Raw genomic sequence first — 57,671 nt, forward strand, 5'->3', positions numbered from 1 at the left:
TATGCACCAAGTGCAGCAGCATCAGGGCCCATAGGATTGCCGTAGAATGTGCTTACAACGCCAGCAACAAAGAGAGCAGCACCAGCAACTCTAACGTACCATCTACCACCCTCGATAGCTTCGATCTCATTCATTGAAAGTTCTGTAAAATTAGTGTTCATTATGATTTCCTCCATTTTAAATATAAATTTGTTTTAATGTATTTATATCAAAGCTTTACCATACTACGCGCGCTTGACGGTTCGGCTGAGATACCTTAGAAAAGGAATTTCTGAGGTGTTTTCTTTCTTTGTGCTCACCTCATGATTCTATTATAGCATGATGTCAAAAAAACACAATAGTTTTCCGTTAAACGGTAGGTGAAAACGGGTTTTCGGGGGAACGGTCGGTGAAACCGGTTATTCGGTATGCAAAAAGGTCACACGGAACTGTTTCTGTAGCTGTTGGGAGTGGTACCAGTGAACTGTCTGAACTGCCGCATGAAGTATTTGTCATCCTCGTAGCCGCACTTGAATGCGATAGCGGGGAGGCTGAGACTTGTGGTGAGGAGGAGGTATTTTGCCATAGAGATACGGCTTCTTATAAGGTCCTGGTGGAAGCTTATGCCGAAGATATCCTTGTAGGTAGCACGGAAATGACCGTAACTCAGTCGGAAATCACGGCAGGTTTTCTGAGCATCCCATTCGTTTCCGGGATCGCTGTACATAGAGTTCCTTACCTTTAAATAGTCATTATAATATGCGTGACGGCGTTCCTCGGAAAGCTCCTTTATCTTAGTATTTATTTCTTCGCTGAGCGTTAATATGCACTCATCGTTATTGGAGCCTTCCGAGAGTATCCTTGAACCCATGAACAGCGTATCAAGGCCTCGTTCCTGACTGTAGAGCGGTGAATGTGAGATTATAACATTCAGCTTATCCACGATGAGGTCAGCTTCTTCTTCGGTAAATTCGCCTGAAGCTGCGACAACGTACAGCTTATCCGAGATCTTTCCACAAAATCCGTTTATATCGGCGGCGAGGCGCTTAAGACACTCGGATATCTCGATATCCAGCCTTACGGAGAGATTTTTTTCGTCTATGCGGCTGTCATCGGAGTAAACACCCGTCCGCACCATTATAAGAAGTATATTTTCCTGTTTGCTGAGAGCTTTTGAGGTGCTTGCGAGTTCGTTCTCGAAACCGCGCTTATTATAGAGTCCTGTAGCAGAATCGTGATATTCCGAGAGACTGCTGCACTCGAGAAGAGTGTTGATATCGTTCTTCATACGAAGCACCTGCAATGCATTTACGGCTATTTTAAGCCAGTCTATCATTACAGCATCGTAGGTATCGGGAGTTGTATACTGCAAAATGAAATGCCCGTACTCTTTTCCCTCTGAAAACATAGGTATGAAGAACAGGAACTTTTTATCACCTGCACCCGGAAGTTCGGGCGGGAAGAGCTGACCTCTTATGAAGAACTTAGGATCGCTTGTTGCCTGTTCGGGACTTATTATACGGTAGCATATCATCGGTTCGTTATTAGTACATTCATGTATGGAATCTTTTCCCGTTCTGTTGCACCAGTTCTCGTAAAGGCAGAGATACACTCCCGAAACGTTCCTTATTAAATAGGAGAACTCCTGAAGTGTTCGGATATAGTCCGAAAGTGAGCGGCAGGCAGCGGACTGCTGTTCAAAATTGCCGCAGAAGTTCATATCGTTGTAGAACTGTATCTGTCTTACTTCGACAAATTCCTCGCGGAGGTATTTTTTGTCCACACCGCAGGAGCAGGTATCACCGCATATCATATATCCCGAAATATCGATGTCCTGGGGAGGAGCACCCGTTATCTCCGAATAGATGAGTGCGGCGGCTTTTGCGCCTATAGCCGAACGTGTGCGCTGATAAGTAGTCAGCACGGGGGAGTGGTATATCCTTTCTCCGACGTGCTCATATCCGATGACTGTAATATCGTCGGGCGGAGTTATATCGTTATCGAAAAGTTTGTCAAGAAGTCCGAAAGCCATGTAGTCGTTGGCGCAGATAACAGCCTGAGGGATTCGGCGCTTGCCGCTTATGTAATCAACGGCAAGGTCTTCGCCTGTATTTATCCAGAAATTGCCGTAGATGACGTTTCCCTCGCCGAAGGGGATGCCTCTTTCGTCCATTACCTGCTTTACTCCTGCAACACGCAGGAGCGAGGTCTCGTACATATCGGGACCTGTAATGATATCGATATCGGTAAAGCCGTGAACGTCAGTGAGATGACGAGCGATATCGCTGAAATCACGTTTTACATCACTGTTTATGCAGGTGTATCCTTCGACCTCCGCATCTATTATGACGATGGGGATATCCATTTCGCTGAAATAGTTGTAGATATTCTTTCTGAGGTCCGGATAGATAAGCGATTCCGAGGCGAGGATTATCCCATCGAGACGTTCGGATTTGACAAGCTCGTATATCTTGTTTTCAACGTCGACGTCTGCGAAATACTCTACGAAATTATATACGTTTGAAAATACAGCGGTATCCATACCCAATTCTTCGGCTTTTGAAAGTATGCCTTTCAGAAGCTGCCGCTGTTCACTCTGAGATGCTCTGGCGGTAATGACGCCTATGAGCGGACGATCGTTGCCATTCATGATTATCTCCTTTTGTGTTCCGCAGGCGGATGTTTAATGCGGCTGAAACAGTGCCGTAAGCCGCCCTGACGGATGATCATTATTTTCCCTTACCCTTATTAATGTCTGCCTGACATAAAGAAATGTGACGCGCAAATTCACTATTTTATGAAGAATTTACGCTTTCCCGAACATAGTTCGGGGCAATAACCGCCTGATTGCGGTTATTGATCACACCTTTATTAATGTCTGCTCAACACCTTAAAATCGGATAATACAAGCTGTAGATATCCGATTTTAAGGTGCCAAAGTGCAAGAAAAATTATTATATAGAAGTTTTTTTCTTGCACTTTGTTTTGCCCGAAAGGGCAAAATGAGCCTGACATAAAGAAATGTGACGCGCAAATTCACTATTTTATGAAGAATTTGCGCTTTCCCGAACATAGTTCGGGGCAATAACCGCCTGATTGCGGTTATTGATTACACCTTTATTATAACATAGAAAATTCAAAAATCAATAGGTTAATCTGCATTTTTTGCACTAAATCTGCAAATTGTGGGTTGAAAACTCTCGTTTTAGCGTTGTATAATATAGTCAGAATAAATGATCGGACGTTATAGTGATTTATTCAAAAGGACAAATAGGGTAATCAATGTTAAGATCTAATGAGGAGATGATCAGTTTATGAAAATGAAAAAAATGCTTGCGGCACTAACGTCGCTTACCTGCTGTGCAGGTGCTATGGCGGCTTTCCCACAGCTTGCAGCTCCGACTTACGCTGCTGAAGTTGTTTACGACAGCTTCGAGGTAAACTACGACGGCTGGCACGGTACGGACGATTCTATCGTGCTCACTGCCGAGGATAACGGCGGTTTCGGCGCTTCAAGAGGCATGAAGGTCACAGGACGTACCTCCACAGAGGACGGTGCTGCTTCTTCAAAGGGATTTTACCTGACAGGCGGAGTAAAGTATGACTACTCAATGCAGGTGTTCAGCGAGAAGGACAGTACATTCAAGCTCACACTTCTTTATATCGATGCAAAGACCGATAAGGAAACAGTTGTTGAGCTTGCAGAAAAGAAGGTAAAGGGCGGCCAGTGGACCGAGCTTTCCGCAGATTATAAGGCTCCCGAGGGAACATACGAGTATATGCTGACTCTTACCAATGATTCGACTGATGATTTCAGCTTCGATGAAGTTAAGGTAACTACCAAAAAGTCGGCAGCAGATGTCTATGCTATTCCTTCAGGCAAGGGACTTAAGGACGAATTCGCTAACTACTTCCGTGTTGGTAATATCCTCAACGGCGGTACTGTAAATGATTCGGGAATCAAGGCAAATATCACAAAGGACTGCAACGTTATCGAGTGCGAGAACGAGACAAAGCCTGACGCTACACTCGTTTTCGACGGCTCTACAGATACAAATGTAAAGGTATCACTCAGCAGATGTTCTGCTATTGCCGATTTCGCTGCAAAGAACGGCATCGGCTTCAGAGGTCATACTTTCGTATGGCACAGCCAGACTCCTGTTCAGTTCTTCAAGGAAGGCTTCAATTCCAACGGCGCATGGGTAAGCAAGAGCACCATGGACAAACGTATGGAAAGCTACATCAAGAACATGTTCGCAGCTTTCGAGAGCCAGTATCCTTCACTTGAATTATTCGCATACGATGTCTGCAACGAGTGCGTTTCAGATGACGGAAACCGTCAGGCAAACTACGGCGGCGCAAGAGAGCCCGGCGACAATAATGTTCAGGGACAGGGCGGAAAGTCAGGCTGGGTTCAGGTCTACGGCGACAACAGCTTCATCGAGAAGGCTTTCACTTACGCAAGACAGTACGCTCCCGACGGATGCAAGCTTTACTACAATGACTATAACGAGTTCGCAGAAGGCAAGCAGAACTGCATTATAAATACTATCCTCAAGCCGCTCAGCGCTAAGGGCGTTCTGGACGGAATGGGAATGCAGTCCCACATCAGCGCTGCTGCAAGCAACGCATGGGGCGATACAAATTCATACCTCAAGGCTATGGACAAATACCTCAACCTCGGCATCGATGTTCAGGTAACAGAGCTCGATATCTCTACTGAGGGCGGAAAGTTCTCGTTACAGGATCAGGCTACAAAGTATAAGGCTATCTTCCAGCATGCTATGGAGTGGAACGAGAACCACCCGAACGGCAACAAGGTAACACTTATGCAGATCTGGGGACCTAACGATGCTAACTCATGGGTAGGTACCGACAAGGCAACTGGAAAAAGCAACGATCCGCTTCTTTACGATAAGAACAACCAGGCAAAGGCTGCATATACCGCTATTGCTTCGCTCGTACCCGACAGTGAGTGGGGCGACGGCAAGAACCCTAACATCGGCAGTGCAACAGCCACACCTGTTGAGCCTAACCAGTACGGCTGGTACTTCCAGTGCGGATTCGAGGGCACAGAGGACGGCTTCACAACACGCGGCGCAGACTCGGTAAAGTCCAGCAGCGATACAGCATTCGTAGGAAGCAACTCACTTTATGTTTCTGACCGTGAAGCTTCATGGAACGGCGCTTCTTACACACTCAATACCCGTGCTTTCAAGCCCGGCGAGGAGTACAGCTTCAGCGCATGTGTATCATACCTTACAGGTGATGCTACAGATACATTCCACCTTACACTTCAGTATGACGGTTCTGACGGAGAGCCTCATTATGACAAGATAGCTACAGCTACAGGCGTTAAAGGCGAGTGGGTACAGCTTGCAAATACAAACTACAAGATCCCTTCAGACGCATCCAATATGCAGATCTACGTTGAGACAGAGGATTCACTCACTTCATTCTACGTTGATGAAGTTATCGGTGCTGTAGCAGGCACAGGCATCCTCGGTCCTGATCCTGTAGAGATCCCTTCACAGGGCAATGATCCCGTACCTTCAGGCAAGCTCATCAGAGGCGACATCAACTTCGATGGCAAGATCACTGCACTTGATATGCCTCTCGCTCGTAAGGGCATCGTTGACGGCATAAGCGATTCCGACACCAAGAAGGCTGCTGACGTCGATCAGAGCGGTACTTTCGAGATGAATGACGTGGTACTCCTTAACGAATACCTCGTTAACAAGATAAAGGAATTCCCTGTTTCAGCAAAGGCAGTTGATACATCACTTATGGAATCACTTTTCAAAAATGTTAAGATAGGTTCAAGCTATAAGAAGGACGGAGAGAACAATCCGATCTATACACAGCGTTTCGGCGCTGATCCCGGCTGGCTCGTATACGACGGAAGACTTTACGTTTATACAACAGCTGATGAATTCGCATACAAGAATAATCAGATGATCGAGAATGACTATTCTTCAGGCTATATCAACGTTTTATCAACAGCAGACCTTGTAAACTGGACTGACCACGGTCAGATCCCTGTTGCAAAGACAAGAGTAAACGGCACTCCTATAGCAAGATGGGCTAATAACGCATGGGCTCCTGATGCTGCATGGAAGAAGATAAACGGACAGGACAAGTTCTTCCTTTACTTCGCAAACAACGGTTCAGGTATCGGCGTTATAACTGCTGATGATCCGACATTCAGCAAGAATGTAAAGGATCCTCTTGGTCACGAGCTTATTTCAAGAAGCACACCTAACAGTAACGTAACATGGCTCTTCGATCCCGGCGTTTACTATGATCCTGACACAGATACAGGTATCATTGCATACGGCGGCGGTGTTCCGGAAGGACAGGCTGCTAATACAAAGCAGGGACGTATCGCTAAGCTTGGCAGTGACATGATATCTATCGTAGGTACACCTATCGATCCCGGCACACCTTACCTCTTTGAAGACTCAAGCATGATAAAGATCGGCAGCACATGGTACTATTCATTCTGCCACAACTGGAATGTTCCGGGCGGTGCAAATGTAAACGGCAATTCATTCGGCAATGCTGATATCGGTTACATGACATCAACAGATCCTCTTAAGGGTTACCAGTATCAGGGCGTTGTATTCAAGAACACAGGCTCACAGAGACTCGATAACGGCGGTAACAACCACCACTCGATTATCGAATTCAAGGGCAACTACTACGTACTTTATCACTCACGTCAGCTTGAAATGCGTATGGGCGTTAATGGCGGCAAGGGCCTTAACTACAGATCACCCTGTATCGATAAGGCAACTTTAAACAACGGAAAGATCACATGCAGCGGTTCACAGAACGGCGTAAGCCAGCTTGAGAGCCTCAATCCATACGAAACTGTACAGGCAGAGACAATGTCTAACCAGTCCAACGATATCAAGGTCAACGGACTCGGCAACACAACTGTTTCAATGAAGGCAGGAAGCTGGATCAAGGTCAGCGGAGTAAACTTCAGCAAGGGTGCAGATACTATCACACTCAGAGCTTCAGGCAGCGGCGCTATAAAGGTTTGCGTAGGCAGTCCTACAGGCGACGTTCTGGGTTATGTAGAACTCGGCAGCAGCATGGACGATATCACAGTATCCACAGTCGGCTCAGTAAGCGGACAGAAGGATCTCTATTTCGTAGCAAGCGGCAACGCAGAGCTCGATAGCTGGAGCATTGGCTGAGCTCCATAATTGATAAAGCATATTCCTTATATATCATCCCTCATAAGGCGGCTGTCATTTGACAGCCGCTTCCGTTTTATACAGAACATTGATTTTTCCCAAAAATTAGCGATATATCAGCATTTGCGGAGAAGGCATCTACTTTAAAGGATACTTAAATTATGCATTTTTTGTGATTTTTGCACAATTTGCACCAAATCTTGCGGATTGCTAATCAAAAATTGTGGAGTTATTCACAGTTACTTTACAATTTGGATAATTTGCGTTATATTTTAATTGGAATATAGCCACGATCGCTACATAGCCGAACAGAATATTATGGAATAAGTATAGAATCCGTTCTTTTGCCTGTCAGTTTCATAAGGGGGAGCTTTCAGGTGTATAAAGGGCGGAGTACGGAGGGATTAATAATGAAGTCCATAAAATTCTCGTCGCTGTTATTAGCGGCGGCCGTGACGGCATCAAGTCTCGGCAGTTCAGTAGTAGGCAGTGGTCTGGCAGCCGACGAAAACGAGATCGTTACTTTGTTGGAAAGCGGCTTTGAAAGCGGCGCAGACGGCTGGACCGGACGCGGTTCGGCATCGGCAGCTGTCACCAAAGACTACGCAAACAGCGGTAATTCATCTATTTATGTTACCGACCGCGCTGCGGAATGGAACGGCGTTACAAAATCGCTGGGTCCATCTTTCTCTGCAGGGAATACCTATAGCTTTGAAGCCCATGTTATGTACCGGGAGGGTGCGGCTTCAGAAAACTTCAAGCTTACATTGCAGTATTCCGACGCGAGCGGTGTTACATCGTATGATCAGATAGCTCTGGAATCGGCATCAAAGGGTGAGTGGATAACACTCGCAAACAGCAGCTATACGATCCCGTCAGGAGCATCGGACCTTCAGGTCTATATCGAAGCTCCCGACAGCCTTGTAAATTTCTATGCAGATGATATTGTGATAAAGGGTTCGGCATCTTCAAAGCCGTCAACTCCTGCCACACCGTCAACAAAACCAACAGTAAAAAATATAAGAGGCGATCTTAACGAAGACGGCGTTATAAACGTTTTTGACGTCGTTCTTATGCGTCAGACTATCCAGATCGGATCACAGGAAAAATCACTTTTAAAGCAGGCTGATATCAACGGAGACGGCGAGATCACGGCAGAAGATATAAATTATGTTGCTGATTTCTCAGGAGGCGCTATCGAGGAATTCCCCGAGCTTCCAAAGCCTGCAATACCTGAACCGCAGGATTATCCGAAGTCTTACGACTTCCCGTCTGTCGGTTCACTGCAATCCAAGAGCGATATACCTGATCCGTTCATTTTCATGGACGGTTCTAAGGTAGAATCTCAGGAAGACTGGTACAGACGTGCCAGCGAGCTGAGATGTATGTACGAATACTATATGTACGGAATGTACCGCGACGGTTCTGATGAAGAGGTATCCTACAAGATAAGCGGCGATACCATGACAATTACCGTAAAACGCCTGAGTACAGGTAAATCTGCGTCATTCCCTGCAAAGATCACACGTCCTAACAAGGTAAGACATGAGGGCGGCGCTCCTGTAATCGTAGGTATGCATACAGGAATATCCGAGAGCACTGCAAAGGGACTCGGCTATGCCGTTATAACCATTGATGCAGGTATCTTCTCAAACCCTGTAGCATCGGATAATACAGCTCATCAGGGCGCATTCTATACCCTCTATCCTTACGGAAACAACTGGGATGAACAGACAGGCGCACTGCTTGGCTGGTCATGGGGATGCAGCAAGATACTTGATGCTCTCTATGCTGGTGCAGGCGAGGAACTGAACATTAATCCCGACAGCTCTATCGTTACGGGCGTTTCACGCTGGGGCAAGGCTACTGCTGTATGCGGTGCTTTCGATACCAGATTCAAGATGGTAGCTCCTTCCTGCTCAGGTGCGGGAGGACTGGCACTTTACCGCTATATGTCTGAGGGCAAGACCTACGACTTCTCATCAAAGGGCGCTTCTTCAAGCTACAGATACGGACAGAACGAACCCCTCGGAAGCTTACAGTCCATGGATGAAAGAGGCTGGTTCAACAACCGCTTCCTTGAATTCAGAAACGCAAACCAGATACCTATGGATCAGCATATGCTGGGCTCACTCGTTGCAGATCCGAACAGATACCTGTTCATCATAGGCTCATGCGTAAGTGAGGACTGGGTAAACGCTCCGTCAATGTGGGCAAGCTATCTCGGAACAAAGCATGTATTCGACTATCTCGATCTCAGTGATCATATTGCGATCAATATACATAAGGAAGGTCACGCTGTCATAGAAGAGGACGTTAAGTATATGGTCCAGTATTTCGATTATCATGTATACGGAATACAGCCGACTATGGATCTCGGACAGCTCCAGACATCAGTATTTGATCTTCCAAAGAATAAGGATCCTTTCTTCGATACGTTCGCGAATAAGTGGCTGTATTGAGAAACAACTGAATAAAAGCGGCGCCGCATCTCTGGGGGGAGGTGCGGTGCTGTAAAAACTGTTCGGTTTTGTAAATGCGATCGAAGGGCTATATCAGCTATTTAAGGGACTATTCTCACGCCTGCTTAAAAAAGTTAACAGAACTAAATTAACAGTATGTTAACACTTAAAAACATTAAGATTATTTTAAGATTGTTTTAAGGTATGGACTTTATGATTAAGCTAAGTATTAATACCCTATACTTCATCTTATTGTAAAGGAGTCTGGTCATTATGAAAAATCATCTGGCAGGTAAATTGGGTGCGGGTTTATTTGCTGCCTGCATGCTTATCTCTGCTTCGTCTGCTGTATCAATGTCTGCACAGGCTGCGGAAACTGTTTATGGCGACGCTTCTCTTGACGGTGATGTAACTATCGCCGATGCGCTTTCAATACTTCAGTATGTTGCAAATTCAAAGAAATACGATCTTTCACCTCAGGCTCTGGATAATGCCGATGTTTATAACAGAGGCGACGGCGTTACCGCTATGGACGCTCTTTCCATCCAGAAGCTCGATGCAAAGGTTTTAGCTTCACTTCCTGAATCATGGCAGGAAGGCAGTCATGGTTCAGTTCAGCCTGTAACAGAAGCTCCTACAGCAGCTCCTACAGAGGCTCCGACTGAAGCTCCTACAGAGGCACCAACTGCTGCTCCTGTTCCTGTTGAGGACATTGAGACCTATATCCACCTGAAAAATAATTCTGTATCCGTAGAAGGCAAGTACGCAGAGGCTAACGGTTCAAAGGTAACTATCAGCCACTCGGGAAGCTACTATATCGACGGTACTCTCGATGACGGACAGATCTATGTTGAAGTTCCCGACGAGAATGCTGATCCGGGTACAGTTAAGCTGATATTCAAGGGCGTTAAGATCACAGGCAAGTCTGCTCCTGCTGTATTCATAAAGAATGCGGATAAGACTTCCATAACCCTTGAGGACGGCACAGAAAACTTCCTCTCCGACGGTGAAACAGCTTACGCCGGAGACTTCCTTGATACCGCTGTTATCGAAGCTAAGGACGACCTTACTATCAAGGGCGGCGATCAGGGTACAGGTAAACTCGAAATAAACGCAAACTATCAGACCGCTGTTGTATCAAACAATGATATCAAGATCACAGGCGGTGTAATAACAATAAATACTCTTGATGCTGAAAACGGCAACGACGCTGTAAAGGGCAAGAAGTCGGTAACAGTAAAGGGAGGAACTCTCAATATCGATGCAGAGGGTGACGGAATCAAGTCATCCAAGGGCAATGTTGATATCGAGGGCGGTACTATTAACATCAAGTCAGGCAAGGACGCTATCCAGGGCGAGACTGCTATCAACATCTCAGGCGGTAATACTATTGCCTGCGGCGACAGAGGTCTTACCTGCGAGCTTGAAGTTAATATCACAGGCGGCGAGCTCCTTGCAACTGCTACAGACAACCAGCTTGCTACATTCACTAACGTAACTCAGCCGACTATCGTTCTGGATTACGTAAAGGAATGGTCAAAGAACAACCCGATAACTCTTACAAGCGGCGGAAATACTGTATTCGAGGCAAACAACCCGAAGAAGTTCAGCTATGCTCTCGTTTCTTCAGCAGGCTTCGATCAGTCCGCAGGCTATACTCTGTACACAGGCGGAATACAGTGCAGCTCTGCTCAGGGCGATTCCTTCAAGGCAGGCACTCCCGCAAAGTACAGCGATGTTAACAACAAAGAGGACGGAGAGCTTCTCTACGGCGATCTCTTCGAGAAGACAAACGTTCACAAGATAGACGTTCAGATGAGCGAGGCTCAGTGGCAGGATCTCATCAAGAACGCTGAAAGCGAAGAATACTATCCATGCGATATCGTCATCGACGGCGAAAAGATCGAGAACGCTGCTATCAGAACAAAGGGCAACAGCTCACGTATGATGGTAACACAGTCCGGCAAGGATAAGTACAGTCTCCGCATAAAGCTTGATAAGTATAACAAGCTCAACAACTACCACGGTCTTACAGAATTCTGCATGAACAACATGTTCGGCGATCCTTCATGCATGAGAGATGTTCTCTGCTATGATGCTCTTGATGAGATAGAAGGTGTTGGACCTAAATGTGCATACACAGATATGTACCTCAACGGCAATCTCTACAGCTTCTATTTCCTCGCTGAACAGCCAGGCAATACTCTTGCAGAGCGCTATGCAGTTGATAATGATTCCGTTCTCTACAAGGCTACCGATAAACAAGGCGGCGGCGGCTGGGGCGGCTTCGGCGGTCAGAACAACGGCTACTGCTCTTTCACAGAGAATATGGAGCTGAGCAACTTTGATGTCAAGTTCGGTACAGATGATAACTTCCAGCATATCGGCGACATAAAGACTGCTATCAATCAGCTTACATCCACAAACTATACGTTCATTGAGGACTATATCGATGTTCCGAGCTTCCTTAAGGGCTTCGCAGTAAACTCGGTTATGTGCAACTACGACAGCTATAACGGCACACTTGCTCATAACTACTACCTCATGTTCACAGGCGGCAAGGCTTACTTCGTAGGCTGGGACTACAACCTTTCAATGGGTAATTTCATGGATAACGGCGGTTCTGTTGAATCTGATGTTACAACTTCACTCTATCAGGTAACAGTTGCTGACCGTCCGCTTGCAAAGCTTCTTCAGGTTCCTGAGTATTACGATATGTACAAGGACTATGTAAAGACTATCTACAATATGTACAGCGATCCCGGACAGTCTATCAACAGATATGCTTCTATAATCCGCGATCACGTAAAGGCAGATCCAAGATTCTTCTTTACAGCAGACCAGTTCGAGTCCAACATAGCAAAGTCTGCAAACGGTCTCTCAACAGGCAACAACAATAACAATCAGTGGGGACAGCAGCAGGATCCTTGGGGACAGCAGCAGAATCCATGGGGACAGCAGGGTAATAACAACCAGTGGAACCAGTGGGGCGGCTGGAACTTCGGCGGAAACGCAGACGGCGTTGCAGGCGGCAACGGCGGCTGGGGCATGATGGGCGGCATGTGGGGCGATGCTCTCGGCATGTTCGGCGGCCAGAATGTTTCTATCTACGATTTCCTTGAAAAGAGAATGGAGATCGTCCGCAGCAAAATGAATTTTTGATAAGGTCTGACCTTTATCAATAATCAATTCTAAAAACTATAAAGCCATAGTATTTCTGATCTGATCGGAAGTGCTATGGCTTTTTTATACGCAGGACTGAAATAGGGTGGATACTCTATTGCATAGTGTTGAAAAACCTTGACAATCGACGGAAAAAGTTATATAATAAAAATGTATAAATTGTCTGAGAAACATAGCGACATTTATATAAAATATGCCGCAAGGCAGATTGGAGACTACTATGGAATACCTCGAAAACAGGGAGCTTTCATGGCTTAAATTCAACAGCCGTGTTCTTGAAGAGGCGGCGGATGAACGTAACCCACTGCTTGAAAGACTCTCGTTTTCTGCTATATATCAGAGCAACCTCGACGAGTTCTTTATGGTAAGAGTCGGTTCTCTGACGGATGCAGCAGTCAATTCCCCCAAGCGTCCCGACAGCAAGACGGGTATGACTCCCGCTCAGCAGCTTGACGCCGTATTTACTGCTGTCCGCCGTCTCAGACCTGCTGTTGAAGAGACCTTCACAAAGAATATGCAGGAACTGAAAGCGGTCGGATACGAACACGTTAACTTCGGAAATGCGACCCCGGAGGAACTCAGCTTCCTTGAACTCTATTTCAAGCGCGAGTTGAAGCCTTTTATCACGGGTATCGTCATAAATGATGCACTTCCGTTCCCGTTTCTGAAAAACAAGGCGATATATGCCGCAGTACAGCTTGCCTCGAAAAAAGGCGTAGCTATCGGAGTTATCCCCATAACCCGTGACAACAGCGAGCGTATCATCCCTCTCGGAAACGGCGGAAAGCGCTTTATACTCGAAGAAGAGGTCGTGCTGAAATACGCTCATCTTATGTTCAAGGGCTATAAGGTCCTTGACAGAGCGCTTATACGCATCACAAGAAGTGCAGATATCATGGTATCGGGCAAGGGTGCGGAATTCCGCGAACGTATGGAAGAGCTTGTGGCAAAGCGCAAAAAGCTTGCACCTATGCGCCTTGAAGTCTTCGACGAGTTCAGCCGTGACGCTACGGACTATATCTGCCGTAAGCTGAAACTCAAAAACGACCGTGTGTTCCATTCGCATATACCGCTTGACTTATCCTATCTCTTCGAGCTTCAGGAAATGGACCTCTCCCCCGAACTTCACTACGTTAAGAGAGTTCCGCAGAAGTCGGCGATGCTGAGCGATACAAGGTCCGTGTTCGCACAGGTGAAAAGCAAGGATATACTCCTCAGCTATCCGTTCGAGTCCATGACCACATCCTTCATCAGACTGCTGGAGGAATCCGCAGTTGATCCGAAGGTCACTTCCATAAAGATAACCCTTTACCGTCTTGCACGCAACAGCAAGGTCATAAGCGCATTGTGTACTGCTGCCGAAAACGGCAAGGATGTACTGGTAATGATAGAGCTTCGTGCGAGATTCGACGAGGCGAATAATATCGAGTGGTCCAAGATACTCCAGAATTCGGGCGTCAATGTTATATACGGGCCGAAGGACTACAAGGCACATTCAAAGCTCCTGCTGATAACAAGAAGGGCAAGAGGCGGCGGATTCGAGTACGTAACACAGGTCGGTACAGGCAACTACAACGAAAAGACCTCTGCACTCTATACGGACCTTATGCTCCTTACCGCAGACAGAGATATCGCTGCCGATGCCGAGGATGTTTTCACAGCGCTTCAGAACGGCACATTCGTAGAGGATACAAGAAAACTTCTTGTGTCTCCCCTTGCACTGCGCCCGCAGGTTCTCGCACTTATGGATGAGCAGATAGATATTGCACGTTCGGGCGGTTCGGGATACATTGCTGCAAAGATAAATTCCCTCAGCGACAGGACTATAATCGATAAGCTGGTGGAGGCATCACAGGTAGGAGTGAAAGTTGAACTCGTTGTAAGAGGCATATGCTGTCTCGTTCCCGGAGTTCAGGGATACACCGAGAATATAACCGTAAGAAGCATCGTCGGACGTTTCCTTGAACACAGCCGTATATTCATATTCGGCAAGGATTCCAAGGCTCAGAAGATGTATATAGGTTCTGCGGACTACATGAGCAGGAATACTATCCGCCGTGTGGAGGTGGCTGCACCTATAGAGGATGAGCGCCTTAAAAAGCGCATCCGTGAGCTGTTCAGAACTCTTATGGCGGACAATGTAAAGGCAAGAGTCATGAACAGTGACGGCAGCTACAGCCGTGTGGCAATGAGAAGGGCAAGCGATGTTCCGCTGAATTCTCAGGAGGCACTCTACGATGACGCCTACAAGAGACTTTCGGACCGTCAGGCTCGTCAGGAGCGCCTTAAGACAAACCTTGAAAAGAGAACTGCAAAGAAGCCTGCATCAGGCAGAAAAAAGTCAGCTCCGAAGACATCAGCTAAGAAGAAAAGCAGTAAGTGACCTATTTGGCATAGTTTCATCAAGCAACGGAAATGAACACACCTCAAAGGTGTGACATGTATCATATTAAATAAAGGAAGAGGAATTAACTATGAACATCATCAATCTTGAAAATGACAACCGCAAATTCATCAACTCACTCGGATGCTTCAAGGTACTGGAGTATGAAAGGGACCTCAGCGTAAATACTTTTACCGCACAGAACGAGTTCTTTATGAGCAAAATGGGCGTCCGCAGACGTCAGGTAGTTATCGGACTCAAAGGAAACAGCGCTGTTATACAGGCAGGTGCTATGCAGTGGACTTCGGGTGCTATACAGGTAACTACAGGAGTCAAGGGCGTTGGCGACCTTATGGGCAAGATGTTCAAGGGCGCTGTTACAAAGGAATCTGCTGTAAAACCCGAGTATAAGGGCACAGGTGTCGTAGTTCTCGAACCTACATATAAGTACATCCTCCTTGAGGACGTAAGCAAGTGGGGCAAGGGTATGGTCATAGAGGACGGCATGTTCCTTGCATGTGACGGTACGGTAAATCAGAACGTTATCGCAAGAAAGAACGTTTCTTCCGCAGTTCTCGGCGGAGAGGGCATGTTCAACCTCTCACTTTCGGGTGCAGGTGTTGTCGCTTTAGAGAGCATTGTTCCTGCTGAAGAGCTTATAGAAGTACAGCTCAACGGCGACGAGCTGAAGATAGACGGAAATATGGCAGTTGCATGGTCCGCAGAGCTTGATTTCACTGTTGAGAAGGCAGGAAGCTCACTCATAGGCTCGGCTGTAAGCGGTGAGGGACTCGTTAATGTTTACAGAGGTACGGGAAAGGTGCTCATGAGCCCTGTTGCACCTACAAGCGGCATACTCAACGCTGCTGCAAGTGTGGCTGCAAGACCTGTTAAATAATCGGGATAATACTTCACAGCGGAAAGCCGGTAAATGTATCGGCCTGTAATGGACTGATATGGCGGCTTCTGAATTAAAGTAAGAAAAATGTCTTGAAAAAGATAAAAAAATGTGTTATAATTAATGTACACTCAGTAACCGCCGTCAGGCGGTTACTGCCCCGAACTTTGTTCGGGGAGCGCAAATTCTCTGAAATATAAAGAATTTGCGCATTACATTTTTTATGTCAAGCTCATTTTGCCCTTTTGGGCAAAACAAAGTGCAAGAAAAAACTTTAATATTATTTTTCTTGCGATTTGCCAACTAAAAAATGGCTTTGAAAAGCTATAATAAGCCATTTTTTAGTTGTTGAGCAGACATTGATTAGTAAATATCAATTTTACTAAAGAGGATCAAATAATGATAGGTTTTTACAACTATACGGTCATTCTGACATATATGAGCCTTGTCTCATCCGTTCTCGGAATGTTTTTCGCATGCGGATTGTGCGGAGGACAGCCGCATCCCGAATATGCCATGATATGTCTTATGGTCTCGGGACTGTGTGATATGTTCGACGGCAAGGTGGCACGTACCAAAAAGGACAGGTCCGAAGCTGAAAAGAAGTTCGGCATACAGATAGATTCCCTTTGCGATGCAGTATGTTTCGGCGTTCTGCCTTCTATAATCGGCTATTCTGTGGGACTCGATTCGTGGTGCGATATGCCTGTACTGATACTCTTCCCCTTATGTGCCGTAATACGTCTCGCGTATTTCAACGTTGCAGAGGAAGAACGTCAGCAGAAAACATCGGACGTGCGGAAAGTCTACGAGGGACTTCCTGTTACCAGTGTTGCACTGATACTGCCGCTGGTTTACAGCTTCCATAAGGATATCGGAGCTGAATGGTTCCCTGCGGTCTATGGCACGGCACTTTTCGTAATAGCTATCGCCTTTATTACCCGTTTCAAGCTTAAAAAGCCAGGAATAAAGACGATGTTCAGCTTTATAGGCATTGGCGTTCTGGAACTGATATGGCTTCTTTACAAGACCAAGACCAGATGACTGTCCTAAAAGGAGGTATACTATGTCTACACCACATAACAGCGCAGCAGTCGGCGATATAGCCGAGACTGTCCTCATGCCGGGAGATCCGCTCAGAGCGCAGTTCATTGCAGAAAACTACCTTGAGGACTATGTCTGCTACAATAAAGTAAGGGGAATGCTCGGCTTTACGGGAAAATACAAGGGCGTTCCTGTTTCGGTACAGGGAAGCGGCATGGGTATGCCTTCTATCGGTATTTATTCATGGGAGCTTTTCAATAACTACGGTGTAAAGAATATTATCCGCGTAGGTACAGCAGGTGCTATAGCTGATAATGTAGAGCTCAGGGACGTTGTTATCGGTATGAGCGCAAGCACCAATTCCGCATATGCAAGTCAGTACCGACTTCCCGGAGATTATGCTCCAACTGCATCATGGTCACTGCTTTCGGCTGCGGTAAAGGCTGCCGAGGCACACGGAAAGACATTCCACGTTGGAAATATCTTCTCCAGTGATACATTCTATGACGATGCGGACAGCCTTGCTGAGTGGAAGAAAATGGGCGTTCTTGCAATTGAAATGGAAGCGGCTGCACTCTATATGAATGCCGCAAGAGCAGGAAAAAATGCACTCTGCATCCTTACAGTATCGGATTGTCCCCTGAGAGGACTTTCCACAACTGCCGAGGAGCGTCAGACCACATTCCGTGATATGATGGAGATAGCTCTTGAAGCAGCAATAAACGTTTGAACGCATAACTGAATAAAATGATAAGGGGACTCATAAGGACGGTACCCTTATAGAAGTTTTTACACGTGATATTGAGGGAAACCCTTTTGAAAAAGGGTTCCTCTGACGGAGGCGGTCCCCTCTGTCACTGCGTGACATCTCCCCGCACTGCGGGGAGTCACCCTCAAACTCCCTTCCTAAAACTTTCGCCTTAAATTTTCAGCCTGATATATCCCTTAGATGAATATTAAAATAAAAAGCAAAAAATCAGCAAAGGGATATATCAGGCTGAAAATTTGGAGCAAAAAGTCTTTGGAAAAGGTGTACGGGGGAAGAACCTTTCCTCAGAAAGGTTTGCCCCCGATAATTACATATAAAGCTGCTATATGAGTACAACCCTTAAGAGTCCCCTTTTTAATGCACTATTTAAACTGCGAAATATCATTCGTCTTCGGAATAGTCCTCGCTGTCTTCGCTTTCCTCGGACTCTTCCGTTTCTTCGCTTTCGTCTTCATCGTCGGAGCTCTTTGTGGGAGCTTCTGTTGTCGGCTCTGCGGACTTTTCTCTGTCCTTGTATACCGTTACTATAAAGCCGTCCACGTTGTTTCCCGATATCTCGTACTTCTTATCTGTGGGTACGGGTATAGCTGTTGTCTCGGAAGAATCATCCGACGGATAGAAGTACACTTCGTAATTCTCGCCGTTGTCATCTGTGAATTCAAGGTGAGTGCTGTCATAAGGATTTGAACGGATTACGTCGATATATTCCTCAAGACAGAGATTGTTCTTGGTCATGTAGTAAGCATGAGGTTTGCCTACATAGCGGAAGTGCCACGGCTCGTACTGTATGTCCGTGATCTTCTCCTTGCTCTTGGGATAGCGGACAACAAATCCGTATTTATAGCAGTTTTCGCCGAACCACTTGAAGTCGCCCTCGTCCTGGAAATCATAGCTTTCGGTCTCGCTGAAATCAAAGGCATAGCCTGTTTCATGCTCGCTGAAGCCGGGTTTAGCAACACGGGTAGAATCCTCCGAACCCTTGTCTGCAAGGTCAGCCTCATAGAGTTCCTGCTGGAAATCGTTAGTTCTGTAGCTTCCGAATATGATAAGCGTATCGTTGTAATACTTGTTGTAGAAGTCGGTTATCATTTCAGCCATAGGCTCATAGACGGGACGGAGGATAGTGTAGCTGTAATCCACAACGTTGAAATCCCTGCCTGTTTCGTCGTTCATTTCCATGATGCTGACGAGGTCCTCGTCGCCTGAGGTGAAATACTGATGATCGTTGTTTACGAGTATGAGGTTGCCGTAGAACTTATCCTTAGTATCCGCAACAAATGTGGAATACTTCATTTCGTTCTTATCTTCTTCGGAAGGCTCTGTAGGCGTTTCTACATCTTCTTTGACTGCAAACTCTGTAGAACCAACGGTTTCTGTTCGATCGTAAGCGCCCTTTACTACAGATCCGCATACAAACACAACAGCGGCACTGAGGATGAGGTCTACGAAAGTTTTGGTTCTTTGTATACTCTTTGCTTTGCTCAGTTTATTCTTTGGCATTGTTGTTAGCTCCTTCTGCCGTATGATACGGCGCACGAGTTCTTTAGGATGCACATTTGTCTTTATTTATATGTGCGCATTAACATTTATATTATATCACATCGCCGATGAAAAAAACAGCCTTTTTTCAAAATATTCGTATATATGACAAAATATTACATGGACAGAATTGTATATTTTGTGCTGTAGGACGAAAAATACGGTGCATCGGTACTAAAACTATCTTTCTTTAAGTAAAATGCTTTGTACAGCTTTAACAAAAGGACTGAATGATTATTGTACACCTCGTAAAATATGTACAAATCATTAATAAATAATGTAGATAAGTCTACAATCTTACAAAAAAGCCTTGAAAAAAAATATTTCCGATGTTATAATAAATGTATACCCAATAACCGCCATTAGGCGGTTATTGCCCCGAACTCTGTTCGGGGAGCGCAAATTCTTCATAAAATATTGAATTTGCGCGTTTCATTTTTTATGTCAAGCTCATTTTGCCCTTTCGGGCTGAGCAGACATAAATAAATTATAGGATTGTATTTTGAAAATGTTTGATAGAGTCGCTGTGATCCGCCGTTCAATGGGAAAATCGGGATACAGAAATAGATTTGCGTTGATATGATTTCAGGGGGGATAAGGCAGATCTCAGCTATACATGGTTTGGTCTTTATGCTGTACTCACGCGACACAAAGGAGTGATGTTTTGTGATTTGTCCTAAATGCGGTACAGACAATGATAACGGATTCAAATTCTGCGTTAAATGCGGAAGCAGCCTAAGTGATCCCCGGGCTGAAAGCTATGATCAGATCGATATGGGCGGCTATCATACTGAAGAGGAGTTCAATGCCGACAGTAATAAGGGATTTACTATCGGTTCCGGCACTTTTACTATCAGCGATCGTCCGCCTGCTAATGACACAGGTTCGGTTTTCTCGGCAGATGAACTGAATGAATCGGATGAGGAATTCGATTTCAGCGACCTTGAAGAACCGTTCATCCCTACTCTCGATGCGGAGCGTATTGCAGTTCCGCGCCCTGCACAGGAACAGCAGCCTCAGCAGAGACCTGCCTATCCTCAGCAGCAGAATAATGCACCACAGCCTTACAGCGGAATGCCTCAGCAGCCCGTTAATAACTACGGCGGTCAGATGTACCAGCAGCCTGTTATGTACGGTCAGCCGCAGGTCATCGGCTATGATAAAAGCGGTATGCCTATCTACGGACAGCCAGCTGTATACGGTCAGCCACAGGTCATCGGCTACGATCAGAACGGTACGCCTGTTTACGGACAGCCTGCTGTATACGGTCAGCCGCAGATCATCGGCTATGATAAAAACGGTATGCCTATTTATGGGCAGCCAGCTGTGTTCAGTCAGCCGCAGGTCATCGGTTATGACCAGAGCGGTATGCCTATTTACGGTCAGATACCTGTAGTCTCGGAACCGCCTGCACCTCAGCATCAGCAGGGTATGCAGAGTATTCCTCCCATACGTCCTCAGCAGTCTGAACCACTTCAGGAAGCAGAAAAGCCTGAGGAAAAACGTGTGGATATGCCTGACGAGTTCTGGTCCTTCTTCGACGGAGGAAAGTCTACCAGCAGACGTTCACCGGATGACGATTTCTTCGGAAAGTCCGAGCATGTTACGGGAAAAAGCGAGTTTCCTCCGCTGGATACCTCTGCTATACCGCGTACAGAACGTAAAAAGGTCTACATGAGCGATACTCCTATCGTGAATGCAGAGGACCTTGCGCCTAATCAGGCTACAAAATACAATGAGCTTGCAATGCGTAAGACCAGAATGGTAGATGCTTCGGATATGGAGTATAATCCCCGCAAACAGGTCAAGGACAGCATGCAGGTTACAAAAGAAGTCGATGCTGCAAAGCTTAACCCAAAGCTTGAACACAGATCGTATATACATATGAACAACACTCAGCAGGTAAGGGCGGAGGATCTTGAAGCCTATAAACCGAAGCCTGTGAAAAAGAAGAATTATATGGCTGCGGCAGATCATGCTGTCGAGGCTATGCCGAAAAAGAAAGAGAAATATGTCGACGAACTCGATAAAATTGAGCTTCCCGAGTATATGAAGGCTAAGAAGACCAAGAGAAACGAAAAGGTAGAGATACCGTCGCTTCCCGAGGTTGGAATAGAATAAAAAAAGAAAAGGAGATGTAAAAAATGAAGAAGTTTTTGGAAGAATTCAAGGCATTCGCTCTGAAGGGTAACGTTATGGATATGGCTATCGGTGTTATCATCGGTGCTGCATTCGGTAACATCGTTACTGCGCTGACTGACAACTTCATCAATCCTCTTATTGCTGTTATTACAGGCGGCGCTGAGAAGGACGAGAATGGTGTTATGCAGCTTGTCGGAGGTACCTTTACTGTAAGAGGTGTAGAATTCTCTTATGGTGCTTTCATTTCCGCAGTGATCAACTTCCTGATCATCGCACTCATCCTCTTCTGCCTCCTCAAGGCTGTTAACAAGGCTATGGAACTCGGCAAGAAGAAGGAAGAGGAGAAGCCTGCTGAGCCTCCAAAGGAAGAAGTTCTTCTTACAGAGATCAGAGACCTTCTCAAGGAGAGAAAGTAATTCTCTGCATGATAAAAAGGAAACGGCTATCCGTGAGGATGAGCCGTTTTTTGTTTTTTCTTTATTGAGTTCAGCGCAGTTACTTGCTGTTACTTTTGCGGTTAGCACACAGGTTTATGATGCTTGCCGTTAGCAGAGAGATGCCTCCGAGCGCCATAAGTGCCGATTTCTGCTTTATAAGGTATAGTACAAAAAAGATTATCGCCAGAGTGTATATGACCGTTGAAACAGTCATGAGCGGCTTTGAATTTTTCATATCATCCTCTCCTCAGAAGTTTTTGTGCAGTTGTAAGCATTGCTTTGTAATTAAGGAATAATATTATTCCTGTGATAATAAGGCTGATGACGATGCCGAAGGGAACTTTCGCTATTATTACCCAGCACATAACGAAGAGCAGTCCCGTGTTGAGAAGCGAGCTGAGTCCGTTGAAGCGGAAGGGTACATAGTATCTTGCGTCGATTATTCTCGACCAGAAGCAGATGAAGTAGCTGAGGAATGTTGCGGCTGCTGCACCCTGTATGCCCCACTCGGGTATAAGGAAGAAGTTCATTACCAGATTGACAGAGCAGGCTATCAGAGCGGTCCAGAAGCTGTTTTTTGTGTGCTTTGTGGCTGAGTAGATGCTTCCGAGAAACTGGTTGAGACTCATGAACAGTACCGCTATAACAAGTATCGGCGTATAGATATAAACGTCGCCGTACTCGGAATACTGCGACGAATCCACGAATACTGCGGTTACAGGCTTTATCAGCAGAAGGAGTCCCGCAGAAGCTATGAACAGCATCGATTCGTATGCCGAGTATACCTTTTCGTAGAATTCACTTCTGTCCTTTGAATCGTTTTCCGTTATTGCGGACATGTTCCACGCCTGGAAGAATATTGTCGATACCATTGATATGAGGTTCGGTATCTTGTTTGCATAGCCGTATATACCTACAGCACCTGTACCGAGTTCGTGGTAATCGCTGTGCATGCTGTTGATGAACATACGGTCCGAAAGGCTTGTGATAGTCCACATAACAATGGTCGGTATAAGAGGACCTGCAAAATACATCATTTCCTTGCCGAGTTCCTTGTCAAAGCAGCGGATATCTGTGTATTCGTGGAGTCTTGCTACTATGAACAGGAACAGCGATGAACCGAGGTCCGAAAGGATAACTGCAAGCATGAAGCCCTTTACGCCCATGTGAAGCCCTGCAATGAATATCAGGTTGAAGATGAGAAGAGTCAGGGTAGCGAGTATGCCGTCCAGAGAGAAGAGCTTGACCATATCCCTCGCTCTTACGAACTGCTGACACAACATTCGGAAGGACGATGTTATAACGTAAACTATCAGCAGCAGGGTGTAGCCTTTAAGGTAGTTCAGCGCAGGTATGAAGCTCAGCAGCGGTACTATCAGCGTCATTATCGCCATACCCGAGAAGGTTATTATTCCCGATGTGGTAAATACCTTGCGCTTGTCGTAGTTCTTGTCCAGACCGAAGCGTATAAGGTATTCCTGAAGCGCAAAGGTGAATATCGGCTGAAGGAACAGCGCCGTAGGTTCAAGAAGTTCCTTGATTCCCGAGGCATCTGCGCTGAGATAATGGGTATAAAGACGGTTCAGCAGAAGTACGAGGATCTTTGAGCCGAAGCTTCCGACAGCGAAGACCATCGTATTCAAGGCCAGCTTTTTGTATTTGTTCATTTTTTCACACTCCGAAGTATCAAATGCATAATGTCCGATTATGAATGCTTTGCATTCATTATACCACAAAAGTGAAACGTTGTGGTATAATTGCCCGATATGCAGGGAGCAAATCGAAGATTTGCGTATCTGCAAGGGCATTCAGATAAAGTATAATGAATGCTTTGCATTCATTATACCACATAATTTTGCATTTGTCATCTTTTTTGAAAAAAGTGTTATCGGAAAAGAAAAAATCGGATACGGTGAGAGGGTGAGGACCGTATCCGACAAAACTTATTAAGTTTCTTACTTGTTCCAGAAGTAGTGTGCCTGTCTGAATTCGTATTTGGCTTTTGCTGTGTTGAATGTAAAGTAATCAACAACTCCATTGCAGTAATATTCTACTGCTCTGCACTTGTTTCTTACCTTGTCAACAAGAATGTTTCCTCCGTTGATGTCTTTTAATTCGTTGTCTGAGAGATTTTTAAATTTGTTATCCATTTTTATTCCTCCATTGTTGTTATCAGCTTTTTGTCTTTGCTGTATGACATGATTATACGCCCGATGAGGAATAAATTCAATATTTTTCCGTTTATCGGCAGGTGAAATCGTGTTAACGGTAAAATAAGCTCTTTTTTTTGTGAGGGTGTAAAGTTTTTTTGGTTTACCCCCTTGACAAACAATGTTATATGGTGTATAATATGTAAAGTATTTTTGGATTACACCCACTTGACAGGTGATATCTATGGCTAAAGAACTTAAATTCGTTATGCTGCTCGACTGCTACGGCGACCTTCTCACCGAGCATCAGCGCAATATCATGGAGATGTACTACTGCGAGGACCTTTCCCTTGCGGAGATAGGCGAGCCACTCGGCATTACACGTCAGGCTGTTAGAAGCCTTATCAAACGTACCGAGGAACTGCTTCTCAACTATGAAAGCAAGCTCCACTTCGCCGAAAGGCTCCGCTCAATGAGAGAGTGCTTCGGGAATATCGCTGAGCTCTCAGAGAACGTCCGCGACAGTGTACTGAAAGAAAAAATATCCGCCGAGATCACTAAAGGACTCGGTTTGTTATAAAGGAGGCCGATGTATGGCATTTGAGGGACTTTCCGAAAAACTCAATAACGTCTTCAAAAAACTGAAATCCCGCGGCAAGCTTACCGAGGCCGATGTAAAAGAGGCTATGCGTGAGGTAAAACTCGCACTTCTCGAAGCCGATGTAAGCTATAAGGTCGTTAAGGACTTCGTGGCTAAGGTCTCTGAAAGAGCCGTCGGAGAGGATGTTCTCGCAAGCCTTACTCCTGCACAGCAGGTAATCAAAATTGTTAACGAGGAGCTCGTTGAGCTCATGGGCAACAGAAATGCCCGTATAAATTTCGCTTCTAAGCCGCCGACAGTAATCATGATGTGCGGACTTCAGGGTTCAGGTAAGACCACACACGCTGCAAAGCTCGCCAAGATGCTTAAAAAAGAGGGACACCGTCCCCTGCTTGCAGCCTGCGATATCTACCGTCCTGCTGCTATCAATCAGCTTCAGGTCGTAGGTCATAAGGCAGATGTAAAGGTCTTTGAAATGGGACAGACAAATCCTGTTACCATTGCCGGCGAGGCTCTTAAGTACGCTAAGGATTACGGTCACGATGTCCTTATTATAGATACCGCAGGACGTCTTCATATCGATGAGACTCTCATGCAGGAGCTTAAGGATATCAAGGAGCTTACAAAACCCGACGAGATCATGCTCGTTGTTGATGCTATGACAGGTCAGGACGCTGTTAACGTTGCCAAGGCTTTCGATGAGGCCGTAGGCATCACAGGCGTACTTATGTCAAAGCTCGATTCCGATACCAGAGGCGGTGCTGCACTTTCAGTACTCTCTGTTACGGGTAAGCCAATAAAGTTCGTTGGTATGGGCGAAAAGCTCGACGATTTCGAGCAGTTCCACCCCGAGCGTATGGCTTCACGTATCCTCGGTATGGGCGATGTTCTTACCCTTATCGAAAAGGCTGAGAACGTTATGACTCAGCAGGATGCGGAAAAACTCAGCAAGAAGTTCAAGGAGAATAAGTTCGATATGGACGATCTCCTCGATCAGATGAAGCAGATAAAGAAAATGGGTTCGATGAAGTCCATAATCGGTATGCTTCCAGGCGTAGGCGATAAGCTTAAGGACGTGGATATCGATGACAGCCAGCTTAACCGCATAGAGGCTATGATAACTTCCATGACAAAGGCTGAACGCGCTAAGCCTTCTATTATAAATCCGTCAAGAAAAAGACGTATCGCTGCAGGTTCGGGCACTAAGGTAGAGGAAGTTAACCGACTTCTTAAGCAGTTCGACCAGATGCAGCAGATGATGAAGAAGTTTACAGGCAAGAACAGCAAGATGAATATGCGTAAGGCAAGAAAAGCTCTTGCAGGCATGAACTTCGACAAGTATACAGGAAAGGGCGGCGGAGATCTGCCGTTCTGATAAAATGCTTTCAATGCGGTCTCCCGCCGCTTTGATATAAAATTTTTTGGAGGTGAATATACAATGGCAGTAAAGATCAGACTCAGAAGAATGGGCGCTAAGAAGGCTCCTTTCTATCGTGTAGTTGTTGCTGATTCAAGATACCCAAGAGACGGTCGTTTCGTTGAGGAGATCGGTTACTACGATCCCACAAAGGAGCCATCAGTTGTTAAGATCGACGCTGATAAGGCTAAGGAATGGATCGCTAAGGGAGCACAGCCTACAGATACAGTAAAGGTTATCCTTAAGAAGGAAGGCATCCTTTAATTATTAAACAGAAAGAGCAGCCGCTCCGATATGTACGAAAGTGACCGCTGCTGAGCTTTATGCTCGGTGGCCGAGCTTGCTTTCAACGGGGAAGATGCTGCCCGCAAAGAGTCTCTATGGAGGACGACTTATGAAAGATTTACTTTATGCAATTGCAGCAGGTCTCGTTGAGGACAAGTCTGCTATCAAGATCGTAGAGGATGAGCCTGACGCTGAAGGCGTTATCGTATTTCACCTCTCCGTTGCTCCCGATGATATGGGACGCGTAATTGGTAAGCAGGGCAGGATCGCAAAGGCACTCAGAACTATCATGAGAGCCGGCGCTGCTAAGAAGGATCTCAAAGTTTCTGTTACTATTGAATAATTGGAAAATAACTTATCCGCTGATCGCTCAGCGGATTTTTCTTTTTATAGCCATTTTTTCTTTCGGAAGAATACAAGGCTTACTATCACTATGATCATACTTATCGCTATGACTATCGGATAGGATGCCTTGTATTCAAGTTCGGGCATGTATTTGAAGTTCATTCCGTACCAGCCTGCAATGAGAGTAAGAGGCATGAAAATGGTCGTAACTATGGTGAGTATGGTCATGATGCGGTTCTGCTTTATGTCCAGCTGTGACTGGTAAAGCTCGCGTATCTGTGCGGTGTAGTCGCGGAGTGCGGCTGTTGTATCGTGCAGACGTACTATGCGCTGTGTGAAAAGATGGAAATAGCGTACATTGTCGTGGCTGAAGAAATTGTTCTCGTTTTCTTCGAGCTCCTGCCCGAGGTCCTCCAGCTGTTCATAGTGGATACGCATATCACGGAGGTTGCTCCTTATTTCGCTGAGACGCTTGGGGTAGTTATCCTCGTTGCCTGCAAGGATATTGTCCTCCATTTCGTCGAGCTCTGCGTCAAAGCGTTCAAGGATAGTCTGGTCGATACTGATTATCTCTTCAAGGAAATCGTATATGAAGCGTTCGAGAGAAGGCTTTGTCCAGCGCTTTGTTTTTATGATGCCCTGTATTATTTTTTCTGCTGTACCGCTGTCATCTATGAAAACGATGCCTTTTTCGTCGAGTGCGAAGGCAAAACGACTGTTCTCGCCTGATATGTCCTTTCTGTCGGGAATGGAGAATGTACCTGTAAGGGAATCGTAGTTCACTTCGGCTTTGGTGCTGTGTATCTCGGAGGTTATGTCAAGTTCGATGCCCATATCGAATTGTGAACTTCTGCTGAGCCATTCCTCGGTAGTAAGTACTGCTACGTATTTCTCCTTTTCGTTTTTTGGATGGATATCCTTACGCTGTTCAAGCGTATTTTTTATTATATAGTACATTTCTTTCATCTCCTGAGAGTTAGTGGAATATGAACATTCAGATAAATATATAATGAATGCTTTTGCATTCATTATATCATAAAAGCGAAGCGTTATGATATAATTGTCCGATATGCAGGGAGCAGATCAGAGATCTGCGTATCTGCAAGGACATTCAGATAAATATATAATGAATGCTTTTGCATTCATTATATCATATAATTAAGTTTATGTAAAGCCGCTTCATAGCTGATTGTATTGACAGCCGTATACAGGTCTGATATAATTATTGTGTTTGCAGGAAACAATAAGATGAAATGAGGATGAAAATGATATTCAGAATACCGGAGTATTACAGAAAATTCCGCTGTATTGCCGATAAATGCCGCGATAACTGCTGTATCGGCTGGGAAATAGATATAGACGATGAAACAGCAGACTTCTATCGTACTGTGAAGGGTGAGTTCGGGGAAAGACTGAAAGATTCGATCAACGAAGGTTCTTTCATACTTACAGAGGATGAACGCTGTCCCTTTCTCAGCCGCAGTGGACTCTGCGATATATTCACTTCTCTCGGCGAGGAGCATCTTTGCCAGATATGTACGGATCATCCGCGTTTTTTCGAGTGGTTCGGTGCAGTCAAAGAGGGCGGCACGGGTATGTGCTGCGAGGAAGCAGCAAGGCTGATACTTTCAGAGGACATGGTACTCACGGAGGAGGTTGTCCCCGACGAGGAGTGTGACGAATGCGATGAGGTACTGTATGATCTGCTCTTTGAAGCGAGGAACGCTGTTTTCGGCATACTGAAAGAGCGTCCCCTTGCGGAGGCGGTAAGCTGTATACTCGGATTTGCGGAGGAATTACAGATACGTATGGATTCCGGGGAATTCTCTCTGCCCGAAGATATCGTCTGTATAGCTCCGGAAGTCCCTGATATACCGTCGGTCATCGGTTTTTACTCGGAGCTTGAACCCATTGATCCTCAGTGGATACCTTTCATCAGTCGGCTGAATGATAAAAATGAGGGACACTGTCCCCTTCCCGGGCATGAGATAATGCTGAAAAGAGTTGCTGTGTATTTCATATACAGGTATTTCATGAAGGGAGTTTTTGACGGCGAGATACTGTCCCGTGTCAAGCTTGCGGTACTGAGTACCTGGTTCATAGGCTTCATATGGCGGAAAACAGGTTCATACGGAGACGATGCCGCATGGCTTGCGAAGAACTACTCCAAGGAGATAGAGTATTGTCAGGAGAATATCGATGCTCTTGCCGATGCCTCCTACACTATGCCCTGCTTTTCTTCCGAGAGACTTGCAGGAATGTTTTATGAATAAAATAAACGAGCTGTTCACAGTAATGAACAGCTCGTCTTTTTATGTCTTTATGCCTGTGGTGTTATCAGCCGCCGTTTTTGCGGAATGAAAGGAAGTCTGCCTTTCCGCCTACGGACTGATATGAGTAGAACATGAGGATGAGAGATGCATCAGATGCGTCTATCTTTCCGTCCTCGTTTGCGTCAGCAGCCTTTAACTGTGCTTCAGTTGCGTCCGGCTTGTCGCCTACTGAAAGTGCAGAATAGATCATAAGAACTGCGGATGCGTCGGATGCGCTTATCTTGCCGTCGCCGTCCATATCACAGAGAGTGATCTCAGGCTCGGGTGCCTTTGTTGTTGCAGGGATCGTTGTAGTTGCAGGTGCTGTAGTTACAGGTTCAGTTGTTGAAACAGCAGGTTTAGCTGTGGTCTTTACAGCATCAGTTGTTGAAACAGCAGGTTTAGCTGTGGTCTTTACCGCATCAGTTGTTGAAACAGCAGGTTTAGCTGTGGTCTTTACCGCAGCAGTTGTTGATACTACAGGTTTAGCTGTGGTCTTTACAGCAGCAGTTGTTGATACTACAGGTTTAGCTGTGGTTGTTATTGTAGTAGTGGCTGTTGTAGCCTTGGTAGTAGTTGTAGTTGTTGGCTTGGTGGTTGTGGTAGTAGTGGTAGTTGTTGTTGGCTTGGTAGTTGTGGTTGTAGTGGTAGTAGTTGGCTTGGTAGTAGTTGTAGTAGTGGTAGTAGTAGTAGTTGTTGTTGTGGTTGTCGTAGTTGTAGTTGCCTTTGCTGTAGTTGTTACTGCACTCATGGACTTCAGCTCTTTCTCGTTGATAGATACGAGCAATACTGATACGCTGAGGTCTGAACCCTCTGCTGCAAATGCAATGTCTGATGTCTTTGTTGATATCGGGATGATAGTGATAACTGCCTTGCCCTTTGCATCAAATACAGCTTCTTCCTTTACCTTTACAGAGTCTGCGCCCTTTGTTATAACGAGCTTCTTGCCCTCTGCCTCTGATGCAGGCTTTGCTGTTATCTCTATTGCAGTTTCTTTGCCGCGTGCTGTAAGGATGCGGCTGCTGTCTGCATAGATGGATACGATGTTATCAGGTACGATTACCTTTGTTGTCTGCGCCTTTACTGAAACTGCACTGTAGCTTCTGCATGAATCGGTTATCTCAAGTGTGAGTGAACCTGAAGGAAGTGCGCCCTTTGAAGCCTGTACAGCGAATGTGTTGGTATAAGGCTCATCCTCTGTGATTATAGGTGTTACAACGCAGTCAACTGCCTTGTCACCTGATTTTACGATAACGCTCTTGTTTGTAACCGATGTTACATCCATGAACTTTGTGAATGTGAGAACGATATTTCCGTCGATAACAGCTGCACTGTCTATCTCAGGTGTTTCAAGGCTTATTGCCGAGAAGTTAACGTCTGTACGTATCGGAGGAACGTCCATCCAGTCACTGAACTGAGTCTCATAACCGTCCTTTTCAAACTTGACTCTCCAGAGACCTTCCGGAACATCCCATGCGTATTCACCGTTTTCATCGGTGGTCAGCGGATTCTTCTGGTCGAAGTCCTCCGAATTCCACTCTGTCTCCTCGCCTGATTCTGGATCCTTGTAGTATACCGTCATTTTCGCTCCCGCGACTCGATTCCGTCTGACGGCTTCGTAAACAAATCCGCTCGGATCGATGAGTACTCCGATATAGCCGTTTTCTGCGTATGCGATCTCTTCATCGAGTTTTGCATTGAGCCACTTGAAGATTCCGCCTACTATAAGATGTGCGGTTATAGCGCCGACTATACCGCCGACCACAGCTCCTACAGCAGTTCCTGCACCGGGGCAGATGAATGTACCGATAGCTGCGCCGATCTTGGAGCCGATAGCTGTACCTGCCTTGCCTACGAGTGCTGAGCCTACCAGTGTATAGCCAACTTCTGCGGCAGCAAGTCCGAGAGTCTTTGCAGCAAGTACACCGCCGTTGTCAAGCTTGCTTATACGCTGCATTCTGTCTACGGTCTTTACGCCTGTGTCGATAAGGCTGATAGTCTTTGATACAACGTCATAGCCCTTCCATAACTTGTCTACAGCAGCGCCTGACGGGTTGTTCTTAGCCCATTCAGCGATCATGCTCTTATCGGATGGCTTGCCTGTTACGAGGTCTATAACGCCGTCGATTATGTCTTCGCCTGATGTAACGAATATATCCGAGAATTCAGGTTTTGCTGCATCCTTGAAGGATACGCCCTCTCTCTCGGCAGGTACTCTGAGTGTCTGTGTACCTGTTGCACCTGTCCAGTTGTATACATCGCTGTGTGAAACAGAGGTGTTGTCCTCGGACATAGCGCCGTTTCTTTCGTATGTGTCGAATACATGCTGTGCGGCATCGGATGAAGAAGGAGTACGTACATAGAAATCGTATTCATTGCCGTTCTCGTCAACTGTTTTTACAGGTGATCTTTCAAATCCGTATGCTGCGGGATCCTTTGCAACGGTATCTGCATCGACTAATTCGCCGTCTACATATACCTTATCTGTGGTATCAGTATAGATAGAAAGTGATGTATCTGTCTTTCCGTCTGAAACATTTACCTTTGAGATGAACGATGATTCGTCCTCGAATACAACGTCCGCAGTTGAATTCTTCTCGATATTGTCGGGAAGATCGATGAGTCCTGCATCGCTTATCTTGTCGGGAGTTTCGCCGTTTTCGTCTGTAAGGAAGTCACTTGCAATATCATCGGGGATATCGATCTTGTCCTTGCTGAAATCGAATGTAGCCGAATCGTTTGTTATGAAGCTTATGTTCAGTGCGCCGGGAACATAGGATCTGTTGCCGGGATCGAAATATCCGTAAGCTACCCATGCTTTTCTTTCGGGTACCCAGTTTGCCTCGATAGACTTTGTATCATCGCCCTTTCTGCTTATAACGAAGAGCTTGCTGATATTGTCCGAATTGGACATCTCTATCTCGAATTCAAATGGATATGAAGGATTGAAGCTGATAACGGGACGCGAACCCTCTGTGAATACAGGGGTTATATCCATATGCTGACCGCCGCCGTTATAGCTGAGATATACAGCCTCTACCATAGGCTTTGAAGGTGCGTAGTTTACTGTTATGGTCTTTGAATTGCTGTCGCCGATAGCTGCATATATCTCGTAGTTTTCACCGCTTTCCTTCTTTGGAAGTTCAAGCAGTGAGGAGTATTTTCCTGTCTTTTCGTTTGACTTTACGGTTGTGAGCTTCTCGCCGTCAACGAAGATGTCAACATCCTTGTCGGGAGCAGCGATACCTCTTACTGTAAGTGAATTTGTGTTTATGCTGTTCGGAGCACTTACTGTTACGAGAGGAGTCTTTACGTCAACAGTACCGATGCCCTCACGCCATGTTTCGTCATCGTATGTGAAAGTAAGTGAAGCTGTTACTCTGTGAGTGCCGTATTCTCTTACCTTTGCGGCGAATTTGACTGTATCGCTGATCTCGGTAAGTTCCTTTGTAAATACCGTAAGGTCGGGATTGCCCTCGTCGGAGATGCTTGTGTATACAAGCTCCATGCCCTCGGGGAGATTTACCTGAAGTACGGGCTTTACGTCCTCTTCAAAGAGGAAAGGTGTGAGCTGATAGGTGAGAGAGAAGTTTACAACTCCGTCAACACCGATGCTGTCAGTGTTTGCAGAGAGGTTGATGTTTCTCTTATCAAGTATCATGAAGCGCGGATCATAGAGCGATACGCAGTTGGTGAATGAAGTTGATCTGAATCTGAAATCCTTGACAGGTGAAATTACCTCGCTGAGGCTTGTGCAGTTATAGAATGAAGAATCAAGGATACGATCTACCTTTGAAGGAAGCTTTACTGATTCAAGAGCGGTACAGTTGTAGCACATGCTCTTGCTGAGCTTTGTGAGACTGTCGGGAAGTTCGAGTTTCTTAAGTGATGAGCATTCAGAGAATATGCCGTTTCCGATCAGTGTAACTGATTCGGGCAGAACAGCTTCTTCAAGCTTTGTGCAGTAGCTGAATGCAGATTCTCCTATCTCCTTGACTGTATCGGGGATAACTATATTTGTGATATTTTCTCTGAAAGGCGAAATCATATCATAGGTTATCTCTTCTGTATCGTCCTTGAATGTAAGAGTTCTGCTGAGGATAGTGCCTTCATCAACGTAGAATGCATAGCTTTCTATATTTGTAAGAAGGCCTGATACGGATATCTCGGAAAGTGAATTACAGCCTGAGAATGCAGAGCCTGATATTTTCTTTACGCTCTTTGGGATATCAACAGCTGTGATAGATGAGCATCTTGCAAATGCATCCGAGCCTATAGTTTCGAGTGTTTCGGGAAGTGCTACGTTCTGAAGCTTTTCACAGCCGTTGAACAAAGAGTTCGGTATAGCAGTGAGTTTAGCCGGGAGAACAGCTTTTTTGAGTGAGATACAATTGTTGAAAGCGCTGTCTCCGATAGTTTTTACTGTATCGGGGATTGTTATCTCTTTGAGCTTTTCATCGTATTCAAAAGCATAGTTGCCTATTGATGTAAGTGCTGATGAGAGAGTTACGCTTTCAAGAGCATCACAGTATCTGAATGAACCGTTTCCGATAGTCTTTACGCTGTCGGGGAGAACAATGCTCTTTATCTTGTCGAGGTCATAGAATGCCTCATCCTCTATCGATACTACTGTATCGGGGATAGAAACAGATGCAATGTAACCTGTCAGGCCGTAGAACATTGTCGGGGTTATCTTCTTTGAACCCTCTGATACTGCGATATCGATAGTTACGTCATCCATTGAATATGCCCAGGTGTCTACAGATTCAACAGTATCGGGGATAGTAAGCTTTTTGATAGCAGGGCAGTTTGAAATTACGTAACTGCTAATGGTCTCTACGCCGTATGGTATTTCAAGTTCAGCAAGTGAAGTACAGCCGCTGAACAATGAAGAGCTGATCCTCTTAAGACCTGATGAGAGCTTGACATCAGTAAGAGCGGCACAGTCAGAGAATGCGCCCGAACCGATGACCTTTACTGTATCAGGTACGGATACCGCCTTGACGGGAGTGTTTGCAAATGCGTTTTCTCCTATCGATGAGAGACCTTCGTTAAATGTGACTGCTGCAAGCTTTCCGCAGGAGCAGAATGCTTCATTTCCGATAGTATTCACGCTTGCGGGGAGTTCTATGGAAGTGATGCCGTCGCAGTCATAGAAGGCCGATTCGCCTATTGTTTCTGTTGTATCGGGAAGCTTTACAGCTGTGAGCTTATCGCAGTCATAGAATGCTTCTTCGCCGATAGTCTTAAGTGTTGAAGGAAGCTTAACGGCAACAAGTGTGTTCCTTAAAGGAGATACCATGATGCTGTTTACCTTTTCGGAACCTTCACTTATTATAAGTGTTCTTTCAACAACTTCGTCATCCTTGTCATAGCTGTATTCAAATGCATCGTAGTACACATCCTTAAGCTTATCGGAAAGAGTTACATCCTTAAGAGCCTTTGTATTATAGAACGCACAGCTTCCGATAGTCTTTACTGATTCGGGGATAACTATCGATGAAAGTGATGTACAGTTGTTGAATGCGCCTGACGGTATGTCAGTGAGAGATGATGAAAGGGTTGCGGAAGCAAGCTGAGGGCACTCCGAGAAAGCATATTCACCGATCTTTGTAACGCTGTCGGGGATAGTTATGCTTGCAAGGTGTCCGCAATTATTGAACGCATTGTTTCCGATGGATACGAGACTGTCCGGAAGCTCGATAGCCGCAAGATTGTCATATCCGTTGAATGCGTCGTCGGATATCTCTGTAGTGCCTTCCTTGACCTTGATAGTGGTCTTTTTAGGCATCTCACCCTTGTATCCTACAAGAACCTTTCCGATGTATACGAGACCGTCCTTGACATTTTCCTCCCATTTTGTATTGCAGAACGGTCTTGCGCCGAGATGTGTTATATTATCGGACATCTCTACCTTTTCAAGATCATAACAGCAATCGAATGCATAGCTTCCTATGGATTCCACTGAATCAGGGATAGTTATGCCTGTAAGTCCGGTACAGTTTTCAAATGAACGGTAGCCTATGCTGATAAGGCCTTCGGGAAGTGTAACTGATGCGATATCACTGTTGCCTGAGAAAGCGTAATCTGCGATACCCTTTGCCTGCGAGTCTATTTCAAGGTCGAATGCTTCGGGGATGCGTCCCTTATATCCGAGTGCAACTCCGCCTGCATAGACAACGCCGTTATCCTGTGATTCAAACCATGAGGTGCTGCCAAGCGGATTGCTTCCTGCACTTACAAGGCTATCGGGGAATGTCACATCTGCAAGCGCATTACAATCGCAGAATGAAGTACTGCCGATACGTGTGATGCCTTCGCCGAGGACTACCTTTTCCAGTGAGTCAACGTCATAGCAGTAATCATCGGGAATGAAAGTTCCGCCTGTGATCTCCAGATATGTAAGTGATTCGGGGATATCATAGAACAGAGCGCTGAGACTCTCGGAACCGCTCATGGTGTTTCCTGCGAAAGGAAGTGTGAGCTTTTCAAGTGAAGAATCGCCGTTGAATATGTTCGAGCCAATTTCCTGAACGCTGTCAGGGACCTTTATCTCCTTTACAGCACTCATGTTCGAGAATGCATATTCACCGATCTTCTTAAGTGTTGAGGGAAGTCCCAGTGAGACTGCTGCCGAGCAGGAATTGAATGCGTTGTTTCCTATTGAAGCGACATTTTTTCCTATAACGATCTTAGATGCACCTGAACACTCACTGAACGCATAGTCGCCAACGGATGTTACGCTGTCGGGAATGATGATCTCGCCGAGAGAAGTACACTTTGTGAATGCGTTTCCGCCTATCTTTGTCAGCTTATCGGGCAGCTTGGCAGAAGAAAGGGATCCGCACTCAGCAAAAGCGCTGTCGCCTATTTCGGTTACAGATGATGCGATAGTAACATCTGTTATACTTGTCCCGTAAGCAAAGTAAGGGGAAATGATCTTGCCGCCTGTTACCTCTATCTTTTTGAGAGTTTCGGGGACAGAATAGAATATGTCGTCGAGGGCAACGGGTTTTCCGTCGGAATTATCAGCGCATGGCAGAGAAAGTGATTCAATAGCGTTGCATCCGTAGAAAACATTGTTTCCGAAAGACGATAAGCTCGGTATACTTACTGAAGTAAGGCTTTCGCAATAGCTGAAAGCATCCGAACCGATAGTCTTGAGGCTTGAAGGAAGACTCAGTGAAGTTATCTTACAGCTTGCAAAAGCATTGGTGCCTATATCTGTGATGCCTTCGCTGAATTTTATCTCTGTAAGACCTGTAGAGTTGAATGCACTGGTTCCGATAGTTTTCAGGCTTGCGGGGAATTCAACAGATATGAGCGAAGAACAGCATGTGAAAGCGTTGTCTCCGACTGACTCCAGAGAAGCAGGGAGGGTAACGCTTGTCAGCATCTCGCTGTACGAAAAAGCATTGTCGCCTATGCTTGTGATAGTGTCTCCGAGGACGAGTGCGGTCAGCGACTTGCTGCTGTTGAAATAATCGGAGGGGATAGATGTTCCTCCTGTTATTTCAAGTGTTTCGAGAGATTCGGGATAAGAACCGTTAAAGAGGTGTATGAGCCTTGATTCCGAATTGTCGCCGTCTGCTTTGAGTCCTGCAAACGGAAGGACGAGCTTCTTTACCGACATACAGTCCTGAAGAAGCTTTGCGCTTAATGCAGTTATCGTACTTTCGATGACGATAGTTTCGATATCACTGCTGTAATCCAGTATCTTGTCTGACTTATAGGTCAGATCTACTGCTGAGCCTGTACCGCTGATCACCAGTGTGTGAGAGTCGAGATCATAGGTCCAGACAGAGTCTTTGCCGCAGGCTTCGCTTATTGTGTTCTCGCCGAGAGTAACAGCTGAAGCATCCGAAGTAAAGACGGGATCGCCCGAAGCCGCTTCTTTAAGGTCTTTTTCAGAAGCATCGGACTTTTCCTCCGCTCTTTTGGTACCCGATGTCGGGATCGTAAGAGCGCCTGCAGGAAGTGTCTGTACTGCCATATTGCTCAGCATCATTGCCGACATTACAGCAGAAAGAATCTTCTTGCTCTTCATGGGATATCACTCCTTTGAAATAAATTTGAGAGGGAAATGAGATGAGTGCTGATAAATGGTCAGATAACAGAATGGGGAGCTTTCATATTTTCATCACATATCCAACATATATTATACTCTTTTCTATATTTAATTTCAATAGTGATATAGCCATTTTATATATTAAAAAATAAATATATTTTGGCAAATCGGGAAGGACTGGTATTTGATTGTTGAACAAACATTAATTAAGATAAAATTAAGCTGTGAATTGTTGACGTTCGGGCATAATTATGGTATAATATCTATGAACATATACATTTTATATTTTAGTGCTCCGCATTTTGTATGCGAAGCCGGCAAGGAGGAATATACTTATGCCGACACCTGAAACACTTTATATGGTCGTACCATGTTACAATGAAGAAGCTGTTCTTCCTGAAACTTCAAAAAGACTTAAGGAAAAATACCAATCTCTCATTAGCCGCGGCCTTATATCAGATAAAAGCCGCGTCGTTTTTGTTAATGACGGTTCCAAGGACAAGACATGGAGCATGATACAGGAGCTCCATGAATCCGATCCGCAGTTCTTCTCGGGCATAAATCTGGCTCATAATGCAGGCCATCAGAACGCTGTTCTTGCAGGCCTCATGACTGTAAAGGATATATGCGATATGGCTATAACTATGGATGCGGACCTTCAGGACGATATCAACACCATAGACGCTATGGTCGAAAAATACTATGAGGGAAATCAGGTCGTTTACGGCGTCAGAAGCGCACGAGACACCGATACCTTCTTCAAGCGCTTTACCGCCGAGGGCTTCTACAAGTTCATGAAGGTAATGGGGGCGGATGTGGTCTATAACCACGCCGATTTCCGCCTTATGAGCAAGACCGTCCTCAAAGAGCTTGCAAACTTCAAGGAGGTCAACCTCTTCCTCAGAGGAATGGTGCCCCTTATAGGCTATCAGAGCTGCAATGTTTACTACGAGAGAGCAGAGCGCTTTGCGGGAGAAAGTAAATATCCGCTGAAGAAAATGCTTGCTTTCGCTATAAACGGAATCACTTCATTCAGCGTGAAGCCTCTTAAGCTGATAACCAATGTGGGTATGATAATGTCGATACTCAGTGTTATTGCGATAATCTGGTCCATCGTTGCAAAGATAGGCGGATTCTCCGAGATAGGCTGGTCAAGCACTATGTGCTCGATATGGTTCATCGGCGGACTTCAGCTCCTTGCACTGGGAATAATCGGCGAATATATAGGCAAAATATACGCAGAAGTTAAACAGCGTCCGAGATTTATAATTGCAGATTTTATAAACAATACCGATAAATAACAATATTTCAGAATAAAGCATTGGAGGTGAGCTTATGGCAAAACGCAGAAATATCGCTCTTATCACGGCATTCCCCGAAGCAGTACACGTTAAAAGAGTTGTATCAGGTCTTATAGAGCAGTGCAGAAAGTACGATTATAATCTTGCGGTTTTCTGCCCTATGTCTCATCTCGATTCTCCCCGTGTGAACTATTCCCACGGCGAAATGAATATTTTTAACCTCATCAATATGGAGTATATCGACGGAGTTGTCCTTGATACAACTGTCCTTATGAACGAGTATGAGGGGAATGCACTGAAAAAAGTGTGCGAGAAAATGAAGCGTGAGAGCAAAGTGCCCGTTGTTTCACTGGATACGGCTGCGGATGATTTCCCGATCATCACAAGCCGCAATGACGATATCCTCCGTGAAATGGTCAGGCACTGCGTAAAGCTCCACGGCAAAAAGAAGCTCTGTGTGGTAACAGGTCCCGAGGGGAATCATGTTGCCGAGCAGCGCCTGAAAGTCATTCTGGAGGAAGCCGATGCCATTGGTGCGGAGGTAGCTCCCGAGCATATCATCTACGGCGATTTCTGGTATTCCTGCGGCGATAAGCTTGCAAGAGAACTTGCGGACAGGACTATTTCCATGCCCGAAGCTATAATATGTACAAGCGACCACATGGCTCTGGGACTTATCTACCGTCTGGACAGACTTGGCATAAGAGTTCCCGAGGATGTAATCGTTATCGGCTATGAGGCTACGGCAGAGGCTGCGGCAAGCAGGATATCGCTTTCTTCCTTTGCTTCAAACGACGCCAATACGGCTGCTGACGCAGTGGACTATATACGCCGTATAATAGAGCCCGATGCCCCGATAGAACCCTATGATATCGAAGCTTCAAGACTGTTCCACCCGGGCATGAGCTGCGGCTGTGAGCCTGATTTCCTCTATTCTGCCTACTCTCTTTATGAGAATATGTACTTCACTACACGTAATTACAATATGGACGATATGGAGGAGAATATAGATATCGGTCAGCTTATGGAGAGCTATGCCCTTGAACAGCTTACCGCTTCCGAGACTCCCGAGCAGTGCATAGCCGATATCCACAGCCTTACGTGGCTGATAAAGCCTTTCCGCAGACATTTTCTCTGTCTCAGGAAGAACTGGCTCGATGCGGATAATGATATAACCTGCGGCTATCCGCAGCAGATGCGTATAGTTTCTGCTTTAAGTACCGAAGATGATTCGTCATATGCAGGTAATGATGATGAGCTTCTGTTCGATACATCGCTGATGATACCGCAGATGCATGACGAAAACGAGGAAGCTTCGGTTTACTACTTCTCTTCAGTACATTTCAATGAGATAATGCTGGGATATTCCGTGCTGCAGCGCTCTTTCTCGGATGAACACAGAATAAGCCTTGTTTACCGCAACTGGCTTAGATTCGTTTCAAACGCCCTTGAAATGATACGTTCAAAGGCTAAGCTCTTAACGCTTTCAAGGCGTGACGAAATGACAGGTGCCCTTAACCGAAGGGGTATGTACAACGCCATAGAAAAAATGATAGATTCCGCAAGCGATGACAGTACGGTTTTCGTAGCAGTCATCGACATGGACGGACTTAAGTTCATAAACGACAATTACGGACACAGCGAGGGCGACTTCGGTATAAAGCTGGTAAGCTCGGCAGCTGCTTCGGTCACTCGCAGCGATGAGATACTTGTCCGTGCAGGCGGAGACGAGTTCTATATTATAGGTATAGGCGAATATGATGAGTCGGAGTGCGAAAAGCGTTCCGATGAATTCAACCGCCTGATTAAAAAGCTGAGTTCGGCTTACAGTAAGCCTTATACAGTATCAGCAAGCATAGGATGTGCCGAAAGAAAGCTTAACGGTTCGCGCAAGCTCGATGATATCATATGCAAAGCCGATGAGATAATGTACAGGGACAAGACGAATAAAAAGTTACAGCGCAAAGATTGACTGACGCCGTCGATTACGGCGAATTGCAGAATACTTTAATGGATATTCTGCAACAGCGCAGATTATAAAGGAGTGATAGATTTGGATGCAGCAGAGTACAAATGTCCCAATTGTAATGCGGAACTGAAATTTGACCCTACTACTCAGAAGTTAAGCTGTGATTATTGTCTGAGTTCCTTCACTATAGATGAAATAAAGGAAATATATGCTGAATCAGTGACAGTTATGCCTGATGAAGCAGAGGAAACAGAGGACGAGTTCGCTTCACACACTTCACTTTACCACTGTGCAAGCTGCGGAGCGGATATAATGGCGGATGAGCATACTACTGCACTTTTCTGCTATTACTGCCATAACCCCGTTATACTTTCGGGTAAGCTTACGGGCGATTATAAGCCGAGCAAGATAATAGGCTTCAAGATAACAAGAGAACAGGCGCTTTCCAAATTTAAACACTGGTGCTCCGGACGAATGTTTGTGCCAAAAGACTTTAATTCGGATGAGCAGCTTGAAAAAATGACGGGACTTTACGTTCCTTTCTGGGTTGCAAACTGTGATATAAAGGCGGATTATGCTGCGGTCGGACGCAGAGTCCGTTCGTGGACAACAGGAAGTACCGAGTATACGGAAACCAAAGAATACAGCGTTGTGCGTTCGGCGAATATCATTGCAGAAGGCATCCCTGCTGACGGCGAAAGCAAGATCGACGACCTTCTTATGGAGTCTATCGAGCCTTTCAATTACAGTGAGCTGAAGGACTTCTCTATGTCATATTTCAGCGGATTCTTTGCTGATAAGTATGACGTGGATAAAGCTGCTGTGTTCCCGAGGATTCGCAGCCGTGCAACAGATGCGGGCAGAGCGATAATCAGAAAAAGCGTTTCCGGATATACCTCGCTTAAGGTCATGAACGAGACCTACAGCATAAAAAAGACCGACTGGCAGTATATCATGCTTCCCGTGTGGTTCATGACATATCGCTATAACGGCAAGGTATACGAATTTGCTCTGAACGGTCAGACAGGAAAGCTTGCGGGTACTCCGCCGCTCAACAAAATGAAACTCAACCTTGTATGTGCGGCAATAGGTCTTGGCATCACTATTTTAGGCTATCTGTTAGGAGTGATATTCCTATGAGAAAGATAACTTCAGCTATTGCAGCTATATTGACTATCATTGCCGTTCTTCCTTTCTGCACGATCCGTACATATGCCGTTGAAAACTATGCGGCAGGCTGGGACGGCAATTCGGAAAAGTCCATGATCTATGACGACTGCGGACTTTTTACAGATTCTGAACTTGATGAACTTGATGAACAGGTACGAAGCTGTTCGGAAGATCTTGAAATGAATATATGCATCTTCCTTGCGGGAAGCTCATATCGCGGATACGGTGAATACAAAACAGAGCATTTCGCAAATTCAAAGTATGATGAGATATACGGAGACGATACCGACGGTATCTTCTATTTTCTCGATTTTTCGGGAGATTCTCCCGCATACGACTACATATCGGCAGCAGGAAAAGCAGGCTATATCTACGGTGATCGTATCGATACCATAAACCGTTCGCAGAATAACTATCTCCCTGCATCGGGTAAGGAGAGCTACGCTGATGATAAGGACGATATCGCAGCAGCTATAATCAATTACCTCAATCTGCTCAGAAGATACGGCGAAAACCCTGACCAGAACAAGTTCAAGTATTTCTACGATGAGGATACAGGCAAGTATTTCTACTACAGCCACGGAGAATATATAGTCTCAAAGAGAAAGCCTTTTTTCATTACCTTGAAATACCTGCTTTTTTCAGCTCCTGCCGGATTTATCGTTTCGCTGATCGTGTATCTTGTTACAAGAAGTAAATACAAGTTCAAGGAATCTGCAAGCGCAAATAAGTATGTCTCAAAGAAAGACACCAACTTTATTGTTAAGGAAGACAGATTCCTTCGCTCCCACACAAGCAGCCGAACTATATCACGTGATTCCTACAGCGGCGGCGGTGGCGGATTCAGCGGAGGCGGCGGCGGAGGCGGCCATATCGGCGGCGGAAGCTATCGTTGATACTCTCAGGGCGGATCTTATCCGCCCTTTTTCTTTTATTCAGGCTTTATGTGCCGAACCGGTAAAATAGTGCTTGACAAAATCATCGTTTTGTGGTATTATATTATACAGAGCGTATGTCTGCTCAAAATTCAGTTTCAGAAGGAAATTCCGAAATATAGATGTGCGGGCCCTGTGCAACGAGACCCCGTGAACCATGTCAGGCGGGAGACCGAGCAGCATTAAGCGGATCGTTTTGTGTGCCGCAGCAAGCCTGCACATCTATGTTCCGGAATTTTTTTAAAGCGGAGGATATAAAGGATGAAAAAATTAACTGCCGCTTTCGTGAAATTTGTGAACAGCTTCCGCGAATCGATAATCGTTGGTACTGCCTGCGGAGTTCTTATATTCTACGGCTGTGCAGTGGCTTATGCTCTGCTTGAGAACGCAGGAGAAATACTGCCTTTTCTGGGAATGCTCGTTTTCTGCAATGTGGTCTCGGTTATAGGCGCTCTTGTTACTATCATCAGAAAAGGCTATCATAAGTATGACCAGGATATAATCGGCAACGCTTTTGTGGGATTCAGCAAGAAATGCCGTCTTTTCCACAGATCGGTCTCTGACCTCTTTGAACGCAGAGTGAATCACGCTCTTAACGGCTTTAAAGAGCTTGAAGCGAACTATACCGATTCTATGCGTCAGGATGAATGTGCCATACTCGATTTCTACCTCGGACGCTGCTATGATATCATGGATTATTCCCCGAATGCTTCTATGTACTACACAAAGGCGAAAGCAAAGGGCTTCAGAAATGATATACTCATGCTGCTTCATGCAAGATGCTTTGCGGCAATGGGCGACACAGACGAGGCTGTGAAACTTTACGATTCCATACTCTCGGATGACAGCAACTACTTCCGTAAGTATGTCAGGACCGATATGGGAAGAATGTACCTGAAACTCAATGACGGAAAAAAAGCCCTTAAATACTTCGATGAGGCTATAAATAACCGCGAATGTTATGCGGATGCCCTCGGAGGAGCGGCTATCGCTCACCTTATGCTCCATGAAATGGATAAGGGCGAGGAGCTTCACCGTACTGCGCTTCTCAACGGTATCAGGGACTCGAAGGGCTATATAACCTACTACCACGAGATAAAGAGTGCTGTTCTTGAGGAAATGGACAAGGAGGAACGCTCCGCTAAAAAGGAGGATATCAGGAATGTATAAGGCGCTGTACCGTAAATGGAGACCGCTGACATTTGATGACGTGATCTCGCAGCAGCACATTACAGATACTCTGAAAAACCAGATAATCAACGATAAGACCGCTCATGCCTATCTGTTTACAGGTTCGAGAGGTACCGGAAAGACCACCTGTTCAAGAATACTTGCCAAGGCTGTTAACTGTCCCGATATGAAGGACGGCAACCCCTGCCTTGTATGTGATATCTGCCGCGAAGCCGATGAGGGTTCGCTTACCGATATAATAGAGATCGACGCCGCTTCCAACAACAGCGTCGAGGATATCCGTGATCTGCGCGACGGAGCTGTATATTCTCCCGAAAGATGCAGATACAAGATTTATATTATCGACGAGGTGCATATGCTCTCCCCCAGTGCTTTCAATGCGCTGCTGAAAATAATGGAAGAGCCGCCGCCTTATGTCAAATTCATTCTCGCTACAACCGAGATACACAAGGTCCCGGCAACTATCGCTTCACGCTGTCAGCGGTACGATTTCCGCAGGATACGTCAGGAGGATATTGCGGCAAGACTGCTGTATATCGCTCAGCAGGAGGAACTTTCGCTTACAGATGACGGCGCTGCTATGATCGCTAAGCTTGCGGACGGCGGTATGCGTGATGCTGTATCGCTCCTTGACCAGTGTTCAGTATCTGCTGAGGAGATAACCGCTGCAACTGTATCTGCAACAGCAGGCATTGCAGGCAGAGACCACCTCTATGAGATACTCGAAGCCGCTGTTGACGGAGATTCCCCCGCTGCACTTGCAGTTGTGGACCGACTCTATGATATGTCCAAGGACCTTACAAGACTCTGCGAGGAACTTATACTCCAGTTGAGAAATATCATGCTTCTTAAGGCTTCACCGCAGACTGCCGATAAACTTATAGTTTGTATGCCCGATGAGCTTGAAAGACTTAAGGCTATAGCCGAAAAGACCGAGCTTCAGAAGGTCATGGACAAGATAACCCTGTTCCAGCAGTGCAGGGAAAGGATGATGCGCGTCCTTAACAAGCGTGTGGAGTTTGAAATGACGCTGATACGTGTCTGCAATGGTGCGGGAAGCGCTCCTGCGGCAGCTGCGGATAATTCAGATATATATGCCAAGCTGAAACAGCTTGAAAACAAGCTCGCTCAGGTGAATACATCGGGAGGCAGAGCCCCTGCACCTAAAAAGGAAGAGGTGCTTACGGCAAACAGTCCTGCGGCAGAGGCAGAGCCTGCACCTAATGTGGATCTGAAAAAGCTCAGCGGCGACCAGATAACTCCCTGCGATAAGTGGGAAGAGATACTGGAAGAATTCGCTAAGATAAGTCCCTCTGTGGCAGGAAGCCTTGCGGATTCCTATGCGGCTACAGCAGGCAATGTAATGCTGATAACCTCTAAGAACCGCTTCTTCATAACTCTGTTTAAGCAGAAGGAACATGCAGTTGCGCTCGGTCAGGCGATATACAACGTTATGGGACAGCGCTACGTTATACGTGCAAGATGCGAGACATCAGAACATGAACAGAAAAGTCTGGCGGAAAGCCTGATAAAAAAAGCTCAGAACAGCAATATTGAAACAGCTGTTGATAATAAATCCAATCAAATATAAAGGAGAATTTTAAAAATGAAAGCAAGAATACCAAAGAATAACGGCGGAGCTCAGAATATGAACCAGATGATCAGACAGGCACAGAAGATGCAGGATCAGATCACAGAGCTTCAGGAAGATATAGAGGCAAGAGACTTCACTGCTACAGCAGGCGGCGGTGCAGTTGAACTCGTTATGACAGGCAAGAAGACTATCAAGTCCCTTACACTTAAGCCCGAGGTAGTTGATCCCGAGGATATCGAGATGCTTCAGGACCTCATCATCAGTGCTGTAAACGAGGCTGTTAACAACATCGAGTCTACTACAGAGGAAGAAATGAGCAAGATCACAGGCGGCGTTTCTCTCCCCGGACTGTTCTGATAAATGGCAGATCATAATGCGCTTCCGCTGGTCATACTTGCGGAAAAATTCGCTTCGCTCCCAGGTATCGGGATGAAGTCCGCACAGCGTCTTGCATATCACGTTATGTCTATGGACAGAACTCAGGTTGAGGACTTCGCTCAGGCACTCATCAATGCCAAGGATAATGTACACAGATGCAGTGTCTGTCAGAACCTTACCGAGCGCGAGGTGTGTCCCATTTGCAGCGACGATTCCAGAGATAAGAGCGTTATCTGCGTTGTTGAGAGTCCAAAGGACGTTACCGCTTTCGAGCGTACAAGAGAGTTCGGTGGAGTATATCATGTGCTTCACGGACTGCTTTCACCTATGGACGGCATAACGCCTGATAAGCTACGCATCAAGGAACTCCTTGCACGTATTGCAGATGGCGGAGTGGAAGAAGTCATAATGGCTACCAATCCGACTGTTGAGGGTGACGCTACAGCGCTGTATATAGCAAATCTGCTGAAGCCGCTCGGACTAAAGGTCTCGCGCCTTGCCTTCGGCTTGCCCGTTGGCGGTATTCTCGAATACGCCGACGAAGTCACACTGTATAAAGCACTTGAAAACAGAAACGATATGTAACCGCAGGGTTATACAGATATCAATATGCAATTATTCGGGGGAAAACCTTTCTGAGGAAAGGTTCTTCCCCCGAACCCCTTTTCCAAAGACTTTTTGCCCCAAATTTTAAGCCTGACAGGGTACTCACTCATAGTATTACTAAACCGATAGTTTTACATGAGTACCCTGTCAGGCTTAAAATTTAAAGTAAGAGTTCTGAAAATGAGTGAGGGAAACCCTTACTCAAAGAGTTCCCCTCAATAATGCATATAGATCTTTATATAAACTTACAGGTATATCAATCCTCTATTTTTTCATCAGGATCTGCTTCAAACAGTTCGTGAGAGTTTGTTTCTTCCCAGTCTATTGCGAAGCTTTCGCTGTTATACCATGTTATACGTGCCTTTGTTGATTCATCGGCAGAACCAAAATGGAACACAGCGTGGTCTTCCTCTGCGTCGACAGTGAACGAGAGTCCCGTACCTGTTTCAGCAAAGTGGAACTTTCCGCCGCTTCCGTCATGATAGAACAGCCAGTAGCGCTCTCTGCCGTCCTCCTCGGACTTCCAGTAGCCTACAGGAAGCTTTACTGTTACGGTCTCTGTATGAGTTTCGGTAGCAGGCTCTGTAGCTGCGGCAGTTGTTTCCGTATTCAGCGGATCAATGGTAGTTACGTCCGTTTCGGTAGTTGTTTCTGTAGTGGAAGAAGTGGTCTCGGATGAAGTTGAGGATGTTTCTGTAGTATAAGCCACATATGGCTTTTCTGTAGCTGTAGTTGTGGTTACGGGCGCCGAAGTTACCACAGCGGTATTGGTTTGTTCGTTTTCCTTTACATGTTCGGTTATCGTGTATGAACCTGCAGCAGCACCCTGTGCAGATGTGCTCTGATTCTGCTTGTCGGAAGCCGAAGGATCACTCATATTTCTCGTCAGGTAAACGGTACCGCATATGCCTATGGCTGCGATCGCTATTGCAGCGGCAGTTGCAGCGAATTTATACCACTTAGGACGTGAGTATATCTCAGTTCCTGAAACGGTCTCGCCTTCTGCACCGTCGGTATCAGTAGTTTTATCGAGGCATTTCTGTATGATACGAGATTTGTCCTCATCGCTGAGAGGAGGAAACTCCTCTGATACCTTTTCGATTTCGTGATCTTCAAGTCCGCCGAGCTTATTTAACAATTCTTTGTTATCCATTCTCTTCACCCTTTCCAATTAGGCTCTTTATCTTATCTCTTGCTCTGAGACTTCTTTTCTGTACAGCGGCTGCTGTCATTTTCAGCCTTGAAGCTATATCTGCAACGGTCATACCGTAGTAATACTGATAGACAATTATCGTAGAATCAGGCTTGCCGAGAGACCTTACAGCCTCCCAGAGTTTACCGCGGAGTATATTCTCTTCCGCTTCGTTCTCGGTATCATCGGGAGAATTCGGAAGGGGAGCACAATCCGGGTCATCTATGTATTCCGTAGTGCTATACTTCCTTGAAAGCTGGCGGAACGCATCTATTGCTCTGCGTTTTGCTATGGTGCTTATAAATGTCTTGATATTTCCGTTATCAGGGGAATATTTATCCGAAGATCTGAAAATTTCCACGAAAATATCGCTTACACAATCTTCTATATCGTCTTTTGAGGCACATCCTGCGAGTTTATCCGCAGCGATAGTGTAAACAAGTCCTCCGAAGCATTCAACGAGCTTACCATAGGCTTCTTTTGGCGAAGACCTGAGGATATCAGCCCATTCTGTGTCTGTCAATATTATCACCTCGGTTTCCGTCCTTTGATCGATCACTTATTACATTCGTTTCGGGATTAGATTTAAGGACAAATTAATGCAAAAAAATGAACAGTTGTCAGAATATTATCCGACAACTGTTTTATAGTTCTCAGAAATCAAGCTTAGCTTTCAGCTTCTCGAAGAAGCTCTGACGCTTTGCATAATTCTTATCGGAAAGGGATGCTTCAAATTCTTTAAGCAGGTCTTTCTGCTTCTTAGTGAGATTTTTTGGAACTTCAACATATATCTTAACGTACTGATCTCCGCGTTCGGAACGGCGTATCTTCTTTACGCCCTTGCCTTTAAGGCGGAATACTGTACCTGTCTGAGTACCTTCGCTTATGTTGTATTTAACGTCGCCGTCGATAGTCGGAACGGTTATCTCAGAGCCGAGAACGGCTTCCATATAAGTAACGGGGATATCGCAGTGGATGTCGTATCCTTCTCTTGTGAATAAAGGATGAGCCTTGACATTTACGTTGAGGAGAAGGTCGCCTGAAGGACCTCCGTTTATACCGCAGTCGCCCTGACCGCCGAGACGGATAGTCTGTCCGTTATCGATACCTGCGGGGATATCGAAAGAAACCGTCTTCTGAACGCGCATTCTTCCGCCGCCGCGGCACTTTGGACATGGGTTCTTGACGATCTTGCCCTTGCCTCCGCAGTGAGGACATGGCTTTGTTGAGGAGATAGCGCCGAAAGGTGTACGCTGAGTTGTCTTGATGCTTCCTCTGCCCTGACAGTCGGGACAGATCTCAACAGATGAACCTGCTGCTGCACCTGTTCCGTTACAATCCTCGCATATAGTCATGCGGTTGAGCTTGACCTCCTGCTTTTTACCCTTGCAGGCGTCCATAAAGCTGATAGTAACAGTCTCCTGTATATCGGAACCGCGGCGCGGAGCGTTGGCAGTGTTTCTTGTTGAACCGCCGCCGAAGCCGAAACCGCCGAAGATGTTTTCAAGTATATCACCCATATCGCCGAAACCGCCGAAGCCGTCCATACCGCCTGCGCCGCCGCCGTAGCTCGGATCAACGCCTGCATGTCCGAACTGGTCGTATCTTGCACGCTTTTCGGGATCGGAAAGCACCTCGTTGGCCTCGTTTATCTCCTGAAACTTCTCAACATATGAAGGATCATCGGGGTGAAGGTCGGGGTGGTTTTCTCTTGCCTTTTTACGGAAGGCTTTTTTTATCTCATCCTCCGAAGCACCTTTCTGGATGCCGAGGATTTCATAATAATCTCTTTTTTCAGCCATATACTATTCTCCTTGATCAGAAAGCAGTATTTGTTACATTAGAAAATAACCGACCTCTGCTTGCTGATTTCAACTTTCTGAATAATACACCATTAGGGCGAAACGGATTTCGCCCTTTTTTGGTGATGTTATTTTTTTTATTATCAAACCTCTGTGAAGTCTGCATCAACTACGCCGTCATCGTTTGAAGATGAAGTGCCTGCATCAGCAGCTCCGCCCATATTAGCGAACTGTGAAGGATCGATACCCCCTGCGCCGCCGTTTGGATTAGCCTGCTGGTAGACCTTTGCAGAGAGGTCATAGAATGCCTTCTGGAGCTCTTCCTTAAGGCTCTTGATCTCGTCGTTGTTGTTAGCTTCGATAGCTGATTTCAGTGCAGCGCACTTGCTCTCGATATTGGACTTCTCATCAGCGGAAACCTTGTCGCCGAAGTCTGCAAGAGCCTTCTCGCACTGGAATACGAGGTTCTCAGCTTCGTTCTTGTTGTCAACTTCCTCACGGCGCTTCTTATCCTCAGCAGCGTACTGCTCAGCTTCCTTGACAGCCTTGTCGATGTCCTCCTTGGACATGTTTGTTGAAGCTGTGATAGAGATGTTCTGCTCCTTGCCTGTACCGAGGTCCTTAGCGGAAACGTGAACGATACCGTTCTGGTCGATATCGAAAGTAACTTCGATCTGTGGGATTCCTCTTGGTGCAGGAGCGATACCGTCGAGACGGAAAGTACCGAGCTGCTTGTTATCTCTTGCGAATTCACGCTCGCCCTGGAGTACGTTGATATCAACTGCAGGCTGATTGTCTGCATAAGTTGAGAATATCTGTGACTTCTTTGTAGGGATAGTTGTGTTTCTCTCGATCATTTTTGTGCAAACGCCGCCTGCTGTCTCGATACCGAGTGAAAGCGGAGTTACATCGAGGAGGAGGAGACCGTTCTTAACGTCGCCGCCGAGAACGCCGCCCTGGTATGCAGCACCGAGTGCAACACACTCATCAGGGTTGATGCCCTTGAAAGGATCCTTGCCGATGAGCTTCTTAACAGCTTCCTGAACAGCAGGGATTCTTGAAGAACCGCCGACCATGAGGACCTTGTTGATCTCTGAGATAGCAAGTCCGCTGTCGCTGAGAGCCTGTCTTACAGGTCCCATAGTAGCCTCTACGAGGTCTGCTGTGAGCTCGTTGAACTTAGCCTGTGTAAGAGTAAGGTCAAGGTGCTTAGGAGTGCCTGAAGCATCAACAGTGATGAACGGGATGTTTATGTTAGATGTTGTAGTTGAAGAAAGCTCGATCTTGGACTTCTCAGCAGCGTCCTTAAGTCTCTGAGCAGCCATTTTATCAGTTGAAAGGTCGATACCCTCAGTCTTCTTGAATTCGTCTACCATCCAGTTGATGATACGCTGGTCGAAGTCATCACCGCCGAGACGGTTGTTACCTGCTGTAGCAAGAACCTGCTGAACATCTTCGCCCATTTCGATGATAGATACATCGAATGTACCGCCGCCGAGGTCGTAAACCATTACAGTCTGTTCCTCTTCCTTGTCGATACCGTAGGAAAGAGCAGCAGCAGTAGGCTCGTTGATGATACGCTTAACTGTAAGACCTGCGATCTGACCTGCATCCTTTGTAGCCTGTCTCTGTGAGTCTGTGAAGTAAGCAGGAACTGTGATAACAGCTTCTGTAACAGGCTCGCCGAGGTAAGCCTCTGCATCAGCCTTGAGCTTCTGGAGTATCATAGCTGATATCTCCTGTGGAGTGTACTTCTTATCGTCGATAGATACCTTATAATCAGAACCCATGTGTCTCTTGATAGAAGAAACTGTTCTGTCGTGGTTTGTGATAGCCTGTCTCTTAGCCACCTGACCAACAAGACGCTCGCCGTTGTTAGTGAAAGCGACTACTGAAGGTGTAGTTCTTGCGCCCTCGCTGTTGGGGATAACTACAGCGTTACCGCCCTCCATAACAGCTACGCAAGAGTTAGTTGTACCAAGGTCAATACCAATAATTTTGCTCATAATATATTCCTCCCTATTTTAAGCCATTAGCCGTCAGCCTTAAGCCTTTAGCTAATGGTGTCCGCTTTGCGGACATTTTTGAATTTTCTTATTAACTGTAATCTGCTGCTTTTAGCTAAAAGCTAACGGCTAATGGCTAAAGGCTTATACCGCAACTGCTACCATAGCAGGTCTGATGAGTTTATCGCCCATCATATAGCCCTTCTGGAAAACCTGACATACATGATTGCTTGCGTAATCTGTGCCGTCAAGCTGTTGTATAGCATTGTGGAAATTCGGATCGAATTCTGCGCCGAGAGCATCGATCTCGATAACGTTCATCTTATTGAGGAACTCCTTGATCTGTCCGAATATCATGCTCATGCCGTTTTTGAAGTTCTCGTCGCTGCACTCGAATTCAAGTGAACGCTCGAAGCTGTCGATAACGGGAAGCAGATTCTCAACGCATTTTGCGGAAGCGTTCTGATAGGTCTCTGTTTTTTCCCTTGCAGTACGCTTGCGGTAGTTATCATATTCCGCAAAGAGTCGGAGGTATTTGTCATTTGCCTCTGAGAGGGCGTCCTCAAGGTCTGAGAACTGTGTAGCCGTATCGTTGTATTCGCTTACGGCATCCTCTTCGTCGGTATTCTCATCTTCGCATACATCTGTATCTTCTGTATCTTCGATGACTTCCTCAAGCTCTTCAGCGGACTCGTTAGCAATATTCTTTTCGTCCATAGGTGTACTCCTTCCTGCGCTACGTATCGGTATGCTCATCCGCAGCGTTTATGATATCCTCGTCATTGCCTGACATAAGATATGATATCTTATCCGTCAGGTATTCGACGTATGGGATTATTTTTTTGTAATCCAGTCTCATAGGACCTATTATGCCTATTGAGCCTGCGTCTCTGCCGTCCTTGCGGTAGGTCGAGACTATCATGCTGGAATTTCCTATTGCGAAGCTGCCCTCGGCTCCGAAGCGTACCTGTATACCGCTGAATGTATCTTCGAGTATATCGGTGACTTCGTGCTTCTGACCGATGAATTTGACGACCTCCATTTTATCAAGTTCGTCGCAGGACAGGAGCTTTTCGCCGCCTTTTACGGTCATTTCCTGATGTCTCAGGTCTTCCGAAAGCTCACATATTCCTTTTACCAGCGGTGAAAGAGATACCATATATGCGCTTACTGCGGCAACCATTTTATCGAACATTTCCTCGGAAAGCTCTTCGACTGAAACACCGTTGAGGTTCTCCTCTATATAATGTGTAAAGAAATCGAGCTGTTCGTGGCTGAGGTCAAATTCGAGCCTGCAAGCCTTGTTCTTTATGCTGCCGTTGGAAGTTATAAGGAGTATAACGTACAGCCGCTTTCCCGTAGGGATGACCTCGACCTTTGATATGACCGAGAATTTCGGAACGGAATCGGTAACGACCGCCGCACACTGTGTAAGCTCTGTAAGAGCGGTAGCGGCATTCTGTACCAGAAGTTCCTCGGGAGTATTCTCGTCGCCCAGCATGTCATCGAGCTTTGCTTTTTCCTCGTCCGAAAGATCGGGATGAGTTATAACATTGTCGACGTAGAATCTGTAGCCCTGAAAAGTGGGGATACGACCTGCTGAGGTGTGGGGCTGTTCGAGGTAGCCAAGCTGTTCGAGGACAGCCATATCGTTCCTTATGGTAGCGGATGAAACGTTGATGTGCTCCAGCTTAGAGATCGCTTTCGAGCCTACAGGTTCGCCTGTTCTGATATACTCATCCACGACTGCTGCGAGTATTTTCATTTTTCTGTCGTCCACGATCTTGCACATCCTTTCTTTCTTTTTTAGCACTCCTACTCTCCGAGTGCTAATTATAATTTACCACTATTGTACGGCTTTGTCAAGTGGTTTATCCATTTTCGTCACTTTTAACAAAATATACCATGCTATGGGTGCAGTATTGACGTTTAATGTGGACTTAACCTGAACGGTCAGCGCCTTGTAAATCTGATTGAAAACTATTATTATATTATGTAAATGGAAAAATATGGCAGTACACTTCTGATAAATTAAGTTGTTTTTACTTAAATTATCGATTCGGAAGTTCATCCTGGGAGCAGTTTTTCTATATTTCAGCCAATTAGTCTGCGGCCGTGGGTATTGAAATTTGAATTATACACAAATATTGAAAAAATTCCTTAAAGTTACTTGCATATTAAAGAAAGAAATGATATAATAAAAATGTATGAGTATTAATAAAAAATAATATTTAGGGATTGTTAAACTTAGGGGATCACATTGTAAACAAGGAGGGGACGGATTTGTCCCAAAGGATGAAAATTTTTATTTCGGAGAGATCACTATGAAATTACAGCATCTTGAATACGTGATCGCTATAGCTCAGGCAGGCAGTATTACAGGAGCTGCAAAAAAGCTCTATCAGGCACAGCCTAACATAAGCATAGCGCTCAAGGAACTTGAGGCGCAGCTGGGTATCCAGATATTCTGGCGTACTCCAAACGGAATGATCCTTACCCCCGAGGGCGAGGAGTTCTTCCTGCGCGCAAAAAAAATCGTAAGCGAGGTTCACGCACTCGAGTCCGAGTTTATCGACAAGACCGAGTCTACGGTATCCTTTAAGGTAGCGACTACACGTTCATCCTATGTAACGGCAGGTGTTGGCTACTGGATAAATCAGATGAATAAAGAGGGAAAGAAGTACAGTGTTCATTTCCTTGAGACCAATACGCACCAGGTCATCGAGGATGCAGGAAGCGGAAAGGCTGATATCGGAGTTATCCGTGTTCCTTCGGGACAGACCGAGCTTTATGCTCAGCAGCTTGCTTCAAAGAACCTTACAGAACAGGTACTTATGGAATTCCCCATGCGTATCCTTATGGGCAGGAATCATCCTCTTGCACAGTATGATGATGTGCCCTTCGAGGAACTGAAAAAGTATCCAGAGATACTCCACGGCGATGAGGACGTTAATCTCTTCAGAAAGACCTTCATCAACCCCGAGTATGAGGCTGATTCGTCGGACAAGGTAATATACGTATACGACCGCGGAAGCAAGATAACCATGCTTGAAAACGTTGAGAATTCGTATATGTGGGTGTCACCTGTGCCGATAAGCAACTTCGATGACGGTAAAATGGTACTCAAAAAGTCCTCGTATGCATGCATACCGAACCGTGACCTTATCATCTTCAAGAAAAACAGCGCAAATGACAAGCTTATAAAGTCTTGCATCAAGGCTTTGGGAGACTTTACCAATAAGGTAATGCATTTCCCTGACAGTGAATAAAACCAACAGCCCCGCAGGTCCTGTGACTTGCGGGGCTGTTCTGATGTAAATTATCTATATAAAAGAATAAGGACCTCTGTTCGCAGGAGGCCCTCACTCTTTTTATAAAGGATGAAAATTGAAAAAATCAAATAGAATTGATGGTTTTTATGTTCGCCATACTTTCTGATTATATTATAGCACCTGTATCGTAATAAATCAAATATTTATTTTTTATCCTGATATAAATTTTCTATATGCTGAAAATAGACATTTTTATTCGTTTTTCTTTGCATCAGTTTCTTCGGTTTTTGCTGGTTCGGTGGGTTCGTTATCATCCTTATCGGAGTCATGCTCCGTATCGTGCGTGAAGTATTCTTCGGGGGATTTCTCTCCGCCTACTGACAGATATGCGTAGTATTCCAGTATCAGTGAGGCATCGGCTGAATTGACAGCGCCGTCCCCTGTTACGTCGGCGAATTTCAGCTGTTCTTCGGTTAGTCCCGAATCTTCTCCTATCGAGAGAAGCGAATAGGCTTCGAGGACTATGGAGGCGTCTGCCGAATCTATCCTGTTGTTGCCATCTATGTCGCCGAGCGAAGGCGTACCTGTAACGGGAGTAGGTTCGGCAACTGTCGGAACAGTGGTGCTTACAGGTTCTGTTGTGCTTGCAGCCTGAGTTGTGTCTGCGGCAGGCTCAGTTTCACTTGCTGCGGATGTGGTCTCGGAAGGTGCGCTTGAAGTTGACGATTCTGCTGTTGAAGTGTTTATAGCAGTAGTTTCTGCTGTGGTTTCAACGGTGGTTGTAGTAGTTGTTGAAACGGTCGGAGCAGTTGACGTAGTTGTTACAGCAGGCACAGATGCCGAGCGGTCCGATGAGAACGGTATAACGACATAGGTGTTATCAAGAGAGCAGCCGTATATCGGATTGACCGAGGTTTCTGCCGTATCGTATCTGCCGTCGCCTTTGGTCGGTCCCGACTGCCACCATTGGTCGCTCCTGCCGTCACCTGTGTAGATGCCGATGTGATGGTCGTCCGCAAGCTTAAGGAGTCCGCTGAATCCTGTTCCAACTTTTCCGTCGACGGTCCATATGATATCGCCCTTGCAAAGGATTCCGCTGGACAGCATTTCTTCTTTGGTGTCGAATTCGTAGTACATTACATTATAGTATGAAATGTAATTCGTCCAGCCCGAACCTGCGCTCCAGCACTGACGGTCTGGGAAATAGGTATTGAAGGCTGAATTCAGCGGCACCCATTGTCCTGTTACCGACATAGGAAGTCCGAAGGTGTGAGACAGGCCGTTCGACAGCGCATGCCATACGAATCCCATACAGTTAAGGCCGCCAAGCTCCGCTGAACCGCCTGCGCCTGTTATCATACCTTTTGCGTATTCGTTTTCAAGCTGCCACAGGTCACCCTTCGGTGAGGCTGCATAAAGCCAGTAAGCGTAGGGAGTACCTTTATAGTAGTCATTTGCGGAATACTCATCGATGAAATCCTGCCACTGCTCTGCTGTTTCGGTGTATGTACCGCCCCCTGCCATTGCCATTGCTTCGTTGAAGTAGTGACCGTTGGGATTCTTCGGTTCGGGCGGCTCATTATTCACAGGCTGAGGCTCCTCGGCAGTCTTTTCCCCTTCCCACGGAAGTACGATATATGTGTTGCTTTTTGCACAGCCGTATATGGGGTTCACGCTGTTATAGGTGTATGCGGGTGCGAGAACTCCGTCCCCCATTGTAGGTCCCGACTGCCACCAGACATCGCTGGAGCCGTTTCCGTAGTATATGCCTACATGGTGATTATCGGCAGGGATTGCGAGTCCGTTCATTTTTCGACCTACTGAGCTGTCCACAAGCCAGATTATATCACCCTTTTTAAGGACTCCGCTGGCAAGCATCTCTGCTTTTGTGTCGAATTCGTAGTAGTGTACGCCGTACTGCCTGATGAAGTCGTACCAGCGGCTGCTTCCGTTATTTCCTGTCCACACGCTTCTGGTGAAGCCCTGTTCGTTGAAGCCGCTTAGGTTTGGTACCCATTCGCCTGTGTCGCTGATAGGTATTCCCGAGTAGATCGAGAGACTGTGGGCGATTGCATGCCACACGAATCCCGTACAGGTCATGCTTCCGTCGGTGGAGTTTCCGCCTTGTGAAGTCATCATGGCTATGTGGCCCGGTGTATCGAACTGCCACATATCACCGCGGGGAGAAGCTGCGTATGAGCCTGCTGAGTAAGGCGTAAGCTGATAGTAGCCGCTTCGGCAGAATTTATCGATGAAATCGCACCATTCTTCACGGGATTGTTTATACTGTCCGTAACCTGAAACGCAAAGGGCTTCGTTCAGGTACATTCCGTTTTTGTTTTTCATTTCAGCTTCGGCTGAAGCTGTAGGGTACACCTGTATAAAACAAAGCGCTGTCATAACAAAAGCTATGAACAGCGCAGATAATCTTTTCTGAAGTTTACATGTTTTCAAATCTGCACTTCCTTAAGTTTATTTCAGCTTTCCGTGATGTGTTTCAGAAGTGCATGTGGAAAGCGGTATATCAGTGTGCGGCTCTGCCTATTTTTTCGCCGTATTTGACTACTGTCTCGAATCCATCACGGGTATTGAGAGCAATGTCCTTGTCTATGAGTATGCTGTCCTTTTCAAACAGTAATACTATTGTGGAGCCGCCGAACTCGAACATTCCCTTTTCTTCGCCTCTGAGGAAATCGTGTTCGCCGTGGCGGTTCTTTATCCTTCCGACCATCATAGCGCCGACCTCTACCTGTACAACGTCGCCGAAGTGTACAGTGTGGAGAATAGTGTATTCACGGCTGTTGCGCTTATATATGTTATAGCGCCTGAGTGCGATAGGGTTGACGGTGTGAAGGACTCCGCGGATGAAGAAGTTGCTCGTTTTATTTCCGTCATCGATGTAGCAGTAGCGGTGGTAGTCATCCACTTCAAGGCGGAATATAAGGCAGACTCCGCCTTCGTACCTTCTTGCGAGGAAGCTGTTACCGAGGAGGTCCGCAACGCTGTAGTAGGAGTCCTTTATCCTGAAAAGACTGC

At 45.9% G+C, this 57,671-nt stretch carries 38 protein-coding genes and 1 other RNA gene (1 of these 39 running past the window's edge); 24 read left to right on the top strand and 15 right to left on the bottom strand.

Annotated elements, in window-relative coordinates; all coding sequences use genetic code 11:
- Nucleotides 1-418: 418 nt before the first annotated feature.
- Entirely contained in the window at nucleotides 419-2,629 is a 2,211-nt protein-coding gene (locus BT127_RS01480) for a helix-turn-helix domain-containing protein (protein WP_075423261.1), read from the bottom strand.
- 664 nt (nucleotides 2,630-3,293) lie between these two features.
- On the opposite strand from BT127_RS01480, the gene BT127_RS01485 reads away from it, so the two are divergent.
- The 7 genes from BT127_RS01485 (at nucleotide 3,294) to deoD (ending at nucleotide 17,884) form a co-directional block, all read left to right on the top strand.
- Nucleotides 3,294-7,184 carry an endo-1,4-beta-xylanase gene (locus tag BT127_RS01485; protein WP_075423262.1) on the top strand — a complete coding sequence of 1,297 codons (3,891 nt, stop codon included), beginning with the start codon at nucleotides 3,294-3,296 and terminating at the stop codon, nucleotides 7,182-7,184.
- A gap of 410 nt (nucleotides 7,185-7,594) precedes the next feature.
- Entirely contained in the window at nucleotides 7,595-9,646 is a 2,052-nt protein-coding gene (locus tag BT127_RS01490) for a glucuronyl esterase domain-containing protein (RefSeq protein WP_075423263.1), read from the top strand.
- 273 nt (nucleotides 9,647-9,919) lie between these two features.
- Nucleotides 9,920-12,808 (top strand): carbohydrate-binding domain-containing protein, encoded by a 2,889-nt coding sequence (locus tag BT127_RS01495; protein ID WP_075423264.1) that lies wholly within the window; start codon nucleotides 9,920-9,922, stop codon nucleotides 12,806-12,808.
- A 241-nt stretch (nucleotides 12,809-13,049) separates the two neighbouring features.
- Nucleotides 13,050-15,212 (top strand): polyphosphate kinase 1, encoded by a 2,163-nt coding sequence (gene ppk1 / locus BT127_RS01500; protein ID WP_075423265.1) that lies wholly within the window; start codon nucleotides 13,050-13,052, stop codon nucleotides 15,210-15,212.
- A 91-nt stretch (nucleotides 15,213-15,303) separates the two neighbouring features.
- The gene (locus BT127_RS01505) at nucleotides 15,304-16,110 is read left to right on the top strand and encodes an AIM24 family protein (protein WP_075423266.1); all 807 of its coding nucleotides are present in this window, start codon (nucleotides 15,304-15,306) and stop codon (nucleotides 16,108-16,110) included.
- A gap of 399 nt (nucleotides 16,111-16,509) precedes the next feature.
- Nucleotides 16,510-17,154 carry a CDP-alcohol phosphatidyltransferase family protein gene (locus BT127_RS01510; RefSeq protein WP_075423267.1) on the top strand — a complete coding sequence of 215 codons (645 nt, stop codon included), beginning with the start codon at nucleotides 16,510-16,512 and terminating at the stop codon, nucleotides 17,152-17,154.
- A 22-nt stretch (nucleotides 17,155-17,176) separates the two neighbouring features.
- The gene (gene deoD, locus BT127_RS01515) at nucleotides 17,177-17,884 is read left to right on the top strand and encodes a purine-nucleoside phosphorylase (protein WP_075423268.1); all 708 of its coding nucleotides are present in this window, start codon (nucleotides 17,177-17,179) and stop codon (nucleotides 17,882-17,884) included.
- A 420-nt stretch (nucleotides 17,885-18,304) separates the two neighbouring features.
- Here the strand turns inward: deoD and BT127_RS01520 are convergent, their stop codons facing one another.
- Nucleotides 18,305-19,423: a M15 family metallopeptidase gene (locus BT127_RS01520; RefSeq protein ID WP_075423269.1), complete on the bottom strand. Its 1,119-nt coding sequence runs from the start codon at nucleotides 19,421-19,423 to the stop codon at nucleotides 18,305-18,307.
- Nucleotides 19,424-20,128: 705 nt separating this feature from the next.
- Here BT127_RS01520 and BT127_RS01525 point away from each other — a divergent pair.
- A complete protein-coding gene (locus BT127_RS01525) occupies nucleotides 20,129-21,583 on the top strand; it encodes a zinc ribbon domain-containing protein (RefSeq protein WP_075423270.1) in 1,455 nt (484 codons plus the stop codon).
- 23 nt (nucleotides 21,584-21,606) lie between these two features.
- Nucleotides 21,607-22,020 (top strand): large conductance mechanosensitive channel protein MscL, encoded by a 414-nt coding sequence (mscL, locus tag BT127_RS01530; RefSeq protein ID WP_075423271.1) that lies wholly within the window; start codon nucleotides 21,607-21,609, stop codon nucleotides 22,018-22,020.
- Between the two features lie 79 nt (nucleotides 22,021-22,099).
- Here the strand turns inward: mscL and BT127_RS16660 are convergent, their stop codons facing one another.
- The 3 genes from BT127_RS16660 to BT127_RS01540 form a co-directional block, all read right to left on the bottom strand.
- Nucleotides 22,100-22,276 (bottom strand): hypothetical protein, encoded by a 177-nt coding sequence (locus BT127_RS16660; RefSeq protein WP_173541921.1) that lies wholly within the window; start codon nucleotides 22,274-22,276, stop codon nucleotides 22,100-22,102.
- A gap of 1 nt (nucleotide 22,277) precedes the next feature.
- Entirely contained in the window at nucleotides 22,278-23,708 is a 1,431-nt protein-coding gene (locus tag BT127_RS01535) for a lipid II flippase MurJ (protein ID WP_075423272.1), read from the bottom strand.
- Nucleotides 23,709-23,996: 288 nt separating this feature from the next.
- On the bottom strand, nucleotides 23,997-24,191 hold the full coding sequence (locus BT127_RS01540; protein ID WP_075423273.1) for a bacteriocin: 195 nt from the start codon (nucleotides 24,189-24,191) through the stop codon (nucleotides 23,997-23,999).
- 244 nt (nucleotides 24,192-24,435) lie between these two features.
- Here BT127_RS01540 and ylxM point away from each other — a divergent pair, with 244 nt between their 5' ends.
- From ylxM to BT127_RS01560, 4 genes are all read left to right on the top strand, one after another.
- Nucleotides 24,436-24,771, top strand: coding sequence for a YlxM family DNA-binding protein (ylxM, locus tag BT127_RS01545; RefSeq protein WP_075423274.1), 336 nt, complete (start codon nucleotides 24,436-24,438; stop codon nucleotides 24,769-24,771).
- A 13-nt stretch (nucleotides 24,772-24,784) separates the two neighbouring features.
- Nucleotides 24,785-26,167 (top strand): signal recognition particle protein, encoded by a 1,383-nt coding sequence (ffh, locus tag BT127_RS01550; RefSeq protein WP_075423275.1) that lies wholly within the window; start codon nucleotides 24,785-24,787, stop codon nucleotides 26,165-26,167.
- A 63-nt stretch (nucleotides 26,168-26,230) separates the two neighbouring features.
- Nucleotides 26,231-26,473 (top strand): 30S ribosomal protein S16, encoded by a 243-nt coding sequence (rpsP, locus tag BT127_RS01555; protein ID WP_075423276.1) that lies wholly within the window; start codon nucleotides 26,231-26,233, stop codon nucleotides 26,471-26,473.
- 130 nt (nucleotides 26,474-26,603) lie between these two features.
- Complete coding sequence (locus tag BT127_RS01560) at nucleotides 26,604-26,837, top strand: KH domain-containing protein (protein WP_075423277.1); 234 nt, start codon at nucleotides 26,604-26,606, stop codon at nucleotides 26,835-26,837.
- Nucleotides 26,838-26,881: 44 nt separating this feature from the next.
- On the opposite strand, the gene BT127_RS01565 is transcribed toward BT127_RS01560, so the two are convergent.
- The gene (locus BT127_RS01565; RefSeq protein ID WP_075423278.1) at nucleotides 26,882-27,796 is read right to left on the bottom strand and encodes a magnesium transporter CorA family protein; all 915 of its coding nucleotides are present in this window, start codon (nucleotides 27,794-27,796) and stop codon (nucleotides 26,882-26,884) included.
- 308 nt (nucleotides 27,797-28,104) lie between these two features.
- On the opposite strand from BT127_RS01565, the gene fliB reads away from it, so the two are divergent.
- Nucleotides 28,105-29,112 carry a flagellin lysine-N-methylase gene (fliB, locus tag BT127_RS01570; RefSeq protein ID WP_075423279.1) on the top strand — a complete coding sequence of 336 codons (1,008 nt, stop codon included), beginning with the start codon at nucleotides 28,105-28,107 and terminating at the stop codon, nucleotides 29,110-29,112.
- A gap of 64 nt (nucleotides 29,113-29,176) precedes the next feature.
- On the opposite strand, the gene BT127_RS01575 is transcribed toward fliB, so the two are convergent.
- The gene (locus BT127_RS01575) at nucleotides 29,177-37,198 is read right to left on the bottom strand and encodes a leucine-rich repeat protein (RefSeq protein WP_075423280.1); all 8,022 of its coding nucleotides are present in this window, start codon (nucleotides 37,196-37,198) and stop codon (nucleotides 29,177-29,179) included.
- 356 nt (nucleotides 37,199-37,554) lie between these two features.
- Here BT127_RS01575 and BT127_RS01580 point away from each other — a divergent pair, with 356 nt between their 5' ends.
- From BT127_RS01580 to recR, 9 genes are all read left to right on the top strand, one after another.
- Entirely contained in the window at nucleotides 37,555-38,520 is a 966-nt protein-coding gene (locus tag BT127_RS01580; protein ID WP_075423281.1) for a glycosyltransferase family 2 protein, read from the top strand.
- Nucleotides 38,521-38,554: 34 nt separating this feature from the next.
- Nucleotides 38,555-40,492 (top strand): GGDEF domain-containing protein, encoded by a 1,938-nt coding sequence (locus BT127_RS01585; protein WP_075423282.1) that lies wholly within the window; start codon nucleotides 38,555-38,557, stop codon nucleotides 40,490-40,492.
- A gap of 81 nt (nucleotides 40,493-40,573) precedes the next feature.
- Nucleotides 40,574-41,629, top strand: coding sequence for a TFIIB-type zinc ribbon-containing protein (locus BT127_RS01590; protein ID WP_075423283.1), 1,056 nt, complete (start codon nucleotides 40,574-40,576; stop codon nucleotides 41,627-41,629).
- On the top strand, nucleotides 41,626-42,555 hold the full coding sequence (locus BT127_RS01595) for a hypothetical protein (protein ID WP_075423284.1): 930 nt from the start codon (nucleotides 41,626-41,628) through the stop codon (nucleotides 42,553-42,555). Before BT127_RS01590 ends, BT127_RS01595 begins: the two co-directional genes overlap by 4 nt.
- A gap of 103 nt (nucleotides 42,556-42,658) precedes the next feature.
- An RNA gene (gene ffs / locus BT127_RS01600) (signal recognition particle sRNA large type) lies at nucleotides 42,659-42,852 on the top strand.
- Between the two features lie 3 nt (nucleotides 42,853-42,855).
- Entirely contained in the window at nucleotides 42,856-43,764 is a 909-nt protein-coding gene (locus BT127_RS01605) for a tetratricopeptide repeat protein (RefSeq protein WP_075423285.1), read from the top strand.
- Nucleotides 43,757-45,376, top strand: a complete 1,620-nt coding sequence (gene dnaX, locus BT127_RS01610) for a DNA polymerase III subunit gamma/tau (RefSeq protein WP_075423286.1) — start codon at nucleotides 43,757-43,759, stop codon at nucleotides 45,374-45,376. The genes BT127_RS01605 and dnaX overlap by 8 nt, the downstream gene beginning before the upstream one ends.
- Nucleotides 45,377-45,391: 15 nt before the next feature.
- Complete coding sequence (locus BT127_RS01615; protein WP_075423287.1) at nucleotides 45,392-45,736, top strand: YbaB/EbfC family nucleoid-associated protein; 345 nt, start codon at nucleotides 45,392-45,394, stop codon at nucleotides 45,734-45,736.
- Nucleotides 45,737-45,739: 3 nt separating this feature from the next.
- A complete protein-coding gene (gene recR, locus BT127_RS01620) occupies nucleotides 45,740-46,342 on the top strand; it encodes a recombination mediator RecR (RefSeq protein WP_075423288.1) in 603 nt (200 codons plus the stop codon).
- 277 nt (nucleotides 46,343-46,619) lie between these two features.
- On the opposite strand, the gene BT127_RS01625 is transcribed toward recR, so the two are convergent.
- The 6 genes from BT127_RS01625 to hrcA all read right to left on the bottom strand — a co-directional run bounded on the left by BT127_RS01625 (nucleotide 46,620) and on the right by hrcA (nucleotide 53,176).
- Entirely contained in the window at nucleotides 46,620-47,516 is an 897-nt protein-coding gene (locus BT127_RS01625) for a hypothetical protein (RefSeq protein ID WP_075423289.1), read from the bottom strand.
- Nucleotides 47,509-48,078, bottom strand: a complete 570-nt coding sequence (locus BT127_RS01630) for an RNA polymerase sigma factor (RefSeq protein WP_075423290.1) — start codon at nucleotides 48,076-48,078, stop codon at nucleotides 47,509-47,511. The genes BT127_RS01625 and BT127_RS01630 overlap by 8 nt, the downstream gene beginning before the upstream one ends.
- A gap of 130 nt (nucleotides 48,079-48,208) precedes the next feature.
- The gene (gene dnaJ, locus BT127_RS01635; RefSeq protein WP_075423291.1) at nucleotides 48,209-49,357 is read right to left on the bottom strand and encodes a molecular chaperone DnaJ; all 1,149 of its coding nucleotides are present in this window, start codon (nucleotides 49,355-49,357) and stop codon (nucleotides 48,209-48,211) included.
- Nucleotides 49,358-49,500: 143 nt separating this feature from the next.
- Nucleotides 49,501-51,363, bottom strand: a complete 1,863-nt coding sequence (dnaK, locus tag BT127_RS01640) for a molecular chaperone DnaK (RefSeq protein WP_075423292.1) — start codon at nucleotides 51,361-51,363, stop codon at nucleotides 49,501-49,503.
- A gap of 144 nt (nucleotides 51,364-51,507) precedes the next feature.
- A complete protein-coding gene (gene grpE, locus BT127_RS01645) occupies nucleotides 51,508-52,080 on the bottom strand; it encodes a nucleotide exchange factor GrpE (RefSeq protein ID WP_075423293.1) in 573 nt (190 codons plus the stop codon).
- 19 nt (nucleotides 52,081-52,099) lie between these two features.
- Nucleotides 52,100-53,176: a heat-inducible transcriptional repressor HrcA gene (gene hrcA, locus BT127_RS01650; RefSeq protein WP_318257100.1), complete on the bottom strand. Its 1,077-nt coding sequence runs from the start codon at nucleotides 53,174-53,176 to the stop codon at nucleotides 52,100-52,102.
- A 511-nt stretch (nucleotides 53,177-53,687) separates the two neighbouring features.
- Between hrcA and BT127_RS01655 the strand changes: the two genes are divergently transcribed.
- On the top strand, nucleotides 53,688-54,632 hold the full coding sequence (locus BT127_RS01655) for a LysR family transcriptional regulator (RefSeq protein ID WP_075423294.1): 945 nt from the start codon (nucleotides 53,688-53,690) through the stop codon (nucleotides 54,630-54,632).
- A 255-nt stretch (nucleotides 54,633-54,887) separates the two neighbouring features.
- Here the strand turns inward: BT127_RS01655 and BT127_RS01660 are convergent, their stop codons facing one another.
- Nucleotides 54,888-57,089 carry a dockerin type I domain-containing protein gene (locus tag BT127_RS01660; protein ID WP_075423295.1) on the bottom strand — a complete coding sequence of 734 codons (2,202 nt, stop codon included), beginning with the start codon at nucleotides 57,087-57,089 and terminating at the stop codon, nucleotides 54,888-54,890.
- 70 nt (nucleotides 57,090-57,159) lie between these two features.
- On the bottom strand, nucleotides 57,160-57,671 hold the 3' portion of the coding sequence (locus BT127_RS01665) for a phosphatidylserine decarboxylase (RefSeq protein ID WP_075423296.1). The gene runs 352 nt beyond the window's last position; the window shows 512 of its 864 coding nt (coding positions 353-864); its start codon lies beyond the right edge, outside the window — the gene reads right to left on this strand; it ends in the stop codon at nucleotides 57,160-57,162.

Origin of the sequence: Ruminococcus sp. XPD3002 (genome assembly GCA_900119535.1) — a bacterium.
Lineage (GTDB): Bacteria > Bacillota > Clostridia > Oscillospirales > Ruminococcaceae > Ruminococcus > Ruminococcus flavefaciens_H.

What these genes read in the sequence shown, in the direction of transcription:
- BT127_RS01480 (WP_075423261.1), bottom strand. Translation starts at nt 2,629, where the DNA reads ATGAATGGCAACGATCGTCCGCTCATAGGCGTCATTACCGCCAGAGCA.
- BT127_RS01485 (WP_075423262.1), top strand. Translation starts at nt 3,294, where the DNA reads ATGAAAATGAAAAAAATGCTTGCGGCACTAACGTCGCTTACCTGCTGT.
- BT127_RS01490 (WP_075423263.1), top strand. Translation starts at nt 7,595, where the DNA reads ATGAAGTCCATAAAATTCTCGTCGCTGTTATTAGCGGCGGCCGTGACG.
- BT127_RS01495 (WP_075423264.1), top strand. Translation starts at nt 9,920, where the DNA reads ATGAAAAATCATCTGGCAGGTAAATTGGGTGCGGGTTTATTTGCTGCC.
- ppk1 (WP_075423265.1), top strand. Translation starts at nt 13,050, where the DNA reads ATGGAATACCTCGAAAACAGGGAGCTTTCATGGCTTAAATTCAACAGC.
- BT127_RS01505 (WP_075423266.1), top strand. Translation starts at nt 15,304, where the DNA reads ATGAACATCATCAATCTTGAAAATGACAACCGCAAATTCATCAACTCA.
- BT127_RS01510 (WP_075423267.1), top strand. Translation starts at nt 16,510, where the DNA reads ATGATAGGTTTTTACAACTATACGGTCATTCTGACATATATGAGCCTT.
- deoD (WP_075423268.1), top strand. Translation starts at nt 17,177, where the DNA reads ATGTCTACACCACATAACAGCGCAGCAGTCGGCGATATAGCCGAGACT.
- BT127_RS01520 (WP_075423269.1), bottom strand. Translation starts at nt 19,423, where the DNA reads ATGCCAAAGAATAAACTGAGCAAAGCAAAGAGTATACAAAGAACCAAA.
- mscL (WP_075423271.1), top strand. Translation starts at nt 21,607, where the DNA reads ATGAAGAAGTTTTTGGAAGAATTCAAGGCATTCGCTCTGAAGGGTAAC.
- BT127_RS16660 (WP_173541921.1), bottom strand. Translation starts at nt 22,276, where the DNA reads ATGAAAAATTCAAAGCCGCTCATGACTGTTTCAACGGTCATATACACT.
- BT127_RS01535 (WP_075423272.1), bottom strand. Translation starts at nt 23,708, where the DNA reads ATGAACAAATACAAAAAGCTGGCCTTGAATACGATGGTCTTCGCTGTC.
- BT127_RS01540 (WP_075423273.1), bottom strand. Translation starts at nt 24,191, where the DNA reads ATGGATAACAAATTTAAAAATCTCTCAGACAACGAATTAAAAGACATC.
- ylxM (WP_075423274.1), top strand. Translation starts at nt 24,436, where the DNA reads ATGGCTAAAGAACTTAAATTCGTTATGCTGCTCGACTGCTACGGCGAC.
- ffh (WP_075423275.1), top strand. Translation starts at nt 24,785, where the DNA reads ATGGCATTTGAGGGACTTTCCGAAAAACTCAATAACGTCTTCAAAAAA.
- rpsP (WP_075423276.1), top strand. Translation starts at nt 26,231, where the DNA reads ATGGCAGTAAAGATCAGACTCAGAAGAATGGGCGCTAAGAAGGCTCCT.
- BT127_RS01560 (WP_075423277.1), top strand. Translation starts at nt 26,604, where the DNA reads ATGAAAGATTTACTTTATGCAATTGCAGCAGGTCTCGTTGAGGACAAG.
- BT127_RS01565 (WP_075423278.1), bottom strand. Translation starts at nt 27,796, where the DNA reads ATGTACTATATAATAAAAAATACGCTTGAACAGCGTAAGGATATCCAT.
- fliB (WP_075423279.1), top strand. Translation starts at nt 28,105, where the DNA reads ATGATATTCAGAATACCGGAGTATTACAGAAAATTCCGCTGTATTGCC.
- BT127_RS01575 (WP_075423280.1), bottom strand. Translation starts at nt 37,198, where the DNA reads ATGAAGAGCAAGAAGATTCTTTCTGCTGTAATGTCGGCAATGATGCTG.
- BT127_RS01580 (WP_075423281.1), top strand. Translation starts at nt 37,555, where the DNA reads ATGCCGACACCTGAAACACTTTATATGGTCGTACCATGTTACAATGAA.
- BT127_RS01585 (WP_075423282.1), top strand. Translation starts at nt 38,555, where the DNA reads ATGGCAAAACGCAGAAATATCGCTCTTATCACGGCATTCCCCGAAGCA.
- BT127_RS01595 (WP_075423284.1), top strand. Translation starts at nt 41,626, where the DNA reads ATGAGAAAGATAACTTCAGCTATTGCAGCTATATTGACTATCATTGCC.
- BT127_RS01605 (WP_075423285.1), top strand. Translation starts at nt 42,856, where the DNA reads ATGAAAAAATTAACTGCCGCTTTCGTGAAATTTGTGAACAGCTTCCGC.
- dnaX (WP_075423286.1), top strand. Translation starts at nt 43,757, where the DNA reads ATGTATAAGGCGCTGTACCGTAAATGGAGACCGCTGACATTTGATGAC.
- BT127_RS01615 (WP_075423287.1), top strand. Translation starts at nt 45,392, where the DNA reads ATGAAAGCAAGAATACCAAAGAATAACGGCGGAGCTCAGAATATGAAC.
- recR (WP_075423288.1), top strand. Translation starts at nt 45,740, where the DNA reads ATGGCAGATCATAATGCGCTTCCGCTGGTCATACTTGCGGAAAAATTC.
- BT127_RS01625 (WP_075423289.1), bottom strand. Translation starts at nt 47,516, where the DNA reads ATGGATAACAAAGAATTGTTAAATAAGCTCGGCGGACTTGAAGATCAC.
- dnaJ (WP_075423291.1), bottom strand. Translation starts at nt 49,357, where the DNA reads ATGGCTGAAAAAAGAGATTATTATGAAATCCTCGGCATCCAGAAAGGT.
- dnaK (WP_075423292.1), bottom strand. Translation starts at nt 51,363, where the DNA reads ATGAGCAAAATTATTGGTATTGACCTTGGTACAACTAACTCTTGCGTA.
- grpE (WP_075423293.1), bottom strand. Translation starts at nt 52,080, where the DNA reads ATGGACGAAAAGAATATTGCTAACGAGTCCGCTGAAGAGCTTGAGGAA.
- BT127_RS01655 (WP_075423294.1), top strand. Translation starts at nt 53,688, where the DNA reads ATGAAATTACAGCATCTTGAATACGTGATCGCTATAGCTCAGGCAGGC.